The organism is Agrobacterium tumefaciens, from assembly GCF_013318015.2.
Lineage (GTDB): Bacteria > Pseudomonadota > Alphaproteobacteria > Rhizobiales > Rhizobiaceae > Agrobacterium > Agrobacterium tumefaciens.
Window position 1 is genome coordinate 344,090 of record NZ_CP115843.1, and the last position, 56,279, is coordinate 400,368.

A 56,279-nucleotide genomic window follows, 5' to 3' on the forward strand; every position below is an offset into this window, starting at 1 on the left:
TTAATCTTTAAAATCAGAGGCGTATCTGATTTGGAAGAGCTAAACTTTGTTTGGTTACGGTACAGATCCGTTCGCGAGCCAGGAGCGATCAAAAGCGTCAATTTTTACGTGTCACGGCTGCAATGCACCAAAAGCAGTCATGCGATCTGTATTAACGTCGGGATCCCCCGATTGAGGGAGTTGGCGACTGTGCACACTGACCACGCATGATCCATCAAGGCTTTCGGATCGGAGCCGTCCGATGTCTCACACTTTACAGATAGCACGGCTTTGGTGGCGACCAGCGGTTCACCTTCTAGGTCAAGTGTCACTGTTACGGCGATTTGTTCGATCTCCACGCCACGTTCATGGGCGACATAGCGTAGGTCATTACAATAGCAGCCTCCGATTGCTAGAGCGAGCATTTGGCCGCCATTGAAACCGAGCCCTAATCCCCCGGCCTTGCCTTCCGGCCGATCGATCACCACCGTATGGCCGCCAGCCCAACCCATCGCTGCCTCAGTGCCGGCGACGTTCCGCAACTCGATGACCGACCGCACCATCATATAACTCCGTCCATGTCTGAGCGTTGCAAGGTCGTGGCAAACGTTGGCCTCGTCAACTGTGTTTTCGAGCCTGTTCTTTAAATAAGGTCTGAAGACGCTCGGGGCGGCGGCCAATTTGGCGAGAGCGCGCCAACAGCGGACATCGCGCAAATTTTGCAATACTATTCTAGCGTTTGCTGCTTACGTTCACATAACGGAAATGCTTAATACCGGCGATGACAGAACCTACGCCAGAACAAATCGAACAACTCGCTTTCGCCTTTGAGCGCTTTACGCGTCGTTTCAAGGTCTCCGAGGCAGCGGCAGTCATGCAACATTCGCTCAACGCTCTCGACATCCAAGCACTCCTTTTCATTGACGAGCATCCTGAGTGTAACTTGGGAGATGTTGCCCGGCACCTTCAGGTCGCTCTAACGACGATGTCATCTTCAGCCGACCGGCTGGTGCGTCGTGGCATGGTTGAGCGACAGCGGCCGGAGGCTAACCGCAGGTCGGTGGCTTTGACGATAGCAGCCAATGGGCGGCAAGCGGTTGAAGGCTACGTTGATGGTTATCGCGCCTCTTGCAAAGCAATGCTTCAGGCTCTCGATCCCGTTGACCGGAGGGAATTCCTGCGCCTGACCCAGAAAATTGCAAAATTCGAGAGTTGAATATTACGAAATTCGTAGTATGTCTCTGCCGTCGCAACGATCAGGGATGTCATCATGGCTCACACCTCACTCACCGCCCTCATTACCGGGGCAAATAAGGGTATCGGCCACGCCATTGCGCGGCAGCTTGGCGCTGGCGGACACATGGTCTGGCTGGGGTGCCGAAATATTGCACGGGGTGAGATGGCAGCTCGCGAGTTACGCGGCATAGGGATTGATGCTCGTGCTGTGCAACTCGATGTTACGGACGGCGCTAGCGTTTCCAACGCCGCCAAGACTATAGGGAGCGAAGTGGATCATCTGGACGTTTTGGTCAATAATGCCGGACTCATGTTCGGCCCGCCGCCTTCGCTTGCCGAGGAGTCGATTGAAGAGATGCAGCGGATGTTTGATACAAACGTATTCGGGGTGATGCGCGTCACTCAGGCCTTCTTGCATTTGTTGCGCAAATCCAAAGCTGCTCGGGTCGTCATGATGAGCAGCGGACTGGGTTCGCTGACAGACGCCCTGGACATGCGGAGCGAAACATGGACGGTAGGTTTCGGCGGATATTCCGCCTCCAAGACGGCCCTCAACATGTTGACTGTCAAACTGGCGAAGGAGCTTGATCGGGAAGGGATCAAAGTAAACGCTGTAGACCCCGGCCTGACATCGACCGATATGACAGGCAACGGACCGGGGCATTCGCCTGAAGATGGCGCTCGTCCTGCATTCACTCTTGCAACGACGCATGCATATGGACCTACAGCAGGGTTCTACGCTTGCGCTCCATCAGGCGAACTTGTGCTAAAGAGTTGGTGATACGTATTCAGCGATTGTTGGATGCGGGCCGACCGGTTCGCATCTCATTGTCTTCTACGGAGCGCACGCTGTCGTCCACATCGCGCCATTTGCGGTCATTCGCTTGAGGCGATGCATTGTCCAACTTGGGACCGGAAGCTGCCGTGGCGACGATGCGTTAAAAAGTGGCGTTTGCAGGCTGATCCTGCCATTGAGCGTAAGTACAATCTTCTACAACAGGGCAACCGCATGAAAAAAGACGATGCAGGCCCAGCAGACTATCTCATTTTCCTGGACCAAGTAGCAGCATTGCTGGATTCGGATTTCCTGCGTGAGGCAGAAACATTTGACTATGGGCAATGGGAATTACCCTTTGAGGCGGTGCTGTTGAAGCTGATGGAAGAGTCGCCGAAAAATGAAGGTATCGACATCGGCCTTGCTAAAAAACTGGCAAAATATGCGGGGTTGTTGGACGAGGGAGTGCTTACTCCAGATACTTGGCAGAGGTTCATTTATTGGTACGGCGCACCTGCAAGGTAGATGACCGCATAGGGCCGACAGGAGACGCTCTGCTGCAAGAAGGCTTGCCGTCGGCTTTTCCGTCATCCCCGTTGCTCGGTTTTTCGCTGAGTGTGTGTTGAACCTTACATCCTGCGCTCGGTACTCTTAAGTGAGCTGGAGAGCCCGGAAACGCGACTGGCCTCACGCTGCTGCAAGACGTGCCGGGATTCGGCCAGTATCTCGCGATACCTTTGGATCTTGGTTGCTTTCATCCTGAATAAGTCGTCGACTGATACCGTTGCCTGCTGCACCGGAAAAGCCACTTCGTTTTCCAGAAGGTCGAGCAAAAGGTTTCGCATCACTGCGTTTTCTTCTCGAAGTTTCGCGAGCTCAATAGCCTTCCCACTCGACTCAAATTTCCGTGCGATAGCTTTGTCGATATCGTGTTCGACAAGCAGAATCTTGGCGGCATAGTACCGGCAAGCAAAGAATGCTGTGACGAGCGCGCATAACGCGATGACAATGTAGATCATTTCGACCTCCAGGTTATCCTGAAAGTCGATATTCGGAAGCCGGATTTCAATACGCGATTCACTCGGCAAACCAAAATGGCTCCTCTTTGATGAGGAACCGGGGCCGTAAACGTATCAAGTTCATCGTGATTGAAACGGTGATTGTCAGACGCTTCAATCTTACATATTTTGGCGTCTTGTTACCTTAACAGGTACTTCGCCTTCCTCACGGGGTATGCGAGAGGCTCACCATTTTCCAAGATGAAACCCATACGGTACATGCATCTGCGCATTTCGGGAGAGCCATACGCACCTGCATAAATACCGACGGGGTGGTATGATGGGTAAGATTCAAAACTGCATCTGTCGAGTGCTGACCGATAGGCGATCTCACGTACGTAGTCACCCGTCACCGGAACCGTGCCGTAAAGATGCCATTGAGTCCGCGCTTCCGCAACTGCTGCCATGAAGGTAACGCTCAGAATCATGCTTAGGGCCAACTTGAGTTTCATGACACGCCTCCAAATGAACAATTATGACGAGCAACGGAGATTTCGTCCGGTTTGTTCCCTCGCTCAGACGCGTTTGCGCAGTTGTGGTCTCGTCGCCCTCACGGTCGGAGTGCATGCCACTTTCTTTTCCCCTTTGGGCCAATTCGGGAGTGACGTCAGCTTTGCGCCTCGTACCGGCTATTCAGATCAGTCCCGCCATCTCCTAAAATAAGACGTAAGCAGAAAGTCGCGGCGTCGTTCCTGTCAGGAACAAACTAGCGAAATTTGGCAACACTACATTGTTGCCGATTCGCTACATTCCCAACGAGCGCCAAGCAAAAACCCCGCCGGGGATGGCGGGGCCGATCACGCCGTTTATGCAGGATTTAAGCGATAGTGAGTGCTTTCTCGATATCCTGCACAGAATGGCCAGTCAGATCTTTATCCAGTTCTCCAATAAGAACGTCCGACAACGACTTATGGTAGCCCTTGCGCATCTCGCCCAGTGTGCGCGGTGCCGCGATAATCACCAGACTTTTGATCTTGCCCTCAAGCACCTGCTTGTTCAGCATATCCGTAACACCCGCACCAAACCCGTCTTCGTCTTGCTGACTATCGTCGGGATTAGCCGAGCTACTGGAATGTCGGGCGCCGGAAGAGATCTTCGAGCTGTCGATCGCCGGATCTGGCAACGCAGTCAGATTGACAGTCGCCGCATCTCCGTCGTTCCGAAAAAGGCTAAGCTTTTCGCCATCGGCAACGGCAACGACCGTGTTCTGCGGAAGGTTCATGTTGATCTCCTTGGTGAGCAGCTCGAGCCCAGATGACCGACCCTGCTTGTTTCTGTCAGAGAATAACCTCGCTACAGACCATCCGTTCCGCAGTCGGCCCGACAAAAATCCAGCATTGACGTATCGCCTTGATCAGTCACCCCAGCCAAATGCTTGATGGCCTGCCTCGCGCCATCGCTGTGGCAGAGGGTCAGTCGAGGCTGCTGTACCAGGCATAGACCCCTGGAACGAACTCGGCAGTATGCATCGGCGGCGAAAATCTTCCGCGACAATGCTGGTGAGCGGTACGGCACATGCCGACCCTTTAATCTAAAACGGCGTCAACATCAAACACTGTATAAAACATACTTGGTAAAATCACGCATTTCCGGTCGCCACGGCACCACCAAGCGCGGCAAAAACCTGCGGGGAAAACTCAAACTGTCGAGCCGTTCCTCGTCCCATTGAGTTTCTTCCAAGCGTTTCTGTAAGGATGCCCCGCCGGACCAAGAGTTCAATGGTTTCGATCACCCCACCACGCGTCATTCCGGTAATATCAATTACATTTGAGAGTGTTAATTTCTGATGCGCCTGGTGCATCAGATAGAGAATATTCATCATGCCGATCTGCTTGATGCGCGACTGCGCCGATTCACCATCGATCGGCTTCTCCAGGATTTCACGCACCGCAAATACGGACAAGGCCTGACTCTGCCATCTTTCACTTAAATTGCTTGCCATCGTTTTAACTATCTATTATTTGCATAGTCAAATAATTGAGACGAGTCGCCGTTCAGTTGAGGCGGACATTTAGGAAGACGGAGGGTAGGGGGCATGAAGGGCCTTTTCTTTCGAATGATCATAGCAGCGTCAGGGTTCGTTTCACTCTATACCATTTCGGAGCGAAGCGCTCGTGCCGACGAATGGGGGTGCCAGGTTATCCTGTGCTTATCCAATCCCGGCGGTCCGACCCAGTATGGCGAATGCAGGCCGCCCGTCGAGAAGCTTTGGAGGTGGTTGGCAAAAGGGCGTTCGTTTCCAACTTGCGCGGGCGTGGGTTTTCAGACCTCTCGCCCTCTTTACGAACCATATTACTGCAACGCCGGCTACCGCTTATCTGCTGGCTACGGTCCCAGGGGACGTGACGCGACGTGCATTTCCAAGTCACTGCAAGCCGTGAGCGACAGTTTTTGCCGGCGAGATCGAGACGGTGGCGATCCGAACAAAGGCTCTGTCACGTCACCGAGGTGGCAAAGGGTAGACGGGCGATACCAATGCCTGGCCAATACCGTGGCGCGACCCCTGGTCCGCGAGAAACCTCGATACGTCGATGTGACGATTGAGGGCGTCGGCACGCAGAGGGTGTGGTTCTGACATGCCCGTTGTCTTCTCAGATCTTGCGCAGACCTGCGCACCCTTCGTTGCATCGGAGGCTCTTGCGGGTGTGGTCAGCCCCGAAAGCCGGTTCGCTCCGTTCACCATCAGGATCAACAGCCGTGCACCGCTCGGGCGGCAACCTGCGACCAAGGCCGATGCAATCGAAGTCGCCGCATCCTCGGAGGCAACATGCCATGACATACACATTGGTCCCGACGGGGTCGGGCCGGAAGAACTGCGGAGATTGAACCTCTCGATACCAGCCGCTTTCGCTCGCTGCCTTAACCTGAATGCTCCAGCGACGCCATCCGACGGCTATTGCTGCCTCTCGGTGAAGGTTGGTGCTGACAGTCCCAGGGCCGAGCAGGTGCTGCAATCCTGCTATGGACGTGACGATCCGTCGGTCGGGGGCGTGGTCAACTATGGCGATCAGGTTCGCCGCGAAATCGAACGGCTCGGACCAACAGTGGCTCGATTTACAATCGGCGACACGGGAAAAGGGTTGCAGACAAACGTGTCGGCGAATTCTCCCCAAGCAGACGTCGTTGCCGAAGTGGTGGCGGAAAACACTCCGGGGGAAGCACACGCGATCTCGGCGGCGTCCGCGTGGGACGTCTTCAAGACCCGAAGCCGTTCATCCGTCCTGGTGTTTCAAGACAATCAATTGGAATTGGAGCAGAGTGAATGATAATCAGTTCCCGGATCAGACCCGTCGTCGCTTCGTCCGTCATGGCTGCCGCCATTGTAGTGACGATGGTTGAGCCCGCCTTCGCGCAAGCCGCCGGCATCGAAACCGTCCTGCAGAACATCGTCGACATGTTGACGGGAAACATTGCCAAGCTTCTCGCTGTGATTGCGGTCATCGTCATCTGCATCGCCTGGATGTTTGGTTATATGGACCTGAGGCGAGCGGGCTTCTGGATCATCGGAATTGGCGGCATCTTTGGCGCCACCGAACTCGTCAACACCATCGTCGGAGCCTGAAGATGGTGGGCGGACAAACGGTTCTCGAAGAAGACACACTCTTCATCGCGTGTACGCGTCCCGCGATGATTGCCGGTGTCACGATGGAGGCGATGGGCTTCAACATCATGGTCACGACGATCCTCTACATCGTCGCCGGATCTATCGCCTACGCGTTCGTCGGCATCGTTTTCCATCTCATCTTCAAAGCGCTCGTCAAGCACGATCACAACATGTTCCGCATCCTGCTCGCCTGGGTCGAGACACGCGGCCGTTCACGCAACGGTGCCTATTGGGGCGGGGCAACACTTTCCCCTCTGAGACTGACACGCCGCTTCGACGAAAGGGATATTGGAATTGCCTGACATCGCCACCCTTAGATCACGCGAACTCACGCCAGAGGCTTTTATCCCTTACGTGCGGCACATCGACGAGACGACAATCGCGCTCGAGTCCCGGACACTCATGGTCATGGTCGCGCTCGCAGGCGTATCGTTCGAAACTGCTGATCTGCTCGACATCAACGCGCTCCATCGCGACCTCAACACGCTCTATCGAAATATTGCCGATGAGCGCCTCGCGATCTGGACCCATCTCATTCGGCGCAGGGATAGCGACTATCCGGGCGGAACGTTCGCAACGCCATTCTCCGCCTCGCTCAACGAGAAATACCGGGAACGCATGGCGCGCGAACACCTTTTCCGCAACGATCTCTATCTGACCGTCCTTTGGTCGCCAGCGCGTGGCCCTGCAGACAAGGCGGGGAAGCTGCTGTCGTACCTTCGACGGTCAAAACGACTCGATATGGAGCTGGATGAAGAGGCTCTGAAACAGCTTAAGGACAAAGTCGTCAACGTAGTGGCGGGCTTGAGGCGCTTTGAGCCACGGGTCCTTTCTCTTTACGAACAGCAAGGCATGCTCTTCTCTGAACCGAGCGAGGTGCTGCACCAGCTCGTCGGCGGGAGGCGTGAGCGTGTGCCGCTTACCGAAGGTCGCGTCGCCTCGGCAATTTACTCTGATCGCGTAATCATAGGTCGGGAAACGATCGAGATCCGGCATGAGGCAGAAAGCCGCTTTGCCGGCATGCTGAGCTTCAAGGAATATCCAGCCCGCACCAGGACAGGCATGCTGGACGGAGTTCTAAATAGTCCGTTTGAGCTCATTCTCTCACAGTCGTTCTGCTTTGTGTCGAAGGCGGACGCTCGCGTCATCATGGGGCGTAAGCAAAACCAGTTGGTGAGCAGCGGCGACAAGGCGGCTTCGCAAATCGATGAACTTGACGATGCGATGGACGACCTGGAGTCCAACCGCTTCGTGATCGGCGAGCATCATCTGACACTCTCCGTCTTTGCGACCACGTTAAAGGAATTAACCGACAATCTGGCAAAGGTTCGCGCCAGCCTGACCAATGGCGGGGCTGTCGTTGCGCGCGAGGATCTTGGTCTCGAAGCGGCATGGTGGGCGCAACTTCCGGGCAATTTTCGTTACCGCGCGCGCTCAGGCGCGATCAGCTCGAAGAATTTCGCAGCATTGTCACCGTTCCATTCCTATCCGATCGGACAGAAGGACGGCAATGAGTGGGGACCCGCCGTCGCCCTGCTCAAGACCGCTTCAGGCTCGCCCTACTACTTCAATCTCCATTATGGCGATCTGGGCAACACCTTCATGTGCGGTCCGTCGGGAGCGGGCAAAACCGTGATTGTCAATTTCATGCTGTCACAGCTCGAGAAACACGACCCGCACGTGGTGTTCTTCGACAAGGATCGCGGCGCGGACCTTTATGTTCGCGCCGCCGGAGGCACCTACCTGCCGCTGAAGAACGGGGTCCCCACCGGCTGCGCTCCCTTAAAGGCCCTCAACCTGACGCCGGAGAACAAGGTGTTCCTGGCGCGCTGGATCGGCAAGCTTGTGGGTTCAGGGGCGCGGGAACTGACTGTCACCGAACTTCGCGACATCTCCGGCGCGATCGACGGCCTTGCCGACCTGCCCGCTGAGCGACGGACAATAGGGGCGCTGCGGGCTTTCCTCAACAATACGGATCCGGAAGGTATCGCGGCGAGGCTCCGCCGGTGGGAGGAGGGAGGGCCGCTCGGCTGGGTCTTCGACAATGTCATCGAAGATATCGGATTTGGGGATTTCGGCGGATCAGGGAAGTTCATCGGCTACGACATGACCGACTTCCTCGACAACGAGGAAATTCGCACACCGCTGATGGCCTATCTCTTCCATCGCGTCGAGCAGATGATCGATGGCCGCCGGATCATCATCGTCATCGACGAATTCTGGAAGGCGCTACAGGACGAGGGGTTCCGCGATCTTGCGCAAAACAAGCTGAAGACCATCCGCAAACAAAATGGGTTGATGCTGTTTGCCACGCAAAGCCCGCGCGACGCGCTGAACTCGCCAATCGCGCACACGATCATCGAGCAATGCCCGACACAGATCTTCCTGCCCAACTCGCGCGGCAACCATGCCGACTATGTCGATGGATTCAAGCTCACCGAGCGCGAATACGAATTGATAGCGCGCGAGCTTTCCGTTGAAAGCCGGAGGTTCGTGTTGAAGCAAGGACACAACAGCGTCGTTGCCGAGCTCGATCTCAACGGCTTCGATGACGAGCTCGCCATCCTCTCCGGCCGGACCGCCAATGTCGAACTTCTCGACGCGATCCGCGCGGAGGTTGGAGACGACGTCGAGAACTGGCTTCCCATTTTCCAACAGCGAAGGAGTGCTAGCTGATGACTTCCTATCGACTTCATGGCGTACTGCTCAGCGCGGTGCTCATGCTTGCCGCTGAAGGCGCGTCAGGGCAGGGGATTCCTGTCAACGATCAGGCTGCGATTGCCAAGCAGATCGAGAGCATCGCGCAGCTCAAGTCGCAACTCGACGCGCTCAATGAGCAGATCGGCCAGGCTCGGCAGCTTTATGGCTCGCTCAACAAGCTGACCGATATGGCGGATGTCGCCGAGGTTCTCAACGATCCGGCGATCCGCAAGGCGCTTCCCTCCGACTTCGCTGCCATCGAGGGATTGCTCAAAGGCAACGGTACCGGCGTGTTCGGTGATTCCGCCTCAAGGTTTCTGGAAGGTAACTCGACCTACCGCACTGACGCCGATGATTTCTACGCTCAGGAATTGTCCCGGCTTCAGAACAAGAATGCCGGGCAAATGAGCCTTGGTGAGCAAATCTACGATGCCGCGACCAAGCGCATCAACGGGATTGATCAGCTGCGGGGAAAGATTTCCACGGCTGGCGACGCCAAAGAGATTGCCGACCTGCAGGCTCGGCTGCAGGCCGAACAGGCATTTCTTCAGACCGACGTCCTGCGGATGGAGGGGCTGAGGATGGTGCAACAGGCGCAGAACCAGGTCGACGAACAGCGCAAGGCGGAGGACTGGCGCCAACGGATGGACAATATGAAGGCGGCGCTGCAGTGAAGTGCACCCTCATCGTCCTTTCCCTGGTGCTCTTGTCGGCTTGTTCGCAAGAGGCGGAGCGAACTCATACGGTGGACGAGTTCGTCGCCGACACCGAATTGCTGTCCCGTACGATTACCGAGTGCCGCAACAACCCGGGTGCATTGCGCCAGACGCCCAATTGCCAGAACGCGGAAGCGGCCGAGGTTAAGCTCCGGCTCCAGAACATGCGCAAGGCATTGGGAGGCTGACCAAATGTACCAGGTGTTTGAGTTTATCGACGGTCAGTTCAAGCGGCCGTTGGAGACTTTCGTCTCGGATGGGACGTCGAACATAGCAGAATGGGTCGCTGGTCCGTTGACGGTGGCAGTGACCCTCTACGTCGTCCTCTACGGCTATCTCATCCTTCGGGGCTCGGTCCAGGAACCTATCCTTGACTTCGCCTTCCGCGCGATGAAGCTCGCGATCATAGTGATGCTGCTGAAGAACGCCGGCGAATATCAGACCTATGTCACAAACATCTTCTTCGATGTTTTGCCACGCGAGATCGCTCAGGCGCTGAATGCAGGTACGGCGCCGAGTGCCAGCACCTTTGACAGTCTGCTCGACAAGGGCCAGGCCTCTGCGACCGATATCTGGACCAGGGCTTCCTGGCCGATTGACATCGTCACAGGTGTGGGCGGCATCATGGTGATCGGCGTCAGCTTTCTGGTGGCGGGGATCGGTTATGTTGTTTCCCTTTATGCACGGTTGGCGCTGGCGATCGTCCTGGCGATCGGGCCGATTTTCATTGCGCTTGCCATGTTTCAATCGACGCGCCGTTTTACCGAGTCCTGGATCGGGCAGCTCGCAAACTTCGTGATCCTTCAGGTCCTTGTCGTTGCCGTCGGTTCGCTTTTGATCTCCTGCCTGGACTCGAGCTTCACCGCAATCGACAGCTACAGCGACGTCCTTATGCGCCCTATTGCTTTTTGTGCCATCGGGATAGCTGCCCTGTACATATTCTACCAGCTACCTGGCATTGCATCGGCGCTGGCGTCTGGCGGCGCCTCGCTGGTCTATGGTTACACGACCGCACGCGATGCGCATGAAGGCATGCTGGCCAGAGCAGCCTCCCACACCGGCCGGATGATCGGTCGCGGTGCTCGGTTTGCCCGCCGCGCCTTCGGATCAAGAAATGCCGGCGTATGACACCCAGTCCAGAACATTAGATAAAGGCCTGCTGAATGATTAAGCCTGCCCTGTTGATCGTCTTTTCAGCCACGCTTGTCGGCTGCGCTTCGATGACCTACCCATTGCCGAACTGCGACGGCTATTCGCGCCGCCCATTGAACCGCTCGATGTGGGACTGGGAGGGCGGCAGCAAGCTGAAACAGCAGCAATCCAACACGAGTTCGTCCACGTCCCTCACACCTTTCGTAAAAGAGGCCAGCGAGACTTCCGCTTTTGCGCATCTGGACATCGACGGTTCCTATCGCCGTTGTGAGGGATGAAACATGGTGACGACAGATAATCTCAAGAGCTACTTCGACAAAGCACGTCGTTTCGACCAGGACCGGATGATCCAGGTCGAGCGATCGAACAGGATTGCCTGGTCGATCGCCATAGTTTCAGGCATTGTCGCCGCTGTAGCCGTCTTCGCGGTCGCGTGTCTCACACCCCTCAAGACGGTTGAACCCTTTGTGGTGCGCGTCGACAATTCGACCGGCATTGTCGACGTCGTGTCAGCGCTGACATCGACGGCTGGCACCTACGATGAGGCGGTGACGAAATATTTCGCTGCAAAATATGTCCGGGCCCGCGAGGGTTACGTCTGGAGTGAAGCACAGGAAAATTTCCGCACCATCGCCCTCTTGTCGACGCAAGCGGAGCAAACGCGTTTCGCGGCCCTCTACCGTGGCAGCAACCCGCAATCGCCCCAGAATACTTATGGTCGCGGGGCTACAGCAAGGATCGATATCGCCTCAATCTCCCTCATCAATCAGAATGTCGTTTCCGTACGCTACATGCGAACCATCACGCGTGGCGAGGAAGTACGAACGACCCATTGGGTTGCGTCGATCACCTATTCCTACGCGAACGCTCCGATGTCCTCGACGGACCGGCTCGTAAACCCGCTCGGTTTCGTCGTCAGCGAGTATCGCGCTGATCCGGAGGAGGTGAGATGATGCGCATCCCTCGAATTCCTGCACTCATCGTGACCCTTTCGATGTCGCCGGCGTTTGCGCTTGAGATACCCCGAGGTGCCTCGCAAGACAGTCGTATCCGGTTCGTGAACTACCAACCCTACAATATCACGCGGGTGGTCGGCACTCTGCGGTCATCCGTACAGGTCGAGTTCGCGGCGGACGAGGAAATCGCCCATGTCGCGCTCGGCAACAGCGTCGCCTGGGAAGTTGCGCCGGCCGGCAACATCCTGTTCCTGAAGCCACGCGAGAGCCAGCCGGTGACGAATATTTCCGTGGTTACGACGCGCAGGGACGGCTCGACCCGCAGCTACCAGATGGAACTGACGGCGCGCGATGGCTCCGTAGAGGCTGGCCAAAACACCTACTTCTACGTGAAGTACAGGTATCCAGGCGATGACGCCGAGCTTCGCCGCCAGCAGGCAGCGTCGAGGGCTCTCGCGGCCCAGGCGAAGGACGCCGACAATGTGCTGGCGCTTCACGAAGCCTATGGCCCTCGAAACTGGCGCTATTCTTCTCAGGGATCGCAGGCACTGGAGCCGCAAAGCGTCTACGACAACGGCAAGATTACAACGTTCGCCTTTGTGGGTAACCAGGAAATGCCCGCGATCTATATGGAGAACTCCGACGGCTCCGAAAGCCTTGTTCCGAAGTCGGTCGATGGAGATCTAGTGATGGTGCACGCGATCAGCCACAAGTTCATCTTGCGTCGGGGCAAGGATGTGCTCTGCGTCTTCAACGAAGCCTACGACCGCGTCGGTATCAATCCTGACACCAACACAACGTCTCCTTCGGTGGAGCGCGTCGTGAAGCGCGACGTTACCGGGCGATAGGGAAGGGAACAGTCATGGCTCAGGAAGACGAGGATCGCATCCCCGGAGAGCGTGCCGAAACCGTCACCAGTCGTCAGATCGACAACAGCCCTCTCTTGAAACGCGGCGCTGTTGCCATTGCGATCATCGCGTTTGTCAGCTTCGCGCTTTGGTCGACGACGGGAAAGAAGGGAAGGGATGAAAATCTTCAGCCCGAACGGATCATTATTCGTCAGACGACCCCCTTCGAGGCCGCAAAAGAGAAAGTTGAACCGGACCAGGCGCTCCCTGAAGTAAAATTGCCAACGCCTGTCGTCGAACCGGTCATTGAAGAGCAGGATAAGCTGCTCGATTCCGCCCGCCGCGCGCCCGTGATGGCCTTCAGTGGAGGGCAGAGGAATCGGAAAGAGCTGAGGGAAAGCGACAGCTCTTATCCTTCCGACAACAGTAATTTCGTGCCGCTCGACAACAATATGTCTGTTCAGAACCAGCAAAACAATGAGCAGCAGCGTTTCGATGGCCTGCTGCGGCCAACGCGGCTTGAAGGCTCAAGGGCCGGTACACTCGGAAACCGCAATTTCATCGTCGCGATGGGAACGTCCATTCCCTGCGTTCTTGAAACCGCGTTAGCATCCGACCAGCCGGGATTTACCACTTGTGTGATCAACCGCGATGTTCTCTCTGACAATGGCAGGGTGGTCTTGATGGAAAAGGGCACGCAGGTTGTCGGCGAATATCGTGGAGGGCTTCAACGCGGGCAAAAGCGCCTGTTCATTCTCTGGAATCGCGCGAAAACGCCGAAGGGCGTTGTCGTCACTCTCGCATCACCAGCAACCGACGCACTTGGTCGTGCCGGTGTCGACGGCCATGTCGACACCCATTGGTGGGAGCGGTTCGGCAGCGCTCTTCTGCTTTCCATTCTCGGGGACGCGACGAACTATGCAAGCAGTCGGCTGCAGGACAGCGATGTCGACGCGCAAAAAACAACGAGTGCCAGTCAACAGGCGGCCGCCATCGCGGTCGAGCAGTCCATCAATATCCCGCCGACACTCAATAAGCACCAAGGTGAACCGGTTTCGATCTTTGTCGCTCGCGATCTCGACTTTTCCGGCATCTACGGTCTTCGGGTGACCGAACCCAGAAACCGCGTTTTCGATCGTGCAGTCCTGGGGGATTTCGCGCCACGATCGACGCTCCTAACGAAATAGGGCGCGAAATGGCAGAGAGGCAGGACTCGGCTGTCGTCAGCGAGCTGATGAAACCGTTTTCGACATTCCTTCAGGACAAGTCTCTCCTAGAGGTGATCGTCAATCGGCCCGGGCAGGTGTTGACGGAAGGTCCCGGTGGGTGGCGGACCTATGAAATGCCTGAACTGACCTTCGAAAAGCTCATGCGTCTCGCCCGGGCAGTCGCAAGTTTTTCCCATCAGTCGATTGATGAGACGCGTCCAATATTGTCGGCGACGCTACCCGGGAACGAACGAATCCAGATCGTCATCCCCCCGGCGACCATCAATGACACTGTCAGCATGACAATCCGCAAGCCTTCCTCGGTCGACTTCAGTCTTGATGATCTGGAGGAAAAGGGATTTTTCCAGACAGCGTGCGCAGCGACCAGTACCTCCTCCTCCGCGCAGGATGAGGAACTGTGTGAAACATATCGTGCCGGCCGTTTTAAGGATTTCCTGCGGCAGGCCGTCATCGCTCGAAAAAACATCATCATTTCTGGCGCCACAGGTTCGGCGAAAACGACGCTTTCCAAAGCATTGATCAAGCATATTCCCGAAAACGAGAGGGTCATTTCAATCGAGGACACTCCCGAGCTCGTTATCTCACAACCGAACCATGTGCGCTTGTTCTACTCGAAAGGAGGGCAGGGGCTTTCGCGTGCCGGACCGAAAGAGCTTCTCGAATCCTGTCTTCGTATGCGGCCGGATAGGATTCTGCTTCAGGAGCTTCGCGATGGGACGGCCTTTTATTATATCCGGAACGTGAATTCAGGCCATCCTGGCTCAATAACCACGGTCCATGCGAACTCGGCCGAATTGGCTTTTGAGCAACTGGTCCTGCTCGTTAAGGAGTCGGAGGGCGGCGCAGGCCTGGACCGGGCCGACATCGTGGGTTTTTTGAAGGCGAGTATAGATATCGTTGCTCAGTGCAGGCGACACAAAGGAAACTTTCGGCTGTCTGAGGTGTATTTCAGGAGTGCGTGTAGAGCCACGGAATAGCAAACTGAGCGACTTACGGAGTTCCGAGGTGCGGATTGTGGTCCTGATGTTTCTTGTTGGGTGTGTCTCCGTAAAGAGCGCCGAAAGCAGCACGGTAACCGTGTAAGTCGATAAGCGTAGTACACCTTAAGACAACTCTGACGTATGCCTGCAAGATCCTCGTTGTCACTCATCCATGGAGTGTCGATCACAGATCAGGCGACAGCGGACAATATGCGGTCGGACAACCGCTTACAATACATCAAGAAAACAGTCTAAAGCGGCGAGGAATCTTGACTGGCCAGCCAGTCCAATCCAGTGAAGCCATCCATAACGTTACCAGCCTCATGCGCCGGGGCGAATTTATCGCCCGCTTGGCGCAGCAGCCGGAGACACAGGCGGCTGCTCGCGGAAAATCGCTTCCAAAGTAGCTAAAATACGCCGCACGGCATCGGAATGGCTGAAATAGTAGATCACCTGCGCTTCACGGCGGGTTTGTACGACGTTTGCATTGCGCAGCTTGGCGAGGTGTTGCGACAAGGCTGATTGGCTGAGGCCAACCCGGTGTGCCAGCTCACCAACCGGAATTTCGGCGTCAACGAGAATCCGCAGTATTGCGAGCCTTTTCGGGTTTTCCATCGCCGCTAAAAGCTTGGAGGCCGAAATAATTGATTGCTCATCCAGACATCTCTGTATCAAATCCGTATCCAAACCACTTTATGTCGCGGACGTTTAGGCCATAATCCTTGGCTAAGCCATTCGACGTGAACCTTTTTTAGAGGTTTAGAGCCGCGACCGGTAAGGCGCCAATGTTTATAATTAAGAATAGTCGAAAACTCTCACTCTCAAAAGGCGCGTGAAGCCGATGAGCCACCTGTAAAGTGCAGGTGTGTTTCTGAGGTGCAATTTTTTTGCGACTATTGCCAGCGTGCCGTACAAATGTCCTCTGAACCGTTCACTAGACATTGAGAACGTCTTCCGCAACGCAGAGGCTGATTGCAAGCATGACTGATTACGACCGAAATGGAGCAATACCCTTGGTTGATTCCCAGATCTAAATGATGCCGCACCGTTGGTTATTATAGGGACATATGATGCCATTTCAGGTGATTTGAGTTGGTACCTAATGCGCTTTTTATCACGTCAACCTGTGTTGGGATGTGCGGGAAATGTCGGACGGTCTGTACAAAAAGCTCAAGATCTCGTCGAGAGATATTGGGGAAGTCGAAGAGTATCTGAGTGAGGCGTATGCTCCCGTCGCTGTCATGCCACTGGGCTCACACGACAACTACGGGGTCACCGGTCAACTGGCCGTAATCGATGAAGTATTCTTCGAATGGTCGGCGACGATAGGCTCGTATCGCGTTACTCCCATTGCGATGTTCGACGCTGTTCTGTTTAATTTCGCGAGCAAGGGAGCGACCGAATATGACTTCCGGGGTGAAAGGCTATCGATTGCGGCTAATCAGGTCATTGGCTACCGGCACGCCGATAGCGTGGATGTCCTTGATGGTAGCGAACATTCAACAGTCGTTATCTCAGACGCTCTATTATCAAGACGCATGTCGATATTGCTCGATCGGCCTGTGGTTCAGCCGATCGAATTTAGCAAACGCGCTCTGGATCATGGCAAACTCGAAGGGCTTCCGGCTCTTGTTCAAATGCTGAACGGTTCACCGTTACAAGGAATTGCCAGGTCATTGAATAAGCAGTCTCCGAGTATGGGTAATCTGATCGTTGACAGTTTTCTTCTAAACTATCCGAACAACTACACGCAAAAACTTGAGGCGCCTGTGCCCGTCATTGCTCCACGACAAGTCCGTCGAGCGATTGATTATATCCATGCGCACCCAGCGGCTAGAAGCTCTCCTGAACTCTTGGCGGGCCTGAGCGGGGTCAGTGTTCGTTCTTTGCAATATTCCTTTTTGAACTGCGTGGGACAAACAATAAGTGAGTATCAGCTTGCTCTGCGCCTTCAAAAAGCTCGCCACGAGATCGATCGGAATACGGATCGGTCCGTAAAGGAGATTTCTCAGGCGTGGGGATTTGCAACCCAAAGTGCCTTCACCCAGAGCTTCAAAAAAGCATTTGGGGTCAGCCCATCTCAACACCGGAAGGGCGAACTTTAGGCGCTGGATCGTCCATGGCATTTATCCGCCTCGTTTTTCGGCGTGGCAATGGCGTTGCAGGATGTGTGACATCAGTCAAGCATAACCATCTGAGCCGCCACCTGCTCCTCGAACAACTTCGCGAAAGAGGTGATGGGTGCCGAAACGATTGCGCTTCTAGTAGCTCATTCAGATATTCAGGTGATGTTCATTCACGTTGAAACGCAAGGCGGTATGCATGGATCGAAGCTTGCCGGCTCATTCAGGGACAGATGGCCAACCAAGCGAGTGGAAGATGAAGCTCTCTGGCATCGATTGGGATCGCAATAGTCGCGATTACTCGCGACGTTTGAATTGTGACCTCGTCAATCGGTGGATGCGGACGGTCGCCGTCAATTTGTAAACGGGTTCTCGTATCATCCGGAATGAGGGTCTTAAGAGGCGTTGACCGTTAAGTCGGCCAACACCTCAAGGACGGTCAACTTGTGTGAATGCCCGTCACTGCCCTTCCACTCGATCTGCTGTCCGGGAGAAAGACCAAGAAGAGCAGCTCCAATCGGGGTAAGCACGCTGACCATTGAGCGTTCGATGTCGGCGAGGCCGGGGTAACAAAGAGTTACCGTCCTTCTGGCTCCGCCTTCCGTCAGGTAGGATACCGTCGATCCGACCGCCACTGCGTCTGCGGGGAACTGGTCATCCTCTACGACATCAGCACGCTCAAGTTCGATAAGCAACTTCTCGGCATCGTCGAGGTCGCGCCCCGGTGCCGCGAGTGCAAGGGCGGTCAGACGAGCGTGGTCAGTCTGCCGGACGATGATGGACGGCTTTGTGTAATCGGTGGTGTTCATTTCATATGCCTCGTACCGCGGCCGAATAGCTGCGTTTTAAAAAGACTGCTTGTGGAGGGTGAGGTCGCGCAATCCCGCAGGATCAAAGCCCGGGTTCAGACGCGCGACAGCAGTCTACGTCCCGGGCTAGTATCCTTCGACGGGATACTCTCGGCAGAGGCGAAATCTATGGAAATTGCCAATTTTCAACATGGTGCCCTAATCATGGCATGCCTGAGGGGGAAGTCAAGAAGCGCCGTGAGACGCTGCCCGGTGCTTTTGATCTCGGCAAGTGCCCTTGACTTCATGGCACCTTCCATAAATGCTAGGTTGATGTTGAACGAGAGCAAAAGACGCGCAGTGAGCGCTTTCAGGGTCTGCCCCATCGCAGGATCGTAACCGGGTCCGGCCACTGTCGCCTGCCGGATCCAGAGTGGCTACGTCAACACGTTCGCCTTACCATCTGCGGCAAGTCTCTCTTCAAACAAGTCAACGCCCTTCCTCTAGCGACAGGGTTGTTGCGCAGGTCACAATAAACATGTCTTCACTCAGCCAAACCATGCCCATAATCGGGGCAACAGACTTTCACACACTTAGCCGCCTGACGCTCGTGGCCCTGACCAATGATTTCGACGTCGGCCCCGACTTGAGTGAGAAGCTGGAAAACTCCTGGGTCTTGGCAGACGAACAGGTCTCGCTCGACACGGTCTGCCTAGGATCAACTGTCTCGTATGATGTAGAGGGGCAGCAACGCCAGGTTACCCTTGTTCTCCCGAATGAAGTGCTGGCAGACGCGGGCCGCTTGTCTGTATTGACGCCTGTTGGCGTGGCGCTCTTGGGCCTTAAGCCCGGGCAGAGCGGGGAGTGGAATTCTCGCGATGGACACATACATCAATTGACTGTCGTCCGGGTCGGCCGTGCCGGTTTACGACGAGCAGCCGCGGAAGCGCTCAGCCACCTCTGAACGCGATGATATCGACGCAAGAAGGGTCTGCGGGACCGGATGTCTGCGCTTGCTTGCGCACGTTCCTCCGCCCTTTGAATGCACCAACAACATCTGTTTCGTATGGTGCTTCAGATGTTTGGCCAACAAAAGTGGACCAAGGCTTCCCTTATCGCGGCAGCACAAGCTGTCCGGAGCAATCATGGAAAAAAACACACATTTTACTGGAATGCGGGGGCGGGCAGGTTTGGCGCAGGGACTTGGCTGGATGGTGCTGAGCATGGCGTCCTTCATAAGCATGGCTGTCGGTTCTCGCGAGCTCGCATCGACCTTGTCGATCAGACAGGTGCTGTTTTTCCGGGCTCTCGTCGGTCTCGGCGTAATTTTGCTGGTGGGACGGTCACTCCTGCCGCAGATCCGTCAGAAGAAACTGTTTCCAAGGCATCTCGCCCGAAACGTCGTTCACTTCACCGCCCAGTATTTCTGGACCATTGGCGTGGTCGCTCTCCCACTGGCCTCGGTCTTTGCACTCGAATTTACGATGCCGATCTGGGTCGCATTTTTCGCCTGGCTTTTTCTCAAGGAGCAGCTAACCGGGCCGCGGCTTCTCGCAACCCTTGGCGGTTTCATCGGTGTTCTGGTGATAGTGCGTCCAGGATTCGGCGTCGTTGATCCGGCTGCTGGTTTAGTGCTGCTGGCGGCCGCGGGCTATGGGCTTTCCTTAATTCTCGTCAAGCAGCTCACGAAAGAATGCTCACCAGCAATCATCGTGGTCTGGATGATCCTCATTCAACTGCCGCTGGGACTGCTGGCCGCGTTGACGGACTGGAGGGACGTCAGCCTGTCCGATATTCCGTGGATGATGGTTGCCGGCGTTGGTGCCTTGAGTGCGCATTACTGCCAGGCACAGGCGCTTAAGCGCCTCGATGCATCTGTCATCATGCCCATCGACTTTTTGCGTGTACCCATGGCTGCGGTCGTCGGGTTCTACGCTTACGGAGAAGGCGTAGACGCCTGGGTCGTCATCGGCGGATGCATAATCCTGCTGTCGAACTTCCAGGCGATGATGTCCGAGCGAGTGAGGTCAAAGAACCCCGATGTCTGACGAGCCAAGACAGTCACCCTCGCCGGCAGTGATCAAGCTGCCTTGCCCATGCCGATCTTCCTTAAGCTATTAAAAAAACGGAGTATTTGATGGTTCACGTCGACGAAAAACTCGAACCCATTCTCAACGAAGTCTTGCGCCGAAACGCAGGAGAGTTCGAGTTCCACCAGGCCGTGCGCGAAGTCCTGGAGAGCCTTGGAAGAGTCATTGCTAAACATCCGCGTTATGCGGAAAACGCCCTCATCGAGCGGATTTGTGAACCGGAGAGGCAGATCATCTTTCGTGTGCCTTGGGTGGATGACAACGGTCAGGTCCAAATCAATCGCGGATTCCGCGTGCAGTTCAACTCTGCTTTGGGTCCCTATAAGGGCGGCATTCGGTTTCATCCCTCGGTCAACGTCGGTATCATCAAGTTCCTCGGATTCGAACAGACGTTCAAGAACGCCTTGACCGGTATGCCCATCGGTGGAGGGAAGGGCGGATCCGACTTCAATCCGCGCGGACGATCTGATGGCGAAATTATGCGCTTTTGTCAGTCGTTCATGACTGAGCTTCATAGACATATTGGCGAATACACCGATGTTCCGGCTGGCGACATCGGTGTCGGCGGTCGTGAGATTGGCTATATGTTTGGCCAGTACAAGAGGCTGACCAATCGATTTGAGGCGGGTGTCCTGACCGGGAAAGCCCTGTTCTATGGCGGTTCGCGCGCTCGCAAAGAAGCGACAGGTTATGGGGCGAGCTACTTTGTGCGCAGGATGCTGGCCTCCAAAGGAATGGACTTTTCAGAAAAGCGTGTATCGGTTTCTGGTTCGGGCAACGTTGCAATTTATACAATGGAAAAAGTAAGCGAGTTCGGCGGGAAGATTGTCGCTTGCTCCGATTCAAACGGTTATGTCGTTGATGAACGCGGGATTGATTTCGCCCTGGTCAAGGAGATCAAGGAGGTCCGCCGAGGACGCATCTCGGAATACGTGAAGCTCAAGGGGTCGGATGCTTGCTTTGTCGAGGGAGGATCAATCTGGGATGTCCCCTGTGACGTGGCTATGCCCTGTGCAACGCAGAACGAACTGACTGGTAAAGACGCAAAGACGCTCGTCAGAAACAACGTCATCGCGGTGGGAGAAGGTGCAAATATGCCGTCGACTCCCGAGGCTGTAAGGTTGTTTCAGGCGGCAGGCGTCATGTTCGCGCCTGGCAAGGCCGCTAATGCAGGAGGGGTCGCCACGTCTGCTTTGGAAATGCAACAGAACGCTTCCCGTGACAGCTGGACGTTTGAGCAAACGGAGGCGCGCCTCGCAGACATCATGAGTGCGATCCATGATGTCTGCGCGGAAACAGCCGAGGAATATGGCGCGCCGGGCGATTACGTCCTTGGTGCAAACATCGCCGGATTTGTTCGGGTCGCGGAAGCTATGGACGCGTTAGGGGTCATCTAGGCGATCACGAGCGGCGGCCCAGCTCGACTCATGCTGTCCGGGAGGAACGCATCGGTGATGATTATTGGACCTCAAGCCAGACCGGAGCCGCTGCGCCTCAAAGCAGGAGCGTCACCCGATCGCACGCGTGCGATCGGGTCGTTCGCCAATTCAGTCGCTCCACTGGTCTTTGTTCGCTTTGCTGAGAACAAGGCGTTTTTCAGAGGTTACCACGTTGTTTCCTGCCCTGCTTGCCAAGACCAATTTTGGTCTTGATCATGCTACTCTGGCTGACGTAGCCGCTATCATATGTGAGGACGAGGCCTGCCTTGCACCGATTGCTAACGCGGCTAACGAGACGACAGGCGAGCCACGGTGGATTGCTCTGGCTTTAATACATGCACTCTGGCGGAAGGCTGGAGTCGACCCTCAGGTGATGTCCTCCGTCCTTAAAGCCTGGCCGGAGATAGTGGCATCGCTCGAAGCGGTTATGTGTTTCCGGGCGAATGCGGCCGCCGAAGAGAGCGATCCATTCATGTTCTATCAACCTGTCGCCGCCCACTCGATCCCCGTTGCTGGTCTCGATGAGTACATTGATCTGGTTGAGAACCGCTTCATTATTTGGAGGCGTCCCAGCATCGATCGGAAATCTCTGGGAAAAGCATTAATCGCTGGACGCAGGTCGGACAATGATGCCGCTTATCTTGCCGCCTTAAGATCGCTACAAGCTCGACCGACATACCAGAGCACCGGGCTTGGCTTTACCGATGGAAGCACGTTCTTCCACAACAAGTGGGGGCGCAACCTAGCTGAGCAGGCGCTCGAATCTTCAGTGCTGTGCAACGACCGGTCAGGTCTGTTGTTAGATAACAGCTACGTCTGCAAAACCTCCATCAATGTCTCGATCGTCGTCCGCGCGTTCAAGCGAAAAGCTCTGGGTCTGACAGTAAGGCCATAAAGTGACGCAGAGCTTGTTGCCGCTGAGTGGATGTCACGAGGTTCGCTCACGTACGATTTGGCGCGAACGGTCCGACATCATTCCTATCATGCGGCAAAAGGTCACCTTGCAGTCAACGCGATCCTTGCCCAGATAAGCATCATGAAAACGTCCACGAAATCCCTATTTTTCAGGCTTATTGATCAGGCACGTTCCCTAACCCGGAGCTGGCAGCACTGAACCTTTAACGCCGCCATAGACCCAGCCGCTCCGGGAACCACGCAATTGAAAGTGCGGTTCGTATGCGTCGCTCGCGCGACGTAGCCATGGAGCGTTTTAATGTCCCACCCTCGCCCCCTTCCAGTCTGCCCTGCCTGCAACCGTCAACTGCCGGGTGCCGCGGCCCGGTGCCCTTGGTGTGAAACCTCCGTTCCACTGAGAGCCGCACGCAAGCCTCATAGTTGCAAGCGCAACGAGTTCCGGCTGCCCTTTCGCTGGCTTGCGGAGACCGCAGGACAATGACACGCGCTACGACAGCAAGCCGGATCGTCTCGTCACCTGATGACAGAGGTCACTTGCAGCAGGTCGGAGTACTTCCCTGGCGGATCGGGCGCGACGGCGAGCGCAAGGTGCTGCTTGTCACGGACCGTGAGCGCGAGCGCTGGATCGTGCCCAATGGCCCGCTCGTGAAAGCATGTCCGCCCCTCGTCATGGCCTCACGACATGCGTTCAAGGTGGCAGGAATTATTGGCGACATGTCCCCGGCTCCGGTAATGACATACAGATACATCAAGACCCTCAACGATAAGCCTCAGCTTGTCTGCTGTGTCGCGATATTCGGTATGAACGTGCGTGGCACTTTGACCCACTGGCGCGAAAAAGCGCACCGAAAAAGACGATGGTTTTCTCCAAAAGCGGCGGCGGACAGGCTGGGTGATATCGCGCTTGCCGATTTTGTACTGAAGCTCGATGCCGAGCCGGGGTGCTGGGATGCCCGCCGTCACTCTGGCCACCTGATCCTGGGGTTGAGCGAGCGGCAAGGTTCTGGTGTCTGACATGCCGACGATGGAGCTAACGGGTTTCGCGCTCACCATGCGTTACGTCTTTCCTATCCGAAGGGTTAGTGCCGGACGCTGATTGCCTGGCGCCAATAGTTGCGACCGCGACATTGGCGTCAGGTTTCTCGCAACCCGACACGAAAACTGCGGAGCAAATCTGGCCGCCTGTGCCATGGCATTGCCCGCATTCGGAAAGAAGCAGTCATGACTTTCAGATATATTCACACCCTTCCTATCAGCGGCCCCAACAAGTTGCCTCGTTTCAGGCGGTGGGCTGCCGAAAATATTCCCGGCATTGCCGTCTCTCTGCCGCCCCAGGTACCGGTTAAGAGCGAAGCTCTAACGGTGCGATTGAGATCGGTCGAGGATCGCAACACGCTGATCGCGAAACTGGAGGGCGTCAGCCTCTAGTGATCTCGTGCCCTGCGGCGTACGGCTGATCCGGATCGAGCTGGTAGTGTTCTATGCCGCGCGGTTCTTGTCGGTGGAGCTATGCCTTACGCCGCGCGGGCGTCGACTTCGGATAAAAACCGAAGGCCCATTAACCGGCGAAGGGTGCCGTGGCCTCGCTTGCCCAGGGGGCATCAAGGTATCTCCACAGATCCAGTCCCACAATCGTGATGACCCGGCGGTCAACAGCGCAGGTGGGACTGGATACTCAACCTTGCGCAAGTGGCAGGCTGCCATCGCCAAACAGCGCGATGGCAAACGTGGTTATACCCGTGCGCGAGCCATGCCAGCCAAATTGCGGTCACAAGGTCCGATCGGACTTACCCAACACCTGTCGCAGCCCATCGATACTGAAAGGCTTGGATAATTGCTGCGCATCGGAAATGCCCGAGGCTGTCTTGGCGTTGTCGTCACCGCTTGCGAAAACAATCCGCACGTTTGGCCAGCGTTCCCTTACATGCCTTGCAAGTTCGATCCCGGACATGCCGGGCAGACCGACATCTGTAAGCAACATGTCGATCCTGTTGGTCTCAAGGACGCTGAGGGCATCTTCCGCTGAGTTAGCCTCGTGCACCGTGTGACCAAGCTCCTCTACCATGTCGACCGTCGACATCAGGATAAGCGGCTCATCCTCAACGATAAGGATATGCGGTTTTGCGGACACCGTTGGGCGGCTATCACGCGGCTCCTGCTCGGGTGCAGGCGCGGGCTCCTGGCGCTCCATCCGTTGCAAGGCAATCCTGTGTTGCTGCGCGTTGTTCAGGACGTGGCGGACTTTGCGGGCCAGTGCCTCGCGCGTGTAGGGTTTGGATAGCAACTCGACACCAGCGTCCAACCGGCCGCCGTGGACGATCGAATTTTCGGTGTAGCCTGAGGTAAATAACACGGCCATGCCAGGGAACTGAGCCTTGGCCTTCCTCGCAAGATCTGTGCTGCGCATCGGGCCCGGCATCACGACGTCCGTGAACAGCAGGTCGATCTGAACGCCACTGCTGACGACGGCGAATGCGGACTGTGCGTCTCTTGCTTGGAGGACGCGGTAACCAAGGTCCGTCAGCAGCGCCACCGATGTTTCCCTAACGCCGTCATCGTCTTCCACCACGAGAACAGTTTCAGTGCCACCCGTCACCGCAATGGCCTCTGGATCACTCAGGCTGTCTTCGACCTGCACCGTGCGCGGCATATAGAGTTTCATGGTCGTCCCATGCCCGACCTCGCTGTAGATTTTGAGGTGGCCGCCGGACTGCTTAAGAAAGCCATAAACCATCGACAAACCGAGGCCGCTTCCCTTCCCGTCCGTTTTCGTGCTGAAGAACGGTTCCAGGACATGTTCGATGATATCCGGCGATATTCCTGACCCCGTATCGGTCACTGCAACGAGTACATATTGTCCGGGACGGACATCGTCGTGCGAACGGGCGTAATTGTCGTCGAGAACCGCATTTCCGGTCTCGATTGTCAATCGTCCGCGGCCTTCCATCGCGTCCCTCGAATTGATTGCCAGGTTCAGTATGGCGTTCTCCAACTGACTCGGATCGATCAGCGTATTCCATAACCCGCCGGAGACAACGGTTTCGAGTTCTATCTCTTCGCCCAGTGCCCGGCGCAGCATATCGTCCATATTCTGGATGAGTTTTCGAACATTGACGACTTTGGGCTCGAGCGGCTGACGGCGGCCGAAGGCCAAAAGCTGCGATGCCAGCTTTGCGCCGCGGGCAACGCCGGCCAAGGCATTATGCAGGCGTTGTTCTGCCCGCCTGTTGCCGTCGATATCTTTGGAGAGAAGCTGCAGGTTGCCGCTCACGACCTGGAGAAGATTGTTGAAGTCGTGCGCCACGCCGCCTGTGAGGTTACCCAGCGCTTCCATCTTTTGCGCCTGCCTCAACGCGATCTGCGCGGTTTCGCGCTCGACAGTTTCTTTCTCTAGCTTCAGAAGCGCAGTTCTCAGTTCAATAGTGCGCTGCTCGACTTTTTCCTCAAGGGTGTGGTTAAGGCTCTGAAGCTGATCCTCAGCACGCTTCTGGTCCGTGACATCGAAGCCATCAACGAAAATCCCGGTCACTGATCCGTTAAGATCAAAAATTGGCTGGTAGATCAGATGTACGAAGCGCTGATCCGGCTGCTCCTTGCCATCCCGTTCCAGGAAAACAGGCACATAACGACCTATATACGGCGTGCCCGATCGAAAAACACCGTCGAGCAATTCGAAGAAACCTTGCCCGGCAATCTCGGGCAGCGCCTCTCTGACACTGAGGCCAAGGAGCTCGCGATGCCCGACAAGTTGATTATAGGCATCGTTGACCAGCTCGAACGTGTGTTCAGGCCCGCTGAGGATGCACATGAAACTTGGGGCTTGCTGGAACAGGGCGCGCATCCGATCTCGCTCCGCGGTCCGAAGTTCCACTTCTGAGGAGAGTTGACGATTGAGCTGCTCGAGTGCCAACGCTGCTTTTTCCCGAATCTCGGCAGCCTCCGCAAGCGCCGCTGCCCGTCGACGTTCTGTTTCGAACGCTTCGGCGCTCGCCAAGCGCGAGGTGATCTGGCCGGCAATCAATTTAAGGAAATCCAGGTAATCGTCGCTGACCGCCCGATGCGGATTGAGCCCGGTGATCATTACCCCCTTGGGTTGGTCGCTGGCTTGTCCGACCAAAGGAATGACCGCAGCCTGAGATGGCGCTCTTTGCCAGGGCCCCGACGGGATGACGTCTGTGGCCGACAACTTTATCAGATCCATGGCCTGTTCTTGCCAGGCGCGTTCAAGGTTCCAGATGCCCACACCACGGTTTATTGTTACCGGCAATAAAGTGTTGTCTTCAGCCGTGCCGCAAACCCACCGGCGCATCGCATTGCCGTTCTCGTCAAAAACGTAAAGTGCGCAGAAGGGAAGATCCTGAGGGTTGTCGTTAAGCGCTTTGCGTGAAGCGTTGAAGACTTCGACCTCGGTGTCGGCCACGGCAAGGCCAGACGCCAGGGTGCGCATAGTTGCCAGGCGGCGTTCACTGATGACCCGCTCGGTTTCTTCCGTGACCGCGCAGAAGACGCCCTCGACCTTGCCACTGTCTCCGATCAGCGGACTGTAAGAGAAGGTATGATACGTTTCTTCCGGATACCCGTCGCGTTCGAGAAGCAAGAGCAGCGCGCGGTCCCAGGTCGCCTCTCCGCTTGAATAAACGGTTTCCAAGCGCCCTTTGATATCATTCCAGATTTCAGACCATAATATCTTTGTCGGCACAGCAAGCGCGTTGGGGTGCTTATTTCCCAAGGTCGGCCTATAGGCATCGTTATAGAAAAAGGCGATGTCTGGACCCCAGCCAAGCCACATTTCAAATTTTGAGGTGAGCAACAGTCGAATTGCGACCTTCAGTGCTTCGGGCCACTCGTCCGGACAACCAAGTGTACTATCCGCCCAATCATGGCGCCGCATCATCTGCGCCATCTCTCCATCGCCAACAAATATGTCCCGATACCGGTCCGAAATTAATGCCATTCCACTTCCATCCCAATAAAGCACATCCTACGTAGAACATTGATAACGCTTCGCTGGCCAGCTAGTTCTAGATCGATACCAGCTTTTGTATGGGGTGGGAGAAATTTGAAATTGAGCAAAGGCACATCACAACCTGAATGGAGTACAGCCGAGCTCAGGCGTGCTATCCAGTCGGCCGGGGTCGCGCTCTGGGCCTGGATCGTTGATGACGACACGTTTGTGATGGATGCCAAGGCTTACGAACTCTGGGACATTTGCGGCGAGGTAGACCTCACTTTCGAGCATCTTTCCGCCAAGGTGCATCCCGCTGACCGAGACCGCGTCAGGGCGGCGTTCGTCGCAACCCGCGCCATCGACGGCCCGTTTGAAATTGATTTCCGCATTCTCACGAACGCCTCCGACGTTCGTTGGATTTCCGCTCGGGGCCAGGGCAACGAGGGAGACGCTGCAACCGAAAAAATGACAGGCATCTTTCTTGACGTCACGGGCCGCAAGCAGGCGGAGGAAGGGCATGAACTCCTCGCCGGCGAGATGAGCCATCGCGTCAAGAATATTCTGGCCCTGGCCTCTGGATTAACAAATATCACCTCGCGGACGACCGAGACAAAAGAGGAAATGGCAAAGCAGTTGACTGAGCGATTGACGGCCCTTGGCAGGGCCCACGAACTGGTGCGCCCGCTCCCCGATGGCCAGGGGAGATCGGCATTGCTCGGCGACCTCTTTGCTGTGCTGCTTGCCCCTTACGACGACGTCGGAGCTTTTGCAGGTCGCATCCGCGTTGCTGTGCCGAGGATGGGACTAGGAGAGAAGGCTGCAACCAGCCTGGCACTCGTGATACACGAGTTGGCAACGAATTCGCTCAAATATGGTGCCTTATCGAATAATGCGGGATTGCTCGACATATCCGGTTCTGTAATCGAAGACGAGGTCGAGATCGTCTGGAGCGAACACGGAGGCGACCCTGCCCAGTCGCCCAGATCGTCAGACGGTTACGGCAGTAAGATGTTGCACAGGACAGTCTCGGGACAACTCGGTGGATCAATCGACTATAACTGGGTAGAGGGCGGAGTCGTTGTAACGCTAAGGATGAAAGAAAGCCATCTTTCTGGATAAGTGATCGGGGACCGGGAGTTGGGCCTCAAGCACCCGGCGTGCCGAGACAAAAGCCGAAGTCCCAACCACCGACAGGCTCGGCGGCCTTGCGGGGAAGCATCGACGCGCGCTCCACCAAAACTGATGGAGCCTCACCGTTCTGAGGGACTGAATATTGGTAATCAGAGTGTCGCACGGTCGCGTGGTGACAACATGGACATCGGTATCCCCGTGTCTTTCGGCCGTCTAAGTGGCGATGACGGCGATTCTCCTCAAGGCAGAGTTTGTCCAATAGGCCATCCGGTGTCTTCGCTTTTGCGGTCGAATAGCGAAAAATACAAATCACGCCGAGGGCCCATTGCTCAGCGCAACCTCGCGCAAAGGAGCACGTGTCTGCGCGTAGCTGCTGGGCGAATGACGAAGATGCTCCTTGAATGCATTTGAGAAATTTTGGCTTGGATTGAGGTCCTAGTGATCATCTCATCTATGCGTTGGAACGGGTCAGTGGTTCTGATCCCTTCAAGGCAGGGATCGTAACTCCTTTTTAACAGGCTTTAGCAAAAACCGTTCAATTTAAGGATTCGATACGCTTCGATCGAGCTTCGAAGTGCATCCTCAGAGTTGCGGTCTCCGTCATTGGCGTCGGGATGGTGCATTTTGAGCCTCTCCTTATAGCGGCTCTTGATTTCTTGGGATGTCGCCTGGGAAGAAAGGCCGAGTGTTTCGAAAGCTTTGGCTTCCAGTACCTTGAGCTTTCTCTGTTGGGCGCCGATCCGCGTTTGCCCTTGCCGATCGGCTTTGCGAGCATTCAGCGTTTTTGCCGAGCCTGAACGAACTGAAGACGGTAACGGAGTTTCAGTCGCCGCGCTCACCCTCTTTCCCCAGGTCGGGCGCGCACCCGTCGTCGCTTCTTTCTGGTAACGGGCGACGTCGGCATTGGAGGGTGGTGTCGTAAAACTATAACCCTTGTTGTAGTCAGTCACATGCTCAAGGCAGAATAAGAGGTAAAGACCTTCTGCACCCGATCCCACCGGCGCACGGTGAGTACCGCTCTTTTCACACCCGTCCCATTGGCATTTTGGGCCTGTGGCTTGGCTGGCCGATGGCGAGCGTTTGCGAGCGGATCGAAGACCTACGAATATTTTCGAATCATGCGTCATTGGAACTATATGGACGCGGAGGACCCCTAGGGCAACATCAGACATGTCCAATCTCGGGCAATACGTACAGGGCGCGACAGCCAACCTCACTGGGGGAAGAGCTGTTTTCTTGGCAAATTGGTCGTTTGGAAATGGCCAACATGGTGGAAAACATCTTACCGATCACACGCGGTTTCTTCTGAAGTCGATTATCGATTAAGGAGAGTTTGAGCCAACTGACGGTCCTGAAAACGCGCAAAGCCACTAGGTTCTTGCCCTTGACGGTTGAACCCAAGCCGATCGCTTTAGTTCTTCGTGGCCGAGAATCTATATCCAAGTTTCATCGCGATGCCAGCATGTTAGAAATATTCGCGTAAGGCCTTGCCGTCATCCGCGAAGATCTCGGTGCCGTTGACGAAGCTCGGTCGCGCGACCTTCGCAATCTCTTGCGGCTCGCAGTCGCCTAGGCTGTGGCAGAAGGCGCTGAGTAGCCGGCCGAATGTTCTGTTCTCCAGCGATGTTTTAATGACGTCGGGCTCGCCCGGCGTGCGTCGTGATAGCCTGTTGGTGACGTCGGGAGATAATGCCCCAGCCGCCGTGAGCGCCAGAATTTGCCGAAAACCGCAGATGATTAGAAGATTTTTGCTTTCCGGCTTGCTCTTTCTGTGTTTCTTATAATGCTTAAATAGAATTTTTAACGCTTATTAATTCAGAAATAACATGATGGAAGATCGAAAAACCGATGCACTGTCTGTCAATGCGGGCGGCTTGCCGGCGCTGGAGGCGCGGCTTGCGCACGAGCTCGCCCTGCTAGAGCGACCGGCGAAGCCATGGGTGCCGCGGATGGAGATCGACGGTGGCGGAGTGCTGGATGTTGCAGTTATAGGTGCCGGGCTTTGTGGGCTCACCGCGCTTGCCGCCCTCTCATTTATCGGGATCGATAATATCAGGGCCTTCGATAAGGCTTCGAGCGGCTTCGAGGGTCCCTGGGTAACGAGTGCGCGTATGGAGACATTGCGCACTCGCAAGGAACTCGCTGGTCCCGCGCTCGGCGTACCCTCGCTGACATTCCGCGCATGGTTCGAGGCGCAGTACGGCGCGCGCGCCTATGAGGAGATGGTGCTCATACCGCGTCAAGAGTGGATGGCCTACATGGTCTGGTATCGCAATGTGCTGGCGCTGCCCGTGAGCAACGATACCGAACTTTCCGGTCTCATTCTGCGCGAGGATGGCCTGCTTGATCTCGAGTTGCAGGGGCCGGAAGGTGCGACCAGAGTTCTGGCGCGCCGGGTGATCCTGGCGACAGGGCTTGATGGCCTCGGTGCGCCGCGACTGCCAGATGTAGCGAAAACGGTTCCTGCCCGCTTCGTGCGCCACAGCGGCGATATATTCGACGTGAGCGCGTTACAGGGCAAGCGGGTCGCCGTGGTCGGAGCCGGAGCTTCGGCAATGGACAATGCGGCCGCTGCACTTGAGGCGGGGGCTGACCGCGTCGACCTTTTCATTCGCAGGCCGGATATTCCGCGTGTTGAGAAATTCGGCGGCATCGCAAGCCTCGGCATGTCCCACGGTTATATCGGCCTGCCCGATGCTGACCGCTGGGCCTTCATGGTCGAGGCGGAGCGGACGCAGATTCCGCCGCCGCGCCACAGCATCCTGAGGGTCTCGCGCCATCGCAATGCGCTCTTCCATCTTGGCAGTCCCGTTATCAGCATCACAGAAGTGGGCGAGGCGGTGGAAATAGAGACTCCGAAGGGGCGCTATCCGGCCGACCTCATCATTTTCGCCACTGGCTTTGATGTCGATTTCGCCCAACGGCCGGAATTTGTGGAGTTGAGCGACCGTGTCCTGCTCTGGCGTCACGCCTATCAGCCTCCCGCAGGGCAGGAGAATGATGCGCTGCAGTCCTATCCCTATCTCGGGTCCGCCTTCGAGTTTCTGCCGAAACTAGGTCTTCCGGCCGCGGTGGCGGAGGCGATTTCCCGCATATATTGCTTCGCTTATCCAGCTGTTCCCTCTCACGGTAAAATCACTAGCGGCATTCCGGCCGTCAGCCAGGGGGCGGAGCGTCTGGCGCAGGGCATTGCCCGGTCTCTCTTCGTTGAGGACCGCGCGCGCCATTTCGAGACCTTTATGAACCACGACGCCGCTGAAATCACCGGCGAGGAATGGCGCGATGCGGACGCGCAGGTCAGGATCAAGGAGCATGCCAATGGCTGAACCGGCACTGAAACTGGATGTATTTTACGGCATTTCCTCGCCGTGGGCCTATTTCGGTGCGCCACGCGCCGTGGACGTCGCCCGCACACATGGCGCCGAAATCGTGCTGCGGCCCATCCGCATCATCGAGGCAAATGGCGGCATTCCGCTGCGCAGCCGCCCGGATGCCAGGCAGACCTATCATGCTCTGGAACTGGACCGATGGCGGCGTTATCTCGATATGGCGCTCAACCTGACGCCGAAGTTTTATCCCTGCGCCACCATCGAACATGCCGCACAGCTCGTCATCGCCGCGCAGAAGGCCGGGCTCGATGCGATCAGCCTGTCCTTTGCCATCCAGCGCGCCTTGTGGAGTGAGGAGCGCGACATTGCCGATCTCGACACACTGCGTACCATCGCACATGCCGTGCTCGGCTCGGAAGGTGCAGCCCTCGTGCGCGGCCCGCAGCCGGAAGAGATCGTGGCGGAATGGCAGGGAAATCTTGCAGAGGCTGAACGTCTCGGGATTTTCGGCACGCCGACCTATGTGGTGAACGGCGAGCTTTTCTGGGGTCAGGACCGCCTGGAATTCGTCAGCCGCGCGCTCGGTGCTCTAAAGCAGCAAATTGCAAAATCCGAAGTGAGGACATCCGCATGACCGATGCCGCAAAACTTCACAATCAGGCCATCGTCATCGACGGTCTGCAAACCTGTCAGTGGAGCAGGTCGATATTCGAGGATATGCGCGCCGGCGGCCTCACTGCCGTCAACGTATCTAGCGTGATCTGGGAGAACTTTCGCGAGGGCATCGGTTATGTAAGCGATTGGAATCGCTTACTGCGGGAAAACGAAGACCTTATTCGCCCGGTGCGTACGGTCGCCGATATTCATGCGGCCAAGGCCGAGAAAAGGACCGGCATCATCATCGGCTGGCAGAACACCTCGCCACTCGAGGACAAGCTGGATTATGTCGAAATCTTCAAGGATCTCGGCGTCGGCATCATGCAGCTGACCTACAATACCCAGAACTATTCTGGCGCCGGATATCTCGAGGAAAACGATAGCGGCCTGACCGGTTTTGGCCGCGAGGTGCTGGCGGAGATGAACCGCGTCGGCGTGCTCTGTGACCTGAGCCATGTCGGTGACAAAACGACGGCGGATGTCATCGCCCGCTCGAAAGCGCCGGTCTGCATCTCGCATGTGCTGCCGCGGGCGCTGCGCGATGTGAAGCGCAACAAGCCGGATGAACTGTTCAGGGCCTGCGCGGAGAAGGGCGGCATCATCGGCATCAGCCTTTTTGCGCCGGGTCTCGCCGCTGGAAACGACGCCACGGTCGAGGATTATCTCGATGCCATGGCCTATGTCATCGATCTAGTCGGCGAGGACCATGTCGGCATCGGCACGGATTTTTCGCAGGAGCGGCCGCGTCCCGGCCCCTGGCAGCTCTGGGCAAACCGTGACAAGGGCACGGCCCGCACGCTGACGGAATTCGCAACCGTCAAGATATCCAAGCCGAAGGGCATCGAGCGCATCGGCGAGGTGCCCAATATTACCGCGCGCATGCTGGCGCGCGGCTGGAGCGAAACGCTCATTCTCAAACTTCTCGGCCAGAACTGGCTGCGCGTACTGGATGCCGCTTGGCGGCCCGCAAAATGAGAATATCGAAAACAATCGGAGGCAACTGAAATGAAAAATGCTCATCAGCGCCGCAAGGCCGCTCTCGTCGTCGGCATCGTTGCTGCCGGGATCGCATCGCTTTCTGGCACCGTCTTCGCACAGGATGCGACCAAGGGCACCGTCAACATTGTCGGTTTCTCCGGCGTCTTTGCGGATAACTACCAGAAATTCATCATAGACGCCTTCAAGGCCAAACATCCCGGCATCGAGGTGAATTATCAGCAGAGCAAGAATTCGGCCGAAACGCTGGCGCTTCTCACGCTTCAGCGCGCCGAGCCGAAGATGGATGTCGCCCTGATCGACGTTTCGGTTGCGATCAAGGCGAACAAGGAAGAGCTGTTCAGCAAGCTCGACGCCGCCAAGGTACCGAACCTTGCCGAACAGCCGGAATGGGCGCGCATCGATGGCGACCGCGCCGTCGCCTTCTCGCAGGACAATCTCGCCATCCTCTACAACACCGGTGCGGTGAAGGAACCGCCGACGAGCTGGGCCGATCTCGCCGATCCGAAATACAAAGGAAAGATCGCCGCCAAGCTTTCCGATACGCGCGGCGTCATTCTCCTGCCCATCCTCACCAAGCTGAAGGGCGGCGATTACAAGACCTCCATCGATCCGGGCATCGATTTCCTGAAGGAGATTGCGCCGAGCGTCTCGACCTTCGAGCCTGCGCCGGATTGCTATGCGGTAGTGCAGAGCGGCGAAGTCGATCTTTCCGTCTGCTGGAACGGCCGCGCGCAATATCTGCATGACACACAGGGCGGCAAGATCGGGATCGCTCTGCCGAAGGAAGGCTCCATCGGCCAGACGAACACGATCGGTATCGTTGAAGGCTCCTCCAATAAGGAGGCGGCCGAGCTTTTCGTCAATTATGCTCTGAGCGCCGAGGCGCAAGCGACATTCGCCGAAAAGAGCTTCTACGGTCCGGTCAACAGCAAGGTGTCGCTGAGCGAGCCGGTCGCTGCCCGCATCTATGGCAGCAAGGAAGCCCAGGCGGCACAGTCATCGCTAGACTGGAGCTTCGTGGCGGACAAATATTCGGCATGGATACAGCGGATCAACCGCGAGGTCATCGCGGCTAATTGAGACAGGAAGCAGAGGACGCCATGGCCGATCATCATGTCGAGATCGACAATCTCGTGAAGACCTATCCGGGCGCCCTCAAGCCCTCCGTGGATCATGTCAGCTTTTCCCTGCCACGCGGGGAAATGCTGGCGTTGCTAGGGCCCTCAGGCTGCGGCAAGACGACGATCCTGCGCATGATTGCTGGCCTTATCCCGGTAACCTCAGGCGAAATCCGTCTGGACGGCCGGGATATCTCTGCAACTCCTGTCCATAAGCGCAATATGGGCATGGTCTTTCAAGCCTATGCCCTGTTCCCGCATATGAATGTTTCGGAAAACATTGCCTTCGGGCTGGAGATGCGCGGCATTGCAAAGTCGAAGCGCAAGGAGCGGGTGGTAAAGGCACTCGATCTGGTCAAGCTTTCCGGTTTCGGCGAAAGACGCATCTCGCAGCTTTCAGGTGGCCAGCAACAGCGAGCGGCAATCGCCCGCTCGCTCGTCATCGAACCGGCGTTGCTGCTGTTCGACGAACCGCTCTCCAATCTCGATGCCAAGTTGCGCGACGAGATGCGCGATGAAATTCGCGATATCCAGAACCGGACCGGCGTTACAAGTATTTTCGTCACCCACGATCAGGACGAAGCCCTTTCGATGGCCGACCGGCTCGCCGTCATGTCTGAAGGCCGGCTGGAGCAGATCGGCACGCCACGCGAGATTTTCGACCGGCCGAAAACCGATTTTGTCGCTTCCTTCATCGGAGCCGGCTCGTTCCTTACGGGCACCGTGGTTGCACCTGGTCGCGCTGAGATCCTAGGTCTCGGCTTCCTGCATTTCTCGGGTGCTGTCCCGGTCGGCCAGAAGGCGCGGTTTCTGGTTCGCCCGCATAGATTTCTTCTCGGTGATGGCGTCAATGCTTTCTCCGGCATTGTCGAACACGTTACCTATCGCGGGCAGATGCTGACGCTTGGCGTGCGCGCGGGCGACCATCGCCTGCAGGCCGATCTGCCCACCCACGCCGCCGCGCTGCCAGCCAAGGGTGAGCGTGTGATGCTCTCCGTTGCTCCTGAGGATGTGACGTTGATCGGGGAGGCGGCCTGATGGCGGTCGCGGGCCATTCTTCCGGTGGCGAAGCATCGCACCGCGGCATTCTGCTTCTTCTACTGCTGCCAGGCTTGATTGCGCTGCTGACGACCTTCCTGCTGCCACTCATCTGGCTAGTACGGGCATCCTTCGCATCGTCGGCCATGGCGGCCCTTCGCGGTGGTGACTGGACGCTCGAATCCTACAGAATCGTGCTGTTCGACCCGTTTTACTGGAAGATCGCCTGGAACACGCTTTATCTCGGCGTGAATGTCGCGGTTCTGGCGGTTATTCTCTCCTATCCCATCGCGCTGTTCCTTGCCCGCACCCAAAGCCGCTGGCGCGGGGTGCTGACAGCGCTTGCTGTTGCGCCGCTTCTCACCTCCTCGGTGGTGCGTACCTATGGCTGGATGGTCATTCTGGGGGACCGGGGCGTCATCAACACGGCGCTGCAATCGTCCGGGCTGACTGATGGTGTCATACGGCTGACCAATAATTATTTTGGCGCCACCGTCGCGCTGGTCGAAATCCTGATGCCCTATGCGATCCTTGCGATGCTGAGCGGCTTTGGCCGTTTGAACACGCAGCTGGAGGAAGCCGCCGCCATGCTCGGCGCGAACCGCCTGCGCGTGTTCACGCGCATCGTGCTGCCGCTTTCGCTGCCCGGAGTTCTCACCGCAACACTTCTTGTCTTCGTCCTGGCGATTTCCTCCTTCGTTACACCGCGCCTGATGGGCGGTGGCCGCGTCTTCGTCATCGGCACGGAGGTCTACAACGAGGCGACGGTGACGCTGAACTGGCCGCTGGCCGCCTCACTTTCGGTGCTGCTGCTCATCCTCTTCGGCAGCGTGATCGTGATTTACCAGCGCGCAATGCGCGCGCTAGAGACGTGAGGCCAGCCATGGACGCAAAATTCGGACGTCTCGCCCATGCGCTTCTGCTGACATTGCTTTACCTGTTCCTTCTTGCGCCGATCATCGTTGTCCTGATCATTTCTTTCGATACGCGGCAATATCTGGCATTTCCGCCGGAGAGCCTGTCGTTCGGCTCCTATGCAAAGGTTTTCGCCAATGCCAAGTTCATATCTGCCTTCTGGCGAAGCCTCGGCATCGGCCTGCTCGTCGGTTTTGTATCGATCTTCGCTGGCTTGCTTCTGTCGCTGGCGCTGTCGCGGCACGAATTCCGCGGCAAGGGCGCGGTCAATTTCCTGATCCTTGCGCCTTTCCTTGTGCCGCATATCGTGCTTGCTGTCGGTGTGATGCTGGTACTCGGGCCGCTTGGCTTGCTCGACAGTTATACCGGCATTTTTCTGGCACATCTCGGCATCACCACGCCCTATACGGTGCGCACCATCACCATGAGCCTTATGGCGGTGGATCGCCGTGTAGAGGAGGCTGCGCGCGTGCACGGTGCATCGCCCGCCATGGTATTGTGGCGCATCACCCTGCCGCTGGTCCGGCCAGGTCTCATAGCCGGTGCGGTCATCGCCTTCCTGATTTCGTTCGATGAGGCGACCATCTCGCTCTTTATCGTCTCGGTCAAATCCTCGACGCTGCCGACGGAAATCTATCATTATCTGGAATATTCCACCGATCCGCAGATCGCCGCACTATCCGTTATCCTCATCTTTATCTCGGTCGGTGTGGTCGTGGCGGTCGAGCGGCTGATCGGACTGCGTCGGGTGTTGTGACATGACCACCGTGAAAGTGGCAGCCGGTACGTTGCAAGGTATCAGGGAAAACGGAGTTCACGCCTTTCTCGGTGTGCCCTACGCCGCGCCGGTAAAGCCGGAACGGCGTTTCGACGCGCCGCAGCCGGTCTCACCGTGGCAGGGCGTGCGCGATGCCACCCAGCTTGGTCCCGTCTGCCCGCAAATTCCAACCTATGGTCCGGTCGGTGCCGCCGCGACCTCTAAACTTGCCTTTGGCGAGGATTTTCTGACCGTCAACATCCGCACGCCTGATACGGCAGGGCGAGCGCCCGTGCTGTTCTGGATCCATGGTGGCGGCTACGCGGTCGGTTCGGCCAATGAACCGGTGCTGCAGAGCGGTGCGTTCGCGGCGAGCGGCATCGTTGAGATCACGGTCAATTATCGCCTGGGCGCGCTCGGTTTCCTCCATCTTGAAGGCAGGCCCGACAATCGCGGTCTGCTCGATCTTGTCGCCGCACTCGAATGGGTGCGCGATAATATCGCCGCCTTCGGTGGCGACCCGGACCAGGTGACGCTGGCCGGGCGTTCGGCCGGTGGCTTTGCGGTTGCGGCGCTCATGGCCATGCCGGACGCGCAGGGACTCTTCCACCGGGCCATGCCGCAGAGCGGTGCAAGCACCGGTGTCGCCTCGATGGACGATGCCGAAAGGCTGACCCGACGGTTTCTGGCGGCCGCAAATGCCGATGAGGCTTCGCTCGCAGCCCTGCCGATGAACCGGTTGCTTGAAATCCAGCGTGATCTTTGTAACCAGTCCTATGAGGAGCATGATTTCGCCCGTGACGGGGACGCCTCGATGCTTGGCGTTCCCTTCGTTCCGGTCATCGAAGGGGCAAGTCTGCCGAAACATCCGGAAACTGCCGCGCGCGAAGGCCGCACCGACGCCGTGCCAATGATGATCGGCTGCACAACTGGCGAACATGTGACCCACGCAATCGTGCAGCCTAAGATGGACTTCGCACTTTGCGCCGGGCTGCTGCATGAGCGCGTTCTGCCGCGTGGCCTCGCCGGCTCCGATATTGTTAAGCGCTATCGCATGGCTCTGCCCAACCACAGCCCGCGCGGCATTTGGCGGGCGATTGCTGGCGATCTCGTCTTTCAGCTCCCAGCCATACGTTTCGCGAGGCTGCATGCCCGTTTCAATCCGGTCTATAAATATCTCTACGGTCCGCTGGAGGCCGATGAGCTGGGTGCGCCACACGGCGCCGAAGTCGGTTCCGTCTGGTATCGTGATGGTTCGAATGACCGCGAATTGCCCGAGCGCCAGCGGGTGGCGGATCCGGACTTCGCAAGAGCGATACATGATCTGTGGGCCTCATTCATAAAGGACGAACGTCCCCGCGCCCCAAACGGTGCGTGGCCGCTCTATCATGCTGACAAACCAGTGGTTCTGCGCGCAGGCCCGACCGGTTTTGAATTTACTGCCGACCCCTTCGACGGGCGCGAGGCGCTTTGGCTGCCAGCTGGCCATGACGATCGCGGACCGGTATAGCGCTTGGGTACGACGAGGCAAAAACACAGGTTCTGGGCGGAGTGAAAAATGGCGTCTGACTATCTTGATACGCGGCAGCTAGAGGCTTTCGTGGCGGTGGTTTCAATCGGCAGCATCACCGGTGCGGCGAAGGCCTTGGGCAAGTCTCAACCCGTCGTGACACGCCTCATTCAGGATCTGGAGGGCGAAATCGGTTTTGCGCTGCTGCATCGCAATGGTCCCCGTATCACCCCCACAGAAAAAGGAGTGGCCTTTTTCGCCCAAGCGGAGCTGTTCCTCGGCGGCCTCAGGACGATTAGCGAAAGTGCGAGGCGCATTCACGCCGCACGGCGCACGGCCATCGAGGTCGCCTCCATTCCGGCGATTGCCGCAAGCCTCCTGCCAAGGGCGCTCGCGGCCCTGCCGGCGGACCGGTTTCCCGATCATGTCCATCTCCAGAGCATTTCTTCGGAAAATGTCGTGCAGGCGGTGATGGCGGGCACCGCGGATCTCGGCGCCGTCAGCCTTCCGCTAGACAATCCCGGCGTCGATATTCACTGGCTGGGGGAGGTGCCGTGCGTGGCCGTGCTCGCGGAAGATCATCCGCTCGCTCGGAAGGCGGTCATCTCCGCCGCAGACCTTGCCGGAAACCGGCTTATCGCTTCGGCAAACCCCTTCCGCCTACGTATGCGGATTAATGATGTGCTTTCCAGTCTCGGTGTCGACCCTTCTTCCGTCATCGATAGCAATGCGACCTACGTTTCCCTGTCGCTGGCGCGCATGGGTCTCGGTGTCGCAATCGTCGAGTCGATCACTCTCTGGGGTTTGCCTGTAGAGGGTGTTCGCGTCATACCGCTGTCTTTTCATATCCCGTTCCAGTGGGGCTTCGTGACGGCTGCCGGTCGGCCGGTCATTTTCGAGGTGGAACAACTGGTGGCAACGGCACGACGGCTGGTAGCCGATATTCCTCAAGCGATTATCTACGACAGAATATCGCAGATTCAGTCTTTCGATTGACTTGTACATCTTACTTGCCAGACCCTGCCAAAGGCGACACTGCCGGGAAAAGGCAGCGCCGGCAAAAGATGTAGGCGGCGGCTTTCGTTCTCAGCTCAGCTTGTCGAGGATCTTACACAGCCTGATCATTCTGGCCTCCTTAAAGCCTGTTCCGACGTGGGCGAGCTCATTACTACAATAGGCCGCAGGGGCCAGAGAGCCAATGCCGCCGAGCGACGCGTCGATACCGAGGCCGCCCGTGACAAGCTGCAATGGATATCGGAAGGGACCGCCAACCAGTTCGCAATGGAGAAGGCCATCGCTTCAGGCAATGGGCGCCTCATGCGCAAGGCCAAGCTGGCGGCCAATACTGCCCGGCTCAAACGGCTCCGAGCCGCCTACGAGGACGACCAATATACGGTTCCGTCGCCACATGCACGATGCCGAATCCGCGGCCAATCAAAGCTCGACCGGTGGCAGATCTGAACGACGAGACCCTCGCGGCGGCTGCATGGCTGCGTTGCACAATAAATGTTTTCCTGATGGTCAAAAATCAGGCATAACGCCTCCAGCTGATGCAGATGACGGTCACCTCCCAGTTCCGTCGCAGCAGCTGTTCCCCTCTGGAGGTTTTAGATCTCCACACTTCATGGGCCGCGGTTTCCGCAGGCCCATTTTTTTATTCTTCGTTCGACCATTTTGAGGGATTTATACCGAGGCGTCTTTAGCGCAGGTCCCGCCGCTCGGCAGCTTGAAGAGCGATCATGTCAAGGTACCTTTCTCGCATGGCTTTCATGTCGATATCTCCGCGGGACCATTGCTCCAGCAAAGCAACGAAGACAGGATCCTTGTCGATCGGCATATCACGCGCTGCCGCGCGAGCAATAGCACGCTGCGCGATGGCCCTGCGGGTTTCGGGGTCTGTGCTCATGTTGCCTCGCCTGATATTCAGATGGACGGGAAGATCTAACAGGGAGTAGTCCAGATCGCGACTTCAAATTGCTCTCCCTCAAAAATATCTGAGCATCACCGCTGAAATTGCAGCGGCGTTGGGTATTGTCCCCGGGATACAAAAAGAAGGTTGCTCCCCTCACGGATTGAGCGCCTTTTTCGTATCGGAGGCGCCCGCAAACATGGTCCTGCGCCTCGACCGGAACTGGTGCTTTCCCGCCGCACTTGGCATGTTTTCCAACCCAGTCGCTTGCCACCAAATTGCGGAAGCCGCGGATATTCCACTTTTCGTACTGGTCCTCAATAATTCCGAATGGGGGGCCGTGCGCCAATCCGTGCTCGGGGTTTATCCAAACGGCTATGCGGCGAAGTCGAACGCTATGCCGCTCGTCTCGCTGTCACCTTCACTGGATTTCACGAGCGTCGCCTCAGCAAGCCGCGCCTGGACGGGCAAGGTCGCTGGTCGCGATGCTGTAAGTACTCGCGGTACCAGCCCCTCAGCGCATTCTTTGTGGGATAAACCCAGCTGGCGAATGGTCCAGTTAAGTCGCTTGCCAAGCCTGATGTAAAGCTCAACGGCTCGAAGTCTGTCTGCGTAGGAATACATGAACTACCTCCTTGGTGGTCCAAGTTTTCGTCCGCACCCCCAACGGGTCAAATCCTGCTGAAACTCAGTACTCTTGAATTTTAGCATCATTTTTGGTACTTTGATATCAAAGAGATCATTTTTCCAAGGATGATATCAATGCCGGCAGTCACCATTCGTAACCTTTCTGAAGAAACACATCGCGCTCTGAGGGTGCGAGCGGCTCATCATGGCCGGAGCACGGAGGCCGAGATTCGTGCCATTATTGAAGCGGCCGTTCGTCCTCCGGAACGTATTCAGCTCGGTTCCTTGCTAGCGGCCATTGGTCGCGACGCCGAGCTTTCCAACAGCGACGTTGAAGCTCTTCAGAAAAGTCGCGACAAGACACCTGCTAAGCCGATGACCTTCGAATGATCTTGCTTGACACCAACGTCATATCCGAACCTTGGAAACCGGTTCCGGACGAGGCGGTGATTGCCTGGTTGGACGCCCAAGCTGTCGAAACGCTGTTCATCTCCGCAATAACGATTGCGGAACTTCGCTTCGGAATTGCTGCTATGCCTTCAGGCAGACGGCAAACTATCCTCCGCGACCGTCTCGAGGGCGAGGTGCTGCCACACTTTTCCGGCCGCATCCTGTCCTTCGATCTGACTACTTCTCAGTTCTACTCTGAACTGATGGCACGCGCTCGAGCGTCTGGGAAAGCGATCGGCACGGCCGATGGCTACATTGCAGCCACAGCGGCAGCAAATGGCCTCACGATCTCAACTCGCGATACAAGCCCTTTCGAGGCTGCCGGGGTGAAAGTGATCAATCCCTGGTCCAGATAACCACAATGTTCATCCGGGTATCGTAAGGTCATATATTCTGAAGCACTTTGAAAGGTGACTCAGAGATAATGCGCGCCTCTCGCAGCGAGATGTATTAGGAAATGGCGTGACGCAAGGCATTGTTTGTTCATCGAACCCGAGCCGGTTAGGCGCATAATTCCATAGATGGGTTGGGTGCCATCATCGGCATCGTAGCGTATTTCCACAGTTGGGAATGAGGCTTCTGTCATTGCCAGCTGGCAAGCAGGACTTCAAGTGTAGCACGATCCTCGTCGTCCAGACGGGCGAGTCCTGGTGCTCGAACTGGGCCAACCGCAAGCCCCTGTATCTGCATCGCTTCCTTCACCACAGTCACATTGGCGCCGTTCCGGTATCGTGTCCGCAGCCGTTCGAACAACTCGATCTTTTCAACGATCTTACGTGCGGTCGAGAAATCGCCGGCCGTCAGTGCATCGTGAACTTGCAGGGAAAATTGCGGTGCGACATTGACGAGACCGGATGTGAAACCGCGGGCTCCGAAGGCGCAGAAGGCGGGAGCCCAGCTTTCTGCCAGTCCACACACGTAAAGTGAGCCGTCAGGATCGGAAGCGGCGATCGCACGCGACAGAAGCATAATATCCGTCGTCGCGAACTTTATGCCTGCGACATTCGGATGGCTCGATAGTCTGACCATGTCATTGACCGAGAACCCGTCGGCGCGGACATAGGCTACGAGAGGCAATTCGCTGCCTTCAGCCAGGCCGATAAAATAGTCGATCTGTGATTGCGGCGCTGCGAACGGGTCAACCGGTTGGTGGGACATGACCGCAGACGCGCCCATCTCCCTGGCCCGACGCGCCATGGACAGGGCCTCCCGCTGCGAGCGTCCAATCGCTGCAGTAACGGGGGCTTGCCCGTTCACCCCTTCGATCGCAGCTTCGTAGACCTTGAAAATTTCAGCGGGCGTCAACGCGTAAAACTCGCCGGTATTGCCCGCAGCAACGATATTGTGGATGCCCGCCTTTGCTACACGGGCATAGGCTTCGATGGTGACAGCTATATCGACTTCCCCGTCTGTCTCGTAAGCCGTTACGGGTACGCCGGAAATACCGTGCAGAGCCTGGCGGAAATCGAATGTCGTCATCAACTGGTTTCCTTAAAAATCGAAGGGCATCTTCAGATAGAAAATTTGTGAACGGCTACGCCCGCGACAGGCACATCAAACGCAACAAGCGTACCTGGGGTGGTTGTTCCGTTCGTCTCGGTCACAAGACTCGTCAGATAGATCGTTTTGAGGTCCGGGCCGCCGAAACATGGCATGGTCGGCCCTTTGAACGGCAACCTGTATATCTCAAACAGTTCGCCCTCCGGCGAAAAGCGGTTGAGACGCCCGGCCTGAACGCCGGCGCTCCAGTAACAGCCTTCGCAATCGGTCGCCGCGCCATCAGGCCTGCCTTCGTCGGGTGCGAAATCGTGCAGGCGCTCGGCTGGACCGAGCCTGCCCGTCGCGACATCGAAATCGAACGCCTGATACATCAGACCGCTGCTATCGGAATGATACATGCGCGTTCCGTCCAGATTCCAGGCAAGCCCGTTCGATGTGAACATATCGCCATTGATGACAAGCTCGACGCCGCCATCCGGCGCGATACGATAGAGGCGGGCATTTCCTGTCGGCACGGCAGCCTCGTCGCGGGTTCCCACCCAGAAATGGCCATCGGGGCCGACCTTGCCGTCGTTGAGACGGCTGTCTGCTCGTCCTTCGTCCGGATCGCACAGCAGTTCGAGCGCGCCGTTTGCGGGGTCTAGAAGGTGCACGCCCGTCTTGAGGCCCGCCACAACAAGGCCATTGTCGCAAAGACCGAGGCAACCCACCTGGGCGGGCGTTTCGTATCTGTCGAGTTTGCCGCCCGGATGCAGGCAGAAAATGGCGGGGGCGAGAATGTCGACGAACCACAGATTCCCGGTACGCTCATCCCATGCCGGTGATTCGCCGACCTTCAACGGCGTGTCGATGAGAGAGCGGAGTTTCGGCTCTATGATGCGTGGCTGGATCACTGATTATTTTCCCTTGCCCTGTATGGCTCGCCTTTTGAAATGTTGAAAAAACGGTTCTAGCTGCCGACGCCCTGAAACATGCGGGCACGGGCCTTTAGGATGTGATCTTTCATTGCGTCATGCGCGGCCTGTTCCTGGCGCGCAAAAATCGCTTCCACGATTGCCGTATGTTCGTTCTGTACCTCGCGCACATGTTGCGGCGTACGCTTGAGGCTGAGGCTGCGTGTCACCGACTGGCCGATCGCGAAATGCGGCTTGAACCATATCCGCACGGTGATGTGGAACTGGTTATGGCTCGCTTTAGCAATGGCTTCGTGCAGGGCAAAGTCCTCCTCCGCACCAAGATCGTTGCGCGCAAGACACTGTTCCAGCGCGGTAATGGCCTGTTCGATGCGGGCTTTGTCGGCAGCCTGCCAACTGCGTGCTGCAAGTTCGGCGGCTGCAGACTCAAGGCCGGACCGGAACTCGAAGAAACGCTGCACATCGGCAAGCGAGCCGACAGGAACCTGCTGCAACACGGATGAATCCGGCTGCTGGCGCACATAGGAGCCGGAACCTTTCTGCGAAACGATAAGCCCGTCGTTGCGCAGCCGCTCCAGCGCTTCGCGCACCACAGGCCGGGAAGCCCCGAACAGATAAGCCAGATTTTGCTCCGACGGCAACCGCTCGTTCACGGGAAACCGCCCATCAGAAATCATTCCGATGATCTTTTCGTAGATGATGTCGCTCAAGCGAGTCTCGCCTCGAGCGGCGGCGGATGCGGTTTGATTGTCCATCAGCAGCCCTTCCGTTGCAAATCGCTGAAGTTAATGGGTTTCCTGCATTTCAATCGCAACAGAAATACCGGGAATTTCATGAACGTGGTTACTGTCGTGCCGGTTCTTTCCTCAAACCTGATCGTGAAAACCGGCCTACGAATAAAAAATATGTAAAAATCTGTCAATACTTGTAATCATCTGAAAACGCCCATATGGTCTGCCCTGCCGGTGGAGGATCGGTGTGCTGGCTGGCCGGGAGGCTGTTGCGGTTCGGTGAAAGCTGTCTCGCTGCCGGTGATTTTTTGGGAGGATAGTCGATGCGCGATGGCGATAAATTTTCACTGGGCTTGACGCGCCGAACCTTTATGGCTGGGCTTGGCGGCGTCGCCGCCGTGTCCGTCATCGGGAGCTCGGCCCTGGCTGCTGCCGGCAAGGAAGCGCCGGAACTGGCAGCCCTGGTAAAAGACGGCAAACTGCCGCCGTTGGCGGAACGTCTGCCAAAAAATCCGATGGTGGTAACGCCGCATGAAAAGATCGGCACCTATGGCGGCACATTGCGCCGCGGCCTGCGCGGTTCGTCGGACCATAACGGCATCCTGCGCATGGTCGGCAACCAGGGGCTGGTGCGCTGGAACATGGACTTCACCGAAGTTCTGCCCAACCTTGCCGAGAAATGGGAGGTCAATGACGACGCCTCGCAGTTCACCTTCCATCTGTTGCAGGGCGCGAAATGGTCTGATGGACATCCCTTTACCGCAGATGACGTGGTGTTCGCCATCGAGGACTGCATCAAGAACAAGGAGCTTTACAGCGCTACCCCGGCGCAACTCTCCGTCGCCGGTAAGGCGGTCGATGTCGAGAAAGTTGATGATTTCACGGTCAGGTTCAAATTCGCAGCGCCAAACGCGCTCTATCTGGAAAACCTCGCCACGCCGCTCGGCCAGCATCCGACGCTGTTTGCCAAGCATTATTGCAGCAAGTTCCTGCCTAAATACAACACGGCGCTCGATGCCGACGTCAAGGCGGCTGGCGTGTCCAGCTGGACGGAACTGTTCCGCGCCAAGTGCGGCGACATCGAAATTCCGTCGCGCTGGTCGAATGTCGACAAGCCGACGCTCGACCCGTGGGTGGTCAAGGAACCCTATTCCGGCGGCGCGACCCGTGTGGTCATGACACGCAATCCTTACTTCTGGCAGGTCGATACGGAAGGCAACCAGCTTCCCTATATCAACGAAGTCAATTTCGGCATTTCGCAGGATGTCGAATCGTTGATGCTGAACGTCATCTCCGGCAAGATCGACATTCAGGAACGCCATATCAGCGTTCTCGCCAACAAGCCGACGCTGTCGCAGAACATGAAAAAGGGCGATTACCGTCTGTTGACGCTGGTGCCATCGGCTTCGCAGCAGTGCCAGATCTACCTCAACATCACCCACAAAGACCCTGAGATGCGCAAGATGTTCGGCGACAAGTCGTTCCGTCAGGCGCTGTCTATCGCGCTCAACCGCCAGGAAATCATCGACATCGTCTATTTCGGCCAGAGCGAGGGCTATCAGGCCGGGCCGCGCCCGACACATCCCTGGTATCACGAAAAGCTGGCGCGTCAGAACACCGAATACGATGTCGCCAAGGCGAACGATCTTCTCGACAAGGCCGGCTACGACAAGAAGAACGGCAACGGCATGCGGCTCCGGCCCGACGGCCAGCCGATTTTCTTTTCGATCGATGTGATCCCGACACTCTATCCCGATCTGGTCGATGCGCTGGAACTGGTGAAGGCGCAGTGGGCGCAAATCGGCGTCGATATCAAGGTCAACACCATCGAACGCGCGCTGTACTACACACGCGGCGATGATAACGCCCATGATGCGGCGGTCTGGCCGGGTCCGGGCGGTCTCGATCCGATGCTCGACCCGCGTGACTTCTTCGCGTTCCACCCGCAGGGGTCGCGCTACGCCATTCCGTGGGCGCTTTGGTACACATCCAACGGGCAGAAGGGGGAAGAGCCGCCGGAAAGCCAGAAGAAGCGCTTCAAACTGTTCGATGAAGCGCGTTCGACGGCCGACCTTGTCAAGCGCGGCGAGAAGATGAAGGAAATCTTCGATATCGCGGCCGACGAGTTCGAGACGATCGGTCTTTGCCTTGCCGTTGGTGGTTTCGGTATCATCCGCAACAACCTTCGCAACGTGCCGGAGAAAGAACCCGACAGCTGGTCATGGCCCAACCCCGGCCCGGCGTTGCCGCAACAGTTCACCTTCACAAGCTGACACCGCCACATGGGCGCCGCTTCATCAACGCGGCGGCGCCTCTCAGGTTGTTTCGACCACCCGAAAGCCGTCTCGTAGTGGATGGCGGCGCGTGTGGTAAAACGTGATTGCGAGAACGTTATGCTGCTATTTATCGTAAAACGCCTGCTGTGGATGATACCGTCCCTGTTCGCCGTCAGTTTTCTTGCCTTTGTACTGATCCAGCTGCCACCCGGTGACTACGTGACGACTTACATCGCCACGCTTGCTGCGTCCAACGAAGTCATAGACCACAATACGGCGGCGCAACTGCGAGAGCGCTTCGGGCTCGATGACCCGATGATCGTGCAATATCTCAAATGGATATGGGGCATCATCAGTCGCGGCGATTTTGGCATCTCGTTCGAATGGCAGCAGCCCGTTTCCGGCCTCATCTGGGAGCGCATGGCGCTGACGCTGGTTCTGGCCATAGCAAGCCTTCTCGCAACCTGGGCCATAGCACTTCCGATCGGCGTCTTCTCCGCCGTGCGCAAATATTCAATCGGCGATTATCTTTTTACCGCCTTCTCCTTTTTCGGCCTGTCCATACCGTCATTCCTACTGGCGCTGGTGCTGATGTATGTCGCGGCGGTGGAATTTGGGGCCGATGTCGGAGGGCTGTTTTCGGCGGAGTACGAGACTGCCTCGTGGAGCATCGCCAAGATGATGGATCTGATGGCCCACATCTGGCTACCAGTTGCGATCCTCGCGGTGTCCTCCACGGCAAGCCTCATCCGCGTCATGCGCGCAAACATGCTGGACGAATTACCCAAACCCTACGTGACAACCGCGCGCGCAAAGGGATTGTCCGAGTTCCGGCTGCTGACGAAATATCCTTTGAGAATTGCGCTCAACCCATTCATTTCCACGATTGCATGGCTGTTGCCCAATCTCATTTCAGGCTCGGTTGTGGTTGCTATCGTGCTCAATCTGCCGACGGCCGCGCCGCTGCTTTTGCAGTCGCTGATGGCGCAGGACATGTATCTCGCCGGCGCCTTTGTGCTTTTGATCTGCGGATTGACGTTGATCGGATCGCTCATCAGCGACATCCTGCTTGCGCTGGTCGATCCGCGCATCCGTCTCGAATAGGAGGGCGCCATGAGCGATATCGCCATCACCACCAATACCCGGCCGGACCGCGCTGCCGTCGCCTCGCAATGGCAACTGATCTGGTGGGCGTTCAAGCGCCACAGGCTGGCCATGGCCGCCCTGTTCGTCACCATCGCAATGTATATCGTCGCGCTTTTGCCAGGTTTCTTCGCCATCAACGATCCGGTTCTGCAGAATGCGCGCGCCACCTTCCATCCGCCGCAACGTGTGCATTTCATCGATACGACGGACGGCCTCTCGCTTGGTCTGCACTATTATCCGCTGAAGCTGACGCGTGATCCTGAAACGCTGGCGGCGGTGTTCGTCGAAGATACGGCCAAGAAAATCCCGATCCAGCTATTCGGTCGCGGCTACGAATATTCGGTGCTCGGCCTGTTCACCACGGATATCCATCTGCTGGCCTCGACCGACAAGACCCGACCGCTCTTCCTTTTCGGCGCGGATCGCCTTGGCCGTGATGTGTTTAGCCGGGTAATACAGGGCTCGCAGATTTCGCTGTCCATCGGTCTCGTCGGCGTGTTTTTCTCGCTGCTTCTCGGTGTCGTTCTGGGCGGTATCTCCGGTTATTACGGCGGCCGCATCGATTTTGTCATGCAGCGCGTCATCGACTTCGTTTTGTCGCTGCCGACCATTCCCATCTGGCTGGCGCTTGCCGCTGCCCTGCCGCAGGGTTGGCCGGCAACGCTGCAATATATGATGATCACCATCATCCTGTCCTTGACCGGCTGGGCGCAGCTTGCCCGCGTCGTGCGCGGCAGGTTCCTGTCACTGAGGACGGAAGAATTCGTGGCGGCGGCCCGGCTGGATGGCGTGCCGGAAGGGCGCATCATTTTCCGCCATATGCTGCCGAGTTTTTCGAGCCACATCATCGCCTCGGTCACGCTTGCGGTTCCGGCGATGATCCTTGCGGAAACCTCGCTGTCCTTCCTCGGTCTTGGCCTCCAGCCGCCGACCATTTCCTGGGGCGTGCTGCTTCGCGAGGCGCAGAATATACGCTCGATCGCAACCGCGCCGTGGCTGTTCCTGCCCGGCGTGGCTGTTGTCGTTGCCGTCATGGCGCTCAATCTGCTCGGTGACGGTCTGCGTGACGCAGCCGACCCCTATAACAAGTGAGGCCCCGGATGAGCGATATTCTCTCCATGAAGCCAGACCGACCGCTGCTTGACGTCCGCAATCTGGTCACCGAATTTCCCGTGCGAAACGGCATTTTCCGCGCGGTAAACGATCTGTCTTTTTCCATCGATCCCGGCAAGACGCTCTGCGTTGTGGGCGAAAGCGGTTCCGGCAAATCCGTCACCGCCCGCTCGATCCTGCAGATCATCGACAGCCCCGGTTACATCGCTTCCGGATCGATCATCCTCAACCGTGCCGACGGCTCGTCGCTGGATCTCGCAAAGCTCGATCCGCGCAGCCGGGCCATCCGCTCGGTGCGCGGCGCAGATATCGCGATGATTTTTCAGGAGCCGATGTCGTCGCTGTCGCCGGTGCATACCGTCGGTGATCAGATCACCGAAGTTCTGCGGCTGCACTTGAAGATGAGCAAGGCGCAGGCACGGGCGGAAGCCATCGAGCTGCTGCGCCAGGTGGAAATTCCCAGCCCCGAAAAGGCGCTGGATCGTTATGCCTTCCAATATTCCGGCGGCATGCGCCAGCGCGCCATGATCGCCATGGCGCTGGCCTGCAAACCGCAACTGTTGATCGCCGACGAACCGACAACCGCGCTGGACGTCACGACGCAGGCCGAAATCCTCGACCTGATATCGCGGCTGCAAAAGGCTCATGGCATGGCGGTGCTCTTCATCACCCACGACATGGGCGTGGTGGCGCAGATTGCCGATGACGTGCTGGTCATGCATCACGGCGTCGCCAAGGAATATGGCACTGTCGATGAGATATTCCACAATCCACAAGACCCCTATACGCGCATGCTGATCGGCTCGGTTCTGAAGCTGGAGCAGAAGGCGGAAATCCGGCTTGCCCGCCCGCCGCTCGATCTTGCCGCGGCGCCTATCCTGGAAGTGAACGACCTCTCGATGCACTTCGGTGAGATGAAGGCGCTGGATGGCGTGTCGATCAAGCTGCTTCCGGGAGAAACGCTCGGCATCGTCGGCGAAAGCGGCTCCGGCAAGACCACCATGGGCCGCTCGATCATGCGCCTCTACGATCCGACCGGGGGCGAGATGCGCTATCGCCGGGCGGATGGCACGGTGGTCGATCTTGCCAAAATCGAAGGTGCGGAGCTGAAAGCGGCGCGGCGTGAGTTGCGCATGGTTTTTCAGGATCCGTTCGGTTCGCTCAATCCGCGCATGACGGTGGCACAGGTCATCGGCGAGCCGCTGCTGGTCAACGGCATTGCGAAAGGCAAGGAACTGGATGAGCGCGTCTGCGCCCTGATGGAGCAGGTGGGTCTGGACCCGGCCGGACGTGAGCGTTATCCACACGCCTTTTCCGGCGGCCAGCGCCAGCGCATCGGTATCGCCCGCGCCATCACGCTCCGGCCGCGTATCATCGTTGCGGATGAGGCGACATCGGCGCTCGATGTTTCGGTGCGTTTCCAGGTGCTGGACCTGCTCATGCGGCTGCAGGACGAACTTGGCCTGGCTTACATCTTCATCAGCCATGACATCGGCGTCATCAGATACATGTGCGACCGCGTCGGAGTGATGTATCGCGGCAAGCTTGTTGAGGTGGGAGACGCCGAAAAAGTCTGCAATGCGCCGGATCACCCTTATACGCAGGCACTTCTGTCGGCCATTCCGCGCCCGGATCCGCGCGACCGCGACCGCACGAGAAGGTTCCGCTACGTCGAGCCGCCCGAGATCAAGAACGGAGCTGCTGCCAGATAACAGCGCGGCTGTTGCTTCTCGCAATTCAAGAGGAAGACCAAAGCATGAAAATCGATCGCATGCGGGTATTCGTTACCCGCGACAAGGACCGCCCCCGCGTTATGGTCGCTCTCGATACCGATGACGGTTTGACCGGCTGGGGCGAATGCTACAATCACGGCCCCGATCTCGCATTGCCCCCGGTTCTGGATTACCTCTACGGCTTCCTTGCCGGGCAGGATCCGACTCGGGTCGAGTATCTCTACAATCTCCTCCTCCAACAAAACCGCTTTCCGCCCGGAGCACTTGGTCTTTCGGCAATCTCAGCGCTTGACCATTGCCTCTGGGACCTTGCCGCCAAGGCGGCAGGCGTGCCTGTGTACAAGCTTCTGGGCGGCGAAGTGCGTGACCGTATCAAGGTTTACGCCGGCGTCTACACGGCACCGGATGCACCGGCGGCAAGGGAGGAATTCGATCGTCTCAACGAAGACTGGGGGTTCACAGCCTTCAAGCTAAGCCCATGGCGCGTCGATATTCACGCCCATCGCTGGGGTGAGGTGGTGCGCAGTTCGGCCGAATATTTCCGCTCGCTTCGCGAAACGGTGCGGCCCGACTACGATATTGCCTTCGACGCGCATGCCAAGATTTTCGAGCCTGCCGCCGCTCGTCAACTGGGCAATGCGCTTGCCCCTTATGATCCGCTATTTTTCGAAGAGCCGTTGCGTCCGGAAAATATCGAGATGTGGGGAGACCTAAAGCAGGGGCTGAACTGCACGCTGGCAACGGGTGAAAGTCTTTACAATCGCAATGACTTCCTGCGTCTTCTGCAAGTCCGGGGCGCCGATATCATTCAACCCGACATCTGCGTTGTCGGTGGTATTTCCGAAATGCGCCGCATCGCCACGCTGGCAGAGGCGCATTTCGTCAGCATCGCGCCGCACAACCCGATGGGGCCGCTCGCCACCGCCGTCAACGTGCATTTCTCCGCCGCCCAGCAGAATTTCCGTATTCTTGAATACAGGCTGCCGAAGGGGCAGTGCTATGTTTATGGTGGCACTGACCTCGAAAAACGCGAGGATGAAACGCGCTATGTTGTCGACCCTTATCTGCCAAAGGATGGATACCTGGAACTGAGGCCGGACCGACCGGGTTGGGGAGTCGAGATGGATGAAAAGGCCATGCAGGAAGATGGCTATGTTCACTGGCAGCGACGCGTGCCGAAACGGCCTGATGGCTCATATGCTTTTGCCTGAAACGGTTACGATTGCCTTCAGGCAGCTTTCGGCCCGCCTCCGCCCTTCCTGGGGTGGAAGGATGACGCATCTGCACCACGAGGATCACGGCGATATTCTGGTGCCGACAGCGGGGGAGTCTTTTGACCCGTTGAACTGGCCGAGGGCAGGTGCCTATCCGCTCATTCCTTACCACAACAGGTTATATGGCAGCTCATTCGTTCACGCGGATATCCGCCACGACCTTCTTCCACATCCCGCCCTTTCGCCTGATGCCATGCATGGACCCGCTCACCGACGATCGTGGGATATTTCCAGCCTGGCGGCCGATCAGTGCACGCTGGTGCTTGACTATAAGGCGGATGCTGAGTGGCCATTTTCCTTCCGCGCTGAACAATCTTTTATGCTTGAAAGCAACCGTTTGACGGTGGAATTGTCGATAACCAATCTGGAAAACCGGCCTGTGCCGGTTTCGCTTGGCTGGCATCCCTATTTTTCGGCAGAATTGGGCTGCGACGCCAGCACCGATGCCAAACTGCAATATCCCCTCGATGTGCAGAACGTGCCAACCGGCCAGCAAGCGGTGCCCCGCTCGAAAGCTACCATTCCTGCTACGACGGGATACACCTTGCACTTCACCGACTGGTCATATGCGCGCATCGGTTTTGACAGTTTTTCACTGTTGCTCGAGGCGGATCCCGTTTTTAGCAATCTCGCTGCCCACCGTATGGACCGCTATCTTTGTCTTGAACCCGTTTCCATGGTCGCCGGAGCACTTGGCTTACCGGAACCAGAGCGAAATGGCCGCGGCGTCGAAACGATCTCTCCCGGCCAACGACTGTCTGGGTGTATCAGGCTTTCTATTGAAAGTTGACAGGGGCGTAGGTGCCTCACGCACATAACGGCTATTCCGGGCGCTCCGCCTGTCTTAAATCCTGCGCAATCAGTAAGGTTATGCGTTCCTATCACAAGGATATCCCCTGGCGATCAACGTCTTCCGAGCGGCGGCGTACGCCTCCTGCAGCGCCTAGTGGCCTTAGCCCGTCAAGAGGTGTTGTCACGCTAACCGGCTCGCCGTTGCCCACGTTTTGGATTGGGCGCGCAGTCGATCAGGATGGCGTCGTTCTCGAAGAAATATTTCAGAAGCGACGTGACAAAAGGGAGGCCAAGCGCCTAGTCGTGTCTTTGATGAAGCGCTGTGGTTTTGCTCCCTAGCGGATCATCACTGACAAGCCGCGCTCCTACGAGTGCGGCAAATGCGGACGTGGCTGCCGGCCTTAACAATTGGTCGCACAAGAGCTTCAATAATCGGGCCGAGAACAGCCATATGCCGTTTCGAAACGAGAACGAACCCTGCAGGGTCGCCGATCGCCCGGAGCATTGCAACGGTTCGTTTCTATGCACTGCGCTACCCACATCGCTTTTCTGTTCCCGCCCGCCGCCGCGCCGCACAAACACTTCGCTACCGCCTCGAAGCGTTCGACGCATCGAAAATTGCTGCCTGCATCGCTTGAAAATTCGAGCCGCGCCTTTCTCGGCCTAGGTAACTTAACGTGACAACATCCCATGAGGTTATGCTTCAAGCCGGCGTCTGTCGTGCGCTCGTCCGCAGGCGAATGTAACGACATTATCTTTACGATGCTTGTAAAGATAATGTCGTTACGCTATATAAATGCGCTTGGATAGGAGTTTCCCATGCCGACCTCACACACGGGTAAGAGCCCGGACGCAAGTGTGCCGCTGAATATGCGCATCAAACCTGCTACTCGCAACTTGATTGATCGCGCCGCAGAGTTGCTCGGCAAAACGCGCACAGATTTCATGTTGGAAGCTTCCGAGCGCCGTGCGGAGGAGGTGCTGCTCGACCGTACAATCGTCACAGTAAGCCCCGAAATTTATGCCGAATATCTTGCCCGTCTCGATGCGCCTGCACAGCCCAATGAGCGTCTAAAGCGCACGATGTCGACCAAAGCGCCCTGGGATGAGGCGTGACTCTCAGCGCACCAGTCCCCCTGGCCGATCATCACGAACTGGCCGAATTCAATTCTGGAGTGCCTGAACTGGACGACTGGCTTCGGCGCCGTGCCCGGGCCAATCAAGCAGGCGGCGCGTCGCGGACCTTTGTCGTGTGCGACGAGAGCCGCGTCATCGCGTACTACGCCCTGGCCTCTGGCTCCGTGAAACCGCCGGAAGTGCCTGGTCGCTTTCGGCGCAATATGCCTGATCCAATCCCAGTTGCAGTGCTTGGCCGCCTCGCCATTGATCAATCCTGTCAAGGGCGTGGTATCGGCAGGGCATTGGTGCGCGACGCGGGTTTGCGCCTGCTGAATGCCGCTGAAGTGCTCGGGATCCGCGGCGTGCTGGTCCATGCGATTTCTGATGACGCACGAGCCTTCTACGAAGCCGTCGGCTTCCTGTCTTCTCCGTCCGATCCCATGATGCTGATGGTCGGTTTGCACGACCTCAATAACGCGCTGAATACCTAAACGAAATTCATCAATAATTTTCGATTGAGTCCATTCCACTGTGTTTCTAAGCCAATGGAACTGCTCCAAAAAGTCTGACAACAAATGACGTGCGGCGGGTTCGTACCCCTTCAGGGCAAAAGACACTTTGTCGCAAAACGGAGTGAACTATAAAAGCCAGCTCGTCATGAAAATCATTTCTGGAAAAGTTTTGGTTATCCTCGAGCTTCAACAAAAGAAAACAAAAGGCGCTACAGCTTGAAGAGCGACGTTAGAGATCGCGACGCGCTTTAAGTATTTCATTCAATCAGTCGCTTCGCCATCACGATCGATGGTGTCCGGTCAATTTCCACAAAGCCGAATTTGGCGTAAAATGCTACGACCTTTTCGTTATACTGATTAACGCCTAGATGGACGCCTCTTACGTCAGACCTCGTTAAAGAATCCAGTTGATGTCGCAGCAGCGACGACCCATGGCCGCCATTTTGGATCTCAGGCAGAAGATTGATATGCAGATGGGCGGGGTAGGGCCGTGTGACCTCAGCCGGGGTCTTTCTTGCGCTTCGAATATAGGAAAGAACGTTCTCATCCTCTACTGTCCGTGTTTCGAAATCGCGGAGCTCTTCCTGCAAGGACGGCCACCATGCGGCCTCGAGCCAATTTTCATAGGCAATCGTATCGGGTGCGGCGACACAGTAGCCCATGACGACGTCATCCTTCGTCAGCACGAATGCAGTTTCTGCGCAGAAGCGGACATAGGGCAGCGCCCATAAGAGTCCGGGAAGTCTCGGGTCAGAGTAGTATTGTGATCCGTCTTTGCCTCGATCCGAAGTGCGCACACATATGTCGAGGATCGCCGTCTCATCGGACGGTCGGGCGTTGCGGATGATAACGGATGATAAAGACGCTGGCATGGTCATAATCGCGGCCTCAGGCAGCCACATGAGGGGTGCGAAGCGCGTCATCGAAGCGCTGCCAGGTTTCAGCAAGCTCGATGGTGCGCCGGACACGGCGTGCCTCATCGATCTTGATCGCGACGAGCCCCGCTTCCAAGGCTGAGACGATATTGACGGGCAGGGGAGAGGCCTCGGTCAGATGCCTGTAGATATCCGAGGCCATCTGATCATCTGCGCCATAGTGATCGCTTTCGTGCCCCTCGTAACGCCGCTCGACTAGCTTTTCGCCTGTTATTGCAGAGTGCACCTCGAAGCGATTGCGGATGAAATCGCCTTCGG

58 protein-coding genes and 2 pseudogenes (1 of these 60 cut by a window edge) are annotated in these 56,279 nt (G+C 57.1%); 46 read left to right on the top strand and 14 right to left on the bottom strand.

Annotated features, from left to right (window positions below):
* Positions 1-137: 137 nt before the first annotated feature.
* Entirely contained in the window at positions 138-542 is a 405-nt protein-coding gene (locus G6L97_RS24845; protein ID WP_025591451.1) for an OsmC family protein, read from the bottom strand.
* A gap of 218 nt (positions 543-760) precedes the next feature.
* On the opposite strand from G6L97_RS24845, the gene G6L97_RS24850 reads away from it, so the two are divergent.
* The 3 genes from G6L97_RS24850 to G6L97_RS24860 all read left to right on the top strand — a co-directional run bounded on the left by G6L97_RS24850 (position 761) and on the right by G6L97_RS24860 (position 2,515).
* Positions 761-1,195 (top strand): MarR family winged helix-turn-helix transcriptional regulator, encoded by a 435-nt coding sequence (locus G6L97_RS24850; protein ID WP_013637396.1) that lies wholly within the window; start codon positions 761-763, stop codon positions 1,193-1,195.
* Positions 1,196-1,249: 54 nt separating this feature from the next.
* Positions 1,250-1,996 (top strand): SDR family oxidoreductase, encoded by a 747-nt coding sequence (locus G6L97_RS24855; RefSeq protein WP_025591453.1) that lies wholly within the window; start codon positions 1,250-1,252, stop codon positions 1,994-1,996.
* A gap of 228 nt (positions 1,997-2,224) precedes the next feature.
* Complete coding sequence (locus tag G6L97_RS24860; RefSeq protein WP_029658676.1) at positions 2,225-2,515, top strand: hypothetical protein; 291 nt, start codon at positions 2,225-2,227, stop codon at positions 2,513-2,515.
* Between the two features lie 104 nt (positions 2,516-2,619).
* On the opposite strand, the gene G6L97_RS24865 is transcribed toward G6L97_RS24860, so the two are convergent.
* From G6L97_RS24865 to G6L97_RS24875, 3 genes are all read right to left on the bottom strand, one after another.
* Positions 2,620-3,009, bottom strand: a complete 390-nt coding sequence (locus tag G6L97_RS24865; RefSeq protein ID WP_025591457.1) for a hypothetical protein — start codon at positions 3,007-3,009, stop codon at positions 2,620-2,622.
* An 856-nt stretch (positions 3,010-3,865) separates the two neighbouring features.
* On the bottom strand, positions 3,866-4,270 hold the full coding sequence (locus G6L97_RS24870) for a host attachment family protein (protein WP_025591460.1): 405 nt from the start codon (positions 4,268-4,270) through the stop codon (positions 3,866-3,868).
* Between the two features lie 357 nt (positions 4,271-4,627).
* Entirely contained in the window at positions 4,628-4,990 is a 363-nt protein-coding gene (locus G6L97_RS24875; protein ID WP_080850397.1) for a transcriptional regulator, read from the bottom strand.
* A 93-nt stretch (positions 4,991-5,083) separates the two neighbouring features.
* Between G6L97_RS24875 and G6L97_RS24880 the strand changes: the two genes are divergently transcribed.
* The 13 genes from G6L97_RS24880 to virB11 are packed head-to-tail and all read left to right on the top strand — an operon-like array spanning position 5,084 to position 15,230.
* Complete coding sequence (locus tag G6L97_RS24880) at positions 5,084-5,623, top strand: hypothetical protein (RefSeq protein ID WP_013637405.1); 540 nt, start codon at positions 5,084-5,086, stop codon at positions 5,621-5,623.
* A gap of 1 nt (position 5,624) precedes the next feature.
* Complete coding sequence (locus G6L97_RS24885; protein WP_013637406.1) at positions 5,625-6,314, top strand: lysozyme family protein; 690 nt, start codon at positions 5,625-5,627, stop codon at positions 6,312-6,314.
* Positions 6,311-6,610, top strand: coding sequence for a TrbC/VirB2 family protein (locus G6L97_RS24890; RefSeq protein ID WP_013637407.1), 300 nt, complete (start codon positions 6,311-6,313; stop codon positions 6,608-6,610). Before G6L97_RS24885 ends, G6L97_RS24890 begins: the two co-directional genes overlap by 4 nt.
* Positions 6,611-6,612: 2 nt before the next feature.
* Positions 6,613-6,954 (top strand): type IV secretion system protein VirB3, encoded by a 342-nt coding sequence (locus G6L97_RS24895; RefSeq protein WP_013637408.1) that lies wholly within the window; start codon positions 6,613-6,615, stop codon positions 6,952-6,954.
* Complete coding sequence (locus G6L97_RS24900) at positions 6,947-9,328, top strand: VirB4 family type IV secretion/conjugal transfer ATPase (protein WP_025591464.1); 2,382 nt, start codon at positions 6,947-6,949, stop codon at positions 9,326-9,328. The genes G6L97_RS24895 and G6L97_RS24900 overlap by 8 nt, the downstream gene beginning before the upstream one ends.
* Positions 9,328-10,026 carry a P-type DNA transfer protein VirB5 gene (virB5, locus tag G6L97_RS24905; protein ID WP_013637410.1) on the top strand — a complete coding sequence of 233 codons (699 nt, stop codon included), beginning with the start codon at positions 9,328-9,330 and terminating at the stop codon, positions 10,024-10,026. Before G6L97_RS24900 ends, virB5 begins: the two co-directional genes overlap by 1 nt.
* A complete protein-coding gene (locus G6L97_RS24910; protein ID WP_003517253.1) occupies positions 10,023-10,256 on the top strand; it encodes an EexN family lipoprotein in 234 nt (77 codons plus the stop codon). The genes virB5 and G6L97_RS24910 overlap by 4 nt, the downstream gene beginning before the upstream one ends.
* A gap of 4 nt (positions 10,257-10,260) precedes the next feature.
* Positions 10,261-11,196: a type IV secretion system protein gene (locus G6L97_RS24915; protein ID WP_025591468.1), complete on the top strand. Its 936-nt coding sequence runs from the start codon at positions 10,261-10,263 to the stop codon at positions 11,194-11,196.
* Between the two features lie 35 nt (positions 11,197-11,231).
* A complete protein-coding gene (locus G6L97_RS24920; RefSeq protein WP_025591470.1) occupies positions 11,232-11,498 on the top strand; it encodes a hypothetical protein in 267 nt (88 codons plus the stop codon).
* A gap of 3 nt (positions 11,499-11,501) precedes the next feature.
* Positions 11,502-12,173 (top strand): virB8 family protein, encoded by a 672-nt coding sequence (locus G6L97_RS24925; RefSeq protein ID WP_003517248.1) that lies wholly within the window; start codon positions 11,502-11,504, stop codon positions 12,171-12,173.
* Positions 12,170-13,024, top strand: coding sequence for a P-type conjugative transfer protein VirB9 (virB9, locus tag G6L97_RS24930; protein WP_407655365.1), 855 nt, complete (start codon positions 12,170-12,172; stop codon positions 13,022-13,024). Before G6L97_RS24925 ends, virB9 begins: the two co-directional genes overlap by 4 nt.
* Before the next feature lie 14 nt (positions 13,025-13,038).
* Positions 13,039-14,211, top strand: coding sequence for a type IV secretion system protein VirB10 (virB10, locus tag G6L97_RS24935; protein ID WP_013637415.1), 1,173 nt, complete (start codon positions 13,039-13,041; stop codon positions 14,209-14,211).
* An 8-nt stretch (positions 14,212-14,219) separates the two neighbouring features.
* Positions 14,220-15,230 carry a P-type DNA transfer ATPase VirB11 gene (virB11, locus tag G6L97_RS24940; RefSeq protein WP_025591475.1) on the top strand — a complete coding sequence of 337 codons (1,011 nt, stop codon included), beginning with the start codon at positions 14,220-14,222 and terminating at the stop codon, positions 15,228-15,230.
* Positions 15,231-15,572: 342 nt separating this feature from the next.
* Here the strand turns inward: virB11 and G6L97_RS24945 are convergent, their stop codons facing one another.
* Positions 15,573-15,848, bottom strand: a complete 276-nt coding sequence (locus G6L97_RS24945; protein ID WP_003517240.1) for an ArsR/SmtB family transcription factor — start codon at positions 15,846-15,848, stop codon at positions 15,573-15,575.
* A gap of 530 nt (positions 15,849-16,378) precedes the next feature.
* Between G6L97_RS24945 and G6L97_RS24950 the strand changes: the two genes are divergently transcribed.
* On the top strand, positions 16,379-17,338 hold the full coding sequence (locus tag G6L97_RS24950) for a helix-turn-helix domain-containing protein (RefSeq protein ID WP_025591477.1): 960 nt from the start codon (positions 16,379-16,381) through the stop codon (positions 17,336-17,338).
* Positions 17,339-17,751: 413 nt separating this feature from the next.
* Here G6L97_RS24950 and rnk read toward each other — a convergent pair whose 3' ends face one another.
* Entirely contained in the window at positions 17,752-18,165 is a 414-nt protein-coding gene (gene rnk / locus G6L97_RS24955; protein ID WP_080850389.1) for a nucleoside diphosphate kinase regulator, read from the bottom strand.
* A gap of 517 nt (positions 18,166-18,682) precedes the next feature.
* Between rnk and G6L97_RS24960 the strand changes: the two genes are divergently transcribed.
* The 6 genes from G6L97_RS24960 (at position 18,683) to G6L97_RS24985 (ending at position 24,016) form a co-directional block, all read left to right on the top strand.
* Positions 18,683-19,108, top strand: coding sequence for a GreA/GreB family elongation factor (locus G6L97_RS24960; protein ID WP_174004079.1), 426 nt, complete (start codon positions 18,683-18,685; stop codon positions 19,106-19,108).
* A 181-nt stretch (positions 19,109-19,289) separates the two neighbouring features.
* Positions 19,290-20,192, top strand: coding sequence for a DMT family transporter (locus G6L97_RS24965; protein WP_236773660.1), 903 nt, complete (start codon positions 19,290-19,292; stop codon positions 20,190-20,192).
* Positions 20,193-20,281: 89 nt separating this feature from the next.
* Positions 20,282-21,631, top strand: a complete 1,350-nt coding sequence (gdhA, locus tag G6L97_RS24970) for an NADP-specific glutamate dehydrogenase (RefSeq protein WP_025591486.1) — start codon at positions 20,282-20,284, stop codon at positions 21,629-21,631.
* Between the two features lie 214 nt (positions 21,632-21,845).
* Positions 21,846-22,568, top strand: a complete 723-nt coding sequence (locus G6L97_RS24975) for a hypothetical protein (protein WP_025591487.1) — start codon at positions 21,846-21,848, stop codon at positions 22,566-22,568.
* A 497-nt stretch (positions 22,569-23,065) separates the two neighbouring features.
* Entirely contained in the window at positions 23,066-23,602 is a 537-nt protein-coding gene (locus tag G6L97_RS24980) for an NUDIX hydrolase (protein WP_025591489.1), read from the top strand.
* Between the two features lie 207 nt (positions 23,603-23,809).
* Positions 23,810-24,016, top strand: coding sequence for a hypothetical protein (locus tag G6L97_RS24985; RefSeq protein ID WP_025591490.1), 207 nt, complete (start codon positions 23,810-23,812; stop codon positions 24,014-24,016).
* Positions 24,017-24,356: 340 nt separating this feature from the next.
* Here the strand turns inward: G6L97_RS24985 and G6L97_RS24990 are convergent, their stop codons facing one another.
* Entirely contained in the window at positions 24,357-27,491 is a 3,135-nt protein-coding gene (locus tag G6L97_RS24990) for a hybrid sensor histidine kinase/response regulator (protein ID WP_174004118.1), read from the bottom strand.
* 156 nt (positions 27,492-27,647) lie between these two features.
* Here G6L97_RS24990 and G6L97_RS24995 point away from each other — a divergent pair, with 156 nt between their 5' ends.
* Positions 27,648-28,655 (top strand): sensor histidine kinase, encoded by a 1,008-nt coding sequence (locus tag G6L97_RS24995; RefSeq protein WP_019565741.1) that lies wholly within the window; start codon positions 27,648-27,650, stop codon positions 28,653-28,655.
* Positions 28,656-29,188: 533 nt separating this feature from the next.
* Here the strand turns inward: G6L97_RS24995 and G6L97_RS25000 are convergent.
* Complete coding sequence (locus tag G6L97_RS25000; protein WP_097170255.1) at positions 29,189-29,794, bottom strand: J domain-containing protein; 606 nt, start codon at positions 29,792-29,794, stop codon at positions 29,189-29,191.
* Positions 29,795-30,493: 699 nt separating this feature from the next.
* Here G6L97_RS25000 and G6L97_RS25005 point away from each other — a divergent pair.
* From G6L97_RS25005 to G6L97_RS25050, 10 genes are all read left to right on the top strand, one after another.
* Positions 30,494-31,993, top strand: coding sequence for an NAD(P)-binding domain-containing protein (locus tag G6L97_RS25005; protein WP_174004081.1), 1,500 nt, complete (start codon positions 30,494-30,496; stop codon positions 31,991-31,993).
* Positions 31,986-32,630: a 2-hydroxychromene-2-carboxylate isomerase gene (locus G6L97_RS25010; protein ID WP_111783732.1), complete on the top strand. Its 645-nt coding sequence runs from the start codon at positions 31,986-31,988 to the stop codon at positions 32,628-32,630. The genes G6L97_RS25005 and G6L97_RS25010 overlap by 8 nt, the downstream gene beginning before the upstream one ends.
* A complete protein-coding gene (locus G6L97_RS25015) occupies positions 32,627-33,628 on the top strand; it encodes a dipeptidase (RefSeq protein WP_174004083.1) in 1,002 nt (333 codons plus the stop codon). The genes G6L97_RS25010 and G6L97_RS25015 overlap by 4 nt, the downstream gene beginning before the upstream one ends.
* Before the next feature lie 30 nt (positions 33,629-33,658).
* Positions 33,659-34,732, top strand: coding sequence for an ABC transporter substrate-binding protein (locus tag G6L97_RS25020; RefSeq protein WP_174004085.1), 1,074 nt, complete (start codon positions 33,659-33,661; stop codon positions 34,730-34,732).
* 20 nt (positions 34,733-34,752) lie between these two features.
* Complete coding sequence (locus tag G6L97_RS25025; RefSeq protein ID WP_111783734.1) at positions 34,753-35,808, top strand: ABC transporter ATP-binding protein; 1,056 nt, start codon at positions 34,753-34,755, stop codon at positions 35,806-35,808.
* Positions 35,808-36,683, top strand: coding sequence for an ABC transporter permease (locus G6L97_RS25030; RefSeq protein ID WP_025591508.1), 876 nt, complete (start codon positions 35,808-35,810; stop codon positions 36,681-36,683). The genes G6L97_RS25025 and G6L97_RS25030 overlap by 1 nt, the downstream gene beginning before the upstream one ends.
* A gap of 8 nt (positions 36,684-36,691) precedes the next feature.
* On the top strand, positions 36,692-37,480 hold the full coding sequence (locus tag G6L97_RS25035) for an ABC transporter permease (RefSeq protein ID WP_025591510.1): 789 nt from the start codon (positions 36,692-36,694) through the stop codon (positions 37,478-37,480).
* Between the two features lies 1 nt (position 37,481).
* Positions 37,482-38,990 carry a carboxylesterase/lipase family protein gene (locus G6L97_RS25040; RefSeq protein WP_174004087.1) on the top strand — a complete coding sequence of 503 codons (1,509 nt, stop codon included), beginning with the start codon at positions 37,482-37,484 and terminating at the stop codon, positions 38,988-38,990.
* 48 nt (positions 38,991-39,038) lie between these two features.
* Complete coding sequence (locus G6L97_RS25045) at positions 39,039-39,986, top strand: LysR family transcriptional regulator (protein WP_080802808.1); 948 nt, start codon at positions 39,039-39,041, stop codon at positions 39,984-39,986.
* Positions 39,987-40,142: 156 nt separating this feature from the next.
* Positions 40,143-40,451, top strand: a complete 309-nt coding sequence (locus tag G6L97_RS25050; RefSeq protein ID WP_112497505.1) for a hypothetical protein — start codon at positions 40,143-40,145, stop codon at positions 40,449-40,451.
* Positions 40,452-40,689: 238 nt separating this feature from the next.
* Here the strand turns inward: G6L97_RS25050 and G6L97_RS25055 are convergent, their stop codons facing one another.
* On the bottom strand, positions 40,690-40,896 hold the full coding sequence (locus G6L97_RS25055; protein ID WP_025591519.1) for a hypothetical protein: 207 nt from the start codon (positions 40,894-40,896) through the stop codon (positions 40,690-40,692).
* A gap of 226 nt (positions 40,897-41,122) precedes the next feature.
* Here G6L97_RS25055 and G6L97_RS25060 point away from each other — a divergent pair.
* The 3 genes and pseudogenes from G6L97_RS25060 to G6L97_RS25070 form a co-directional block, all read left to right on the top strand.
* Positions 41,123-41,374: pseudogene (locus G6L97_RS25060) on the top strand (thiamine pyrophosphate-requiring protein); the annotation flags it as partial.
* Between the two features lie 287 nt (positions 41,375-41,661).
* On the top strand, positions 41,662-41,916 hold the full coding sequence (locus tag G6L97_RS25065) for a FitA-like ribbon-helix-helix domain-containing protein (RefSeq protein ID WP_003517203.1): 255 nt from the start codon (positions 41,662-41,664) through the stop codon (positions 41,914-41,916).
* A complete protein-coding gene (locus G6L97_RS25070) occupies positions 41,913-42,332 on the top strand; it encodes a type II toxin-antitoxin system VapC family toxin (protein WP_003517201.1) in 420 nt (139 codons plus the stop codon). The genes G6L97_RS25065 and G6L97_RS25070 overlap by 4 nt, the downstream gene beginning before the upstream one ends.
* A gap of 226 nt (positions 42,333-42,558) precedes the next feature.
* Here G6L97_RS25070 and G6L97_RS25075 read toward each other — a convergent pair whose 3' ends face one another.
* From G6L97_RS25075 to G6L97_RS25085, 3 genes are read right to left on the bottom strand one after another with little or no spacing between them, the layout of a single operon-like run.
* Entirely contained in the window at positions 42,559-43,455 is an 897-nt protein-coding gene (locus tag G6L97_RS25075) for a dihydrodipicolinate synthase family protein (protein WP_174004089.1), read from the bottom strand.
* 32 nt (positions 43,456-43,487) lie between these two features.
* Positions 43,488-44,369: an SMP-30/gluconolactonase/LRE family protein gene (locus tag G6L97_RS25080; protein WP_111801762.1), complete on the bottom strand. Its 882-nt coding sequence runs from the start codon at positions 44,367-44,369 to the stop codon at positions 43,488-43,490.
* Between the two features lie 56 nt (positions 44,370-44,425).
* On the bottom strand, positions 44,426-45,145 hold the full coding sequence (locus tag G6L97_RS25085; RefSeq protein WP_174004091.1) for a FadR/GntR family transcriptional regulator: 720 nt from the start codon (positions 45,143-45,145) through the stop codon (positions 44,426-44,428).
* Between the two features lie 299 nt (positions 45,146-45,444).
* On the opposite strand from G6L97_RS25085, the gene G6L97_RS25090 reads away from it, so the two are divergent.
* The 9 genes and pseudogenes from G6L97_RS25090 to G6L97_RS25130 all read left to right on the top strand — a co-directional run bounded on the left by G6L97_RS25090 (position 45,445) and on the right by G6L97_RS25130 (position 55,065).
* Complete coding sequence (locus tag G6L97_RS25090) at positions 45,445-47,394, top strand: ABC transporter substrate-binding protein (RefSeq protein WP_111790853.1); 1,950 nt, start codon at positions 45,445-45,447, stop codon at positions 47,392-47,394.
* A 120-nt stretch (positions 47,395-47,514) separates the two neighbouring features.
* Positions 47,515-48,501 carry an ABC transporter permease gene (locus tag G6L97_RS25095; RefSeq protein WP_003517191.1) on the top strand — a complete coding sequence of 329 codons (987 nt, stop codon included), beginning with the start codon at positions 47,515-47,517 and terminating at the stop codon, positions 48,499-48,501.
* 9 nt (positions 48,502-48,510) lie between these two features.
* On the top strand, positions 48,511-49,635 hold the full coding sequence (locus G6L97_RS25100) for an ABC transporter permease (RefSeq protein WP_025591532.1): 1,125 nt from the start codon (positions 48,511-48,513) through the stop codon (positions 49,633-49,635).
* Between the two features lie 8 nt (positions 49,636-49,643).
* Positions 49,644-51,368 (top strand): ABC transporter ATP-binding protein, encoded by a 1,725-nt coding sequence (locus G6L97_RS25105; protein ID WP_162633664.1) that lies wholly within the window; start codon positions 49,644-49,646, stop codon positions 51,366-51,368.
* Positions 51,369-51,412: 44 nt separating this feature from the next.
* Complete coding sequence (locus G6L97_RS25110) at positions 51,413-52,600, top strand: galactarate dehydratase (protein WP_174004093.1); 1,188 nt, start codon at positions 51,413-51,415, stop codon at positions 52,598-52,600.
* Positions 52,587-53,453 (top strand): aldose 1-epimerase, encoded by an 867-nt coding sequence (locus G6L97_RS25115; protein ID WP_174004095.1) that lies wholly within the window; start codon positions 52,587-52,589, stop codon positions 53,451-53,453. Before G6L97_RS25110 ends, G6L97_RS25115 begins: the two co-directional genes overlap by 14 nt.
* A 212-nt stretch (positions 53,454-53,665) precedes the next feature.
* Positions 53,666-54,093 (top strand): annotated as a pseudogene (locus tag G6L97_RS25120) (DDE-type integrase/transposase/recombinase); the annotation flags it as partial.
* 181 nt (positions 54,094-54,274) lie between these two features.
* On the top strand, positions 54,275-54,571 hold the full coding sequence (locus tag G6L97_RS25125) for a type II toxin-antitoxin system TacA family antitoxin (RefSeq protein WP_019565754.1): 297 nt from the start codon (positions 54,275-54,277) through the stop codon (positions 54,569-54,571).
* Positions 54,568-55,065, top strand: coding sequence for a GNAT family N-acetyltransferase (locus G6L97_RS25130; protein WP_019565755.1), 498 nt, complete (start codon positions 54,568-54,570; stop codon positions 55,063-55,065). The genes G6L97_RS25125 and G6L97_RS25130 overlap by 4 nt, the downstream gene beginning before the upstream one ends.
* 278 nt (positions 55,066-55,343) lie before the next feature.
* Here G6L97_RS25130 and G6L97_RS25135 read toward each other — a convergent pair whose 3' ends face one another.
* Both G6L97_RS25135 and G6L97_RS25140 read right to left on the bottom strand, forming a co-directional pair.
* Positions 55,344-56,009: a GNAT family N-acetyltransferase gene (locus G6L97_RS25135; RefSeq protein ID WP_081308998.1), complete on the bottom strand. Its 666-nt coding sequence runs from the start codon at positions 56,007-56,009 to the stop codon at positions 55,344-55,346.
* On the bottom strand, positions 55,975-56,279 hold the 3' portion of the coding sequence (locus tag G6L97_RS25140; RefSeq protein WP_174004096.1) for a Gfo/Idh/MocA family protein. The gene runs 856 nt beyond the window's last position; 305 of the gene's 1,161 nt are visible here — the last part of the coding sequence; its start codon lies beyond the right edge, outside the window; it ends in the stop codon at positions 55,975-55,977. Before G6L97_RS25140 ends, G6L97_RS25135 begins: the two co-directional genes overlap by 35 nt.

Excerpts from the sequence above, each read along its gene's own strand:
- G6L97_RS25020 (WP_174004085.1), top strand. The coding sequence starts at position 33,659 with ATGAAAAATGCTCATCAGCGCCGCAAGGCCGCTCTCGTCGTCGGCATC.
- G6L97_RS24980 (WP_025591489.1), top strand. The coding sequence starts at position 23,066 with ATGACACGCGCTACGACAGCAAGCCGGATCGTCTCGTCACCTGATGAC.
- G6L97_RS24920 (WP_025591470.1), top strand. The coding sequence starts at position 11,232 with ATGATTAAGCCTGCCCTGTTGATCGTCTTTTCAGCCACGCTTGTCGGC.
- G6L97_RS24895 (WP_013637408.1), top strand. The coding sequence starts at position 6,613 with ATGGTGGGCGGACAAACGGTTCTCGAAGAAGACACACTCTTCATCGCG.
- G6L97_RS25090 (WP_111790853.1), top strand. The coding sequence starts at position 45,445 with ATGCGCGATGGCGATAAATTTTCACTGGGCTTGACGCGCCGAACCTTT.
- G6L97_RS25065 (WP_003517203.1), top strand. The coding sequence starts at position 41,662 with ATGCCGGCAGTCACCATTCGTAACCTTTCTGAAGAAACACATCGCGCT.
- G6L97_RS25095 (WP_003517191.1), top strand. The coding sequence starts at position 47,515 with ATGCTGCTATTTATCGTAAAACGCCTGCTGTGGATGATACCGTCCCTG.
- G6L97_RS25000 (WP_097170255.1), bottom strand. The coding sequence starts at position 29,794 with ATGACGCATGATTCGAAAATATTCGTAGGTCTTCGATCCGCTCGCAAA.
- G6L97_RS25005 (WP_174004081.1), top strand. The coding sequence starts at position 30,494 with ATGATGGAAGATCGAAAAACCGATGCACTGTCTGTCAATGCGGGCGGC.
- G6L97_RS25135 (WP_081308998.1), bottom strand. The coding sequence starts at position 56,009 with ATGACGCGCTTCGCACCCCTCATGTGGCTGCCTGAGGCCGCGATTATG.
- G6L97_RS24965 (WP_236773660.1), top strand. The coding sequence starts at position 19,290 with ATGGAAAAAAACACACATTTTACTGGAATGCGGGGGCGGGCAGGTTTG.
- G6L97_RS24850 (WP_013637396.1), top strand. The coding sequence starts at position 761 with ATGACAGAACCTACGCCAGAACAAATCGAACAACTCGCTTTCGCCTTT.
- G6L97_RS24870 (WP_025591460.1), bottom strand. The coding sequence starts at position 4,270 with ATGAACCTTCCGCAGAACACGGTCGTTGCCGTTGCCGATGGCGAAAAG.
- G6L97_RS25015 (WP_174004083.1), top strand. The coding sequence starts at position 32,627 with ATGACCGATGCCGCAAAACTTCACAATCAGGCCATCGTCATCGACGGT.
- G6L97_RS25125 (WP_019565754.1), top strand. The coding sequence starts at position 54,275 with ATGCCGACCTCACACACGGGTAAGAGCCCGGACGCAAGTGTGCCGCTG.
- G6L97_RS25025 (WP_111783734.1), top strand. The coding sequence starts at position 34,753 with ATGGCCGATCATCATGTCGAGATCGACAATCTCGTGAAGACCTATCCG.
- G6L97_RS25030 (WP_025591508.1), top strand. The coding sequence starts at position 35,808 with ATGGCGGTCGCGGGCCATTCTTCCGGTGGCGAAGCATCGCACCGCGGC.
- G6L97_RS25085 (WP_174004091.1), bottom strand. The coding sequence starts at position 45,145 with ATGGACAATCAAACCGCATCCGCCGCCGCTCGAGGCGAGACTCGCTTG.
- G6L97_RS24985 (WP_025591490.1), top strand. The coding sequence starts at position 23,810 with ATGACTTTCAGATATATTCACACCCTTCCTATCAGCGGCCCCAACAAG.
- G6L97_RS25070 (WP_003517201.1), top strand. The coding sequence starts at position 41,913 with ATGATCTTGCTTGACACCAACGTCATATCCGAACCTTGGAAACCGGTT.
- virB9 (WP_407655365.1), top strand. The coding sequence starts at position 12,170 with ATGATGCGCATCCCTCGAATTCCTGCACTCATCGTGACCCTTTCGATG.
- G6L97_RS24855 (WP_025591453.1), top strand. The coding sequence starts at position 1,250 with ATGGCTCACACCTCACTCACCGCCCTCATTACCGGGGCAAATAAGGGT.
- gdhA (WP_025591486.1), top strand. The coding sequence starts at position 20,282 with ATGGTTCACGTCGACGAAAAACTCGAACCCATTCTCAACGAAGTCTTG.
- virB5 (WP_013637410.1), top strand. The coding sequence starts at position 9,328 with ATGACTTCCTATCGACTTCATGGCGTACTGCTCAGCGCGGTGCTCATG.
- G6L97_RS24865 (WP_025591457.1), bottom strand. The coding sequence starts at position 3,009 with ATGATCTACATTGTCATCGCGTTATGCGCGCTCGTCACAGCATTCTTT.
- G6L97_RS25075 (WP_174004089.1), bottom strand. The coding sequence starts at position 43,455 with ATGACGACATTCGATTTCCGCCAGGCTCTGCACGGTATTTCCGGCGTA.
- rnk (WP_080850389.1), bottom strand. The coding sequence starts at position 18,165 with ATGAACACCACCGATTACACAAAGCCGTCCATCATCGTCCGGCAGACT.
- G6L97_RS25110 (WP_174004093.1), top strand. The coding sequence starts at position 51,413 with ATGAAAATCGATCGCATGCGGGTATTCGTTACCCGCGACAAGGACCGC.
- G6L97_RS25055 (WP_025591519.1), bottom strand. The coding sequence starts at position 40,896 with ATGAGCACAGACCCCGAAACCCGCAGGGCCATCGCGCAGCGTGCTATT.
- G6L97_RS24885 (WP_013637406.1), top strand. The coding sequence starts at position 5,625 with ATGCCCGTTGTCTTCTCAGATCTTGCGCAGACCTGCGCACCCTTCGTT.
- G6L97_RS25045 (WP_080802808.1), top strand. The coding sequence starts at position 39,039 with ATGGCGTCTGACTATCTTGATACGCGGCAGCTAGAGGCTTTCGTGGCG.
- virB11 (WP_025591475.1), top strand. The coding sequence starts at position 14,220 with ATGGCAGAGAGGCAGGACTCGGCTGTCGTCAGCGAGCTGATGAAACCG.
- G6L97_RS24915 (WP_025591468.1), top strand. The coding sequence starts at position 10,261 with ATGTACCAGGTGTTTGAGTTTATCGACGGTCAGTTCAAGCGGCCGTTG.
- G6L97_RS24890 (WP_013637407.1), top strand. The coding sequence starts at position 6,311 with ATGATAATCAGTTCCCGGATCAGACCCGTCGTCGCTTCGTCCGTCATG.
- G6L97_RS25115 (WP_174004095.1), top strand. The coding sequence starts at position 52,587 with ATGCTTTTGCCTGAAACGGTTACGATTGCCTTCAGGCAGCTTTCGGCC.
- G6L97_RS24990 (WP_174004118.1), bottom strand. The coding sequence starts at position 27,491 with ATGGCGCAGATGATGCGGCGCCATGATTGGGCGGATAGTACACTTGGT.
- G6L97_RS24945 (WP_003517240.1), bottom strand. The coding sequence starts at position 15,848 with ATGGAAAACCCGAAAAGGCTCGCAATACTGCGGATTCTCGTTGACGCC.
- G6L97_RS24880 (WP_013637405.1), top strand. The coding sequence starts at position 5,084 with ATGAAGGGCCTTTTCTTTCGAATGATCATAGCAGCGTCAGGGTTCGTT.
- G6L97_RS25100 (WP_025591532.1), top strand. The coding sequence starts at position 48,511 with ATGAGCGATATCGCCATCACCACCAATACCCGGCCGGACCGCGCTGCC.
- G6L97_RS24960 (WP_174004079.1), top strand. The coding sequence starts at position 18,683 with ATGTCTTCACTCAGCCAAACCATGCCCATAATCGGGGCAACAGACTTT.
- G6L97_RS24925 (WP_003517248.1), top strand. The coding sequence starts at position 11,502 with ATGGTGACGACAGATAATCTCAAGAGCTACTTCGACAAAGCACGTCGT.
- G6L97_RS24845 (WP_025591451.1), bottom strand. The coding sequence starts at position 542 with ATGGTGCGGTCGGTCATCGAGTTGCGGAACGTCGCCGGCACTGAGGCA.
- virB10 (WP_013637415.1), top strand. The coding sequence starts at position 13,039 with ATGGCTCAGGAAGACGAGGATCGCATCCCCGGAGAGCGTGCCGAAACC.
- G6L97_RS25010 (WP_111783732.1), top strand. The coding sequence starts at position 31,986 with ATGGCTGAACCGGCACTGAAACTGGATGTATTTTACGGCATTTCCTCG.
- G6L97_RS25035 (WP_025591510.1), top strand. The coding sequence starts at position 36,692 with ATGGACGCAAAATTCGGACGTCTCGCCCATGCGCTTCTGCTGACATTG.
- G6L97_RS24875 (WP_080850397.1), bottom strand. The coding sequence starts at position 4,990 with ATGGCAAGCAATTTAAGTGAAAGATGGCAGAGTCAGGCCTTGTCCGTA.
- G6L97_RS24860 (WP_029658676.1), top strand. The coding sequence starts at position 2,225 with ATGAAAAAAGACGATGCAGGCCCAGCAGACTATCTCATTTTCCTGGAC.
- G6L97_RS25105 (WP_162633664.1), top strand. The coding sequence starts at position 49,644 with ATGAGCGATATTCTCTCCATGAAGCCAGACCGACCGCTGCTTGACGTC.
- G6L97_RS24950 (WP_025591477.1), top strand. The coding sequence starts at position 16,379 with ATGTCGGACGGTCTGTACAAAAAGCTCAAGATCTCGTCGAGAGATATT.
- G6L97_RS25040 (WP_174004087.1), top strand. The coding sequence starts at position 37,482 with ATGACCACCGTGAAAGTGGCAGCCGGTACGTTGCAAGGTATCAGGGAA.